The sequence below is a fragment of the Chryseobacterium hilariae genome, from assembly GCF_051400735.1.
Taxonomy (GTDB): Bacteria; Bacteroidota; Bacteroidia; order Flavobacteriales; family Weeksellaceae; genus Chryseobacterium.
Genome location: NZ_JBLFFJ010000001.1, coordinates 57,672 through 114,913, shown reverse-complemented (window position 1 = coordinate 114,913; position 57,242 = coordinate 57,672). Strand labels below are relative to the sequence as shown.

The window sequence follows — 57,242 nt, the reverse complement described above, 5'->3', positions numbered from 1 at the left end:
GCCCAATCTTTCCAACATTGCCTGTTTATCGGCTTCATTAAGGGAAATGTGACGGCTCACAAACTGTTCTGTATTCATTTTTATTTATTAGATTTTGTTCGTAAAAAAGATTCGTAAAATTACATTTTTTTAAGCGATTGTACAAGAGTTCAAAATTGCTGAAAGGATTTGAGAAACTCCTGCTTGTTTTAAATTTATTCAGTCTAAATTTTAAACTTTCTGTTTAGAATCTGCATCATTTTAAGGAATATTTTCACAATAAAGCCTGCATTTTCAAATTAAATAAGGGGTTGAATTCGCTTTAAACACACTGATATTCAGATGTCATAACATTTATAAAATTTTATTAATTATATTTATTCTAAATTAATATATTTGCAGTATGAATATGATTATCCCATTTAAAGTACCGCCTTTATCGCCAGTATACTCATTCAATAATGAAGACATGTTCTGTGAAAAGAAATCATGTTGTAAGAAATTCAAAAAGGGGAAAAGATGTAAAAAGTGCCCGGGAAGGAAAAAGATGGCTTAAACTAGCCAAAATTTCTGAACAGGAAATATATTGCCGCCGCCAAAATAAGAATTCCCCAGATCAGCATCATGATCTTTGGCTGGCCTGTTCTGTTGATTGGTGTTCTTGGCTGAGGTTTAAACATTTCTTCAACGCTGTTTTTAAACTGAACAGCATCATTTTCAAAGACTTCAGTAATCGTAATTCCCTGTACCGCAGTTTTGTGAAGCAAAGAATTTGTCGCATGAAGCAAAAGCTGAAATTTCCCGTCTTTAAATTCTGTGATCTTAAAAACCCGTTCTCCAAAAGGTTTTTCCAGGCCGAAAGGCAGTATTTTTACCACATCGGCATTATTCGTCTGCCAGTTAATAATAATCTCCTCCCCTTTTTTTGCATGAATTTTATTGGACGTAAAAGTTTTGATAGAAGGCGGAGTATTGTATCTGAAACTCTTCTGATGGCTCTCTAAATTCTGATCATAGGTCCGTCTCTTTCCTGAATCACTCAATATTTCATACGCTTCCTGAATTTCACGGAAACGACCGGCAAAGAAATCGTCGTTATCGTTCTTATCCGGATGGTATTTTAAAGATAATTTTCTATAAGCCTTTTTGATGTCTTCTTCTGAAGCATCCGGAGAAATCCCGAGAAAATAGTAGTAGTCTTTCATTGAGCTATACAAAAATAGGAATTTATTTTTTTTCGGGTTTATTCTTTAAAGGAATGTTTTAATAAAACACAAAGGCGCAAAGTTTTTTATAAGCTTTATGCAAGATTTTATTCAACAGTCTAGGTGGCTGAGGCTCTCGAAGCCATCTGGGAGATTGCTTCGCTTCGCTCGCAATGACACTGGACTGTACATAAAAATTCCGGCGCGGGAAGCAGAGCTTCCCGCGCCGGAATTAACAATTTCAATTTAGTTCTGTACTGCTTAAGCTTCTGCAGTATTGTCCTTATGTCCTGTTCTGCAGCATTTTGAAGCGAATTCTTTTTTGAATTTTCCCTTCAGTTCCTGATACTGCTCTTCGTTCATTTCTCTGATCTTATCAGCCAGGCCGAAAGGTGATTTTTCTTTGATTCCGTATTCGCTGAAAATACCTTTTATAAATCTTTTTCTTTGTATTGCTTTTTTGGCAACTAATGCCACCCCAACAACAGCTAATGCTCCCAGAGCTCCTTTTAATGCTGAATTTTTCATTTTTTCAAAATTTTAAATTTTACTACTTTTTGTTTTTTATAGAGACGGATGAATTTCAATTTTACTTTACTACTTCTTAAATTTTAAATTATCCGTTATTTCTGTTGAAGAATCCTCCTGAACATCTGTTTTTCCATACTTCCTTGAACTTTTCCCGTTCTTCAGGAGATAGTCCTGCCATTTTCTCTCTCATTTTTCTTTCTTTAAAGTCTCTCACTCCTTTTCCGAAATGAAACCCTCCGAAAAGGATCTTACTTAAAATCAGGATTCCCATTGCCTGCCAGAATGTAATGGATTTTACACCCAGGATCTCAGGAAGCAGACAGTTCCAAAGCCACATCACAATAAATGTAACGGTAACTAAGATCAATGGCGGACATAAGAGTAAAAAAATCCAGCCTTTTTTGTGTTTATGATTCATAATTTTCTTCTTTACTAACTATTTAAATCTTCGTATAATTTTCTCAGTCTGTTTCTTAAATGCTTCACAGCATAGTTTTTTCTGCTGATAATGGTCTTGATGTTTTCGCCCTGTTCATCAGCGATCTGCTGTAGAGTTTTGTCATTCAGTTCATTTTCAACATAGACTAGTCTTTGTTTCTCTGGAAGTTCGTCCAATGCTTCGAAAAGCTTTTTCCAGATTTCGTCCTGGAACATCTTAACTTCAGGGCCCGCACTCTCGTCCAGCAATAAGATATCTTTGATAGAAAAACTTCCGTCTTCATCTTCATAGACAAAGTCTTCAAGATTTTCGGTTTTCTTTTTGCGGTAGCGGTCTGTAATTTTATTTGCAGTCACTCTATACAGCCAGCCGCCTACATTCACAATCTCGGAAAGATTGGTCAGACTGCTGAACTGAAACCACACTTCCTGCAGAATATCTTCCGCATCTTCTGCGTTTTTCACTTTCGGACGAATATAAGACATCAGTTTTCCTCCGTACTTTGAAACGGTTTGTGAGATGATGCTTGCTTTCTCCTCCTGTGGCATTGTTATTTCTTCGACAACCTCCATATTGCTATGACGATTGATATTTTTGTTTTACTTTAATAAATTTAAAATATTTTTCCGGAAATTCGGATTTTCTTTTGTTAGTCATGGTTTTAATTATTTTTATTCTGTAATCATTGAGTTTAAATAAAACTAATAACACAAATGTTTACACTAACGTCACAAATAATTTCATCGTCTCATTTGTAAAAATCATTAGTACCTATTTGTGTTTAAAATAAAAAAACGGAAAGCATTACACTCTCCGTCTTTATAATTATAAAAATGAAATTTTATTTTTTATTGAAATTTTCCGCAAAGAAGCCCAGCATATATTTATACAGCTCCAGTCTGTTCGGTTCTTTTCCGAATCCGTGCCCTTCATCATATTTTACCAAATAAGGCACTTCGAAGCCTTTTGCACGCATTGCTTTTACAATCTGGTCAGACTCATTGATATTGACTCTTGGGTCATTGGCTCCCTGTACTACAAATAAAGGTTTTTTAATTTTATCAATCTGGAAAACCGGAGAAACTTCTTTGGCAATTTTTGCCTCTTCAGGGTTGTCAAGATCATACCAGATCTGTTTTACCATTTCTTTGTAAGGCTTCCAGTATTCCGGGAAGGAATCGAAGAAGGTAAAAATATTGGATACTCCTACGTAATCCACACCACAGGCATAAAGATCCGGAGTTTTGATTAAGCCCATCAAAGTAGCATAACCGCCATGGCTTCCTCCGTAGATCGCAATCTTGTCTTTATCTACCCAACCCTGCTCTATGGCATACTTTACACCATCTTCCACATCATCCATTGCTTTCCTTCCGATCTGCTTATACCCTGCTTTCTGGAATTCTTTTCCATACCCTCCTGAAATTCTAAAGTTCACCTGAAGGGTTGCATATCCTCTGCTGGCAAAGAGCTGTGTTTCCGGGTTGAAACCCCATTCATCGCGGATTCCCTGCGGACCACCGTGAGGATTTACAATCAAAGGCACTTTTTTACCTTCAAGAGCAGCTTTTGGAAGGGTGATGTATCCCCGGATTGTTAATCCGTCCCTGCTTTTGAATTCGATAGGTCTCATTTCTGCCATATCTTCTTCTTTCAGCTGGGGCATCAGATTGTAAAGAAGATTTATTTTTTTACTTTTTGTATCATATTCGTAATAGGCTCCATAAAATTTGTCGCTTCCCACATACACCAAAAGTTTATCATTATTATCATCGGAAGAAACAATGGAAAACTGTTTGTCTTTAAATTCAGATTTCAGTTTGGCATCTATTTCTTTATAAAACTGGCTTACCGGAACGGTTTCACTTTTGATCCCGTCATAGCTTACGTAATCAAGCTCATAATTCCTGTTTTTACCGGCAACACTGATGGAACTTACGTCGAAGACAGGATTAGAATACACTTCTTTAATTACTGCATTTTTCTTCAGATCATACAGTACAATCCTGGACTTATCACTGTCCAGATTGGTCACAACATAAGCTTCATCCTTATTTTTGGAATTATCATTAAGTCCTATGATGCTGAAAGTGTCTTTCCAGTCTGTGGATTTAAGCAGATTAAATTTTCCTGTCTGCAGGTCCTTATAATAAGTCTTGGTCGTCAGCCCGTTTTCAAGGACAGTGTAGCCTCTGAGATTGCCGTCTTTATCAAAAATATAATCATCAATAGGGCTGTTGACATCTTTATTTTCATAAAGCTGGGTCATTTCTCCTGTGTTGAAATTGATCTTGTAGGGCTCAAAGATCTGCTTGTTGTTTTTATTCATGGTCACCACAACAAATTCCGTATCTTTTATCAGTCTTACGGATCCCAGTGTAATCCCTTCGAAAGGAGTCAGGTCTTTAAGGTTTTTCCCGTCAATATCCGCTGCGTAAAGATGGATATTTTCATTCCCTCCTTTGTCCTGGGTAAAGAAAAGACGTTTCTTATCAAGCCATCCGTAGCTTTTAATAAGATCATCTTTTTCAACAATGGCTTTGGTGATTTTGCCTGTTTTCAATTCTTTTACATAGACATGGTTCTTCTTGTCCTTATCTTTTTCTTTGTAAGAGAGATACTGCCCATCCGGAGATATTTTAAACTGTGAAGCACTGGGTCTTGCAAAGTAATCTTCTACTTTATATTTGAAGTTTCCCTTATCATAAGAAATCAGTTTCTCGAGATTTGCTTTAGTGGATGGAAGCGTAGGATCGCCCGGCAGTTTTGCCGTTGAGGTCTGTGCATTAATCATAATTGCTGACAGTACGACTTGGGCCGCACCAAAAATTTTAGTATTAATATTCATAATTCATATTTTGGATGGTTAAATTGTCTAGCCAGATCTTAAATTAATAAAATCTTATATATAATATGACAGTATTACCAGCAAAATGTTACATTCATTACGAAATTTTATGAAAAAAAATAACTTTAAAGTCTATTTCTAATTTAAGTAAATTCCGAAATACCAGGTCCACACAATCAGGATAAGCTGCATGGGAATCCTTTCTTTATAAAGATATTTCATGCCTGGTCCGGTATAATCTGCTTTGAAAATATTGATATTTTTCCTGGAAGAATTGATGTTGGCGATAAAAACCAAAACATAAAAAATAATCAACAGTATGGCTGTTATTTCTCTTATTGAAGGAATCATCAGACCAATTCCCGCAGCAATTTCAAGCACACCTGTAAAATACACCCAGAACATTTTACCGGGAACAAAATCAGGGATCATCATGGCCATTCCTTTCTGGAATTTAAAATGGGAAAATCCTGTGAAAATAATGAATACAGCCATTCCCAGATTTCCTGAAAATAAAAAATCCGGCTTTCCCTGAAATATATAAGTTCCTACCAAAGCAAGAATAAATGTTGCGAAAAGGATGGTTAATAATTTCATGTTTTATTTGTATTTACTATTGTAGAAAGATAGTGTAATTTGTACAAATAACCCTTACAGGTTTAGAAACTGTAAGGGTCTTGTTTTTTTTTAAAGAAATTTAATTTGTTACGCTTTTTCAGCTAGATTTTTGACCACTTCCAGCCCTTGTTTAAATCCTTTATCCATGTGATCTTCCCATTCTTTGTCGACCTGTACTTCAACATGAAGTTTTGTTTTCCCTTCAAGATCAATAAGGATATATTTTTCAAAACACCCGCTCCATTCCATTATTTCTTTGCTTTGAGTATCTTCATTTCCTTCTTTATCTACCATTCCCAGATGCTTAAAAATAATCTGGTTAGGTTCATCCAGGCTATCAATGGTTGATACCATTCCTTCACCTTCTGCATTCACGAAGTAGGTTTTTCCGCCCACTTTCCAGTCGGATTTCATTTTGGAACCGGAACCGAAAAATTGGGTCCATTCGGTATAGGAATCGGAATTCCAAAGAACATCCCAAACTTTCTGTAATGGTGCATTGATTATAATTTCGTAAGATAAGGTTTCCATATTTTTATATTTTGTGGTTAGTTTTTTACAATTGATTTTCTGAAAGATTTTTCACAATTCCCAAAGCGTTTGGAAATTTTTCTTCAAAAAAATCTTTAAATTCTTCAGGGGTCTGAATTTCAATCTTCAGTATCGTTCCTGTCGGCGTTTCTTCTAAAATATAGCCTTCTATGGCTTCTCCCCAATCCTGTTCAGCTTCTACACCGTCATAAATTTCTCCGAGATGCAGAAACTTCATTTCTTTATTGGGTATATTTTTTTCAACCCGGCTGTACATGCCGTTATTATTGGGGTCAAAAAACTTTATAATACTTCCTTCTTCAAATGTTCCCATATAAAAAGAACCTTCTGTAAATGCTGTTGTCCACTGTCTGTACGTCATATCGCTCCAGAGAACATCCCAAACTTTTTCAGGGGGTGCATCAATTTTAATCTCAAAAAATAATTTCTGCATTGTTTTTTTATTAGAAGTTAGATGTTTAGAAGTTAGAAGTTAGTTTTTAAACATTAGATTTTAGATCATAGATGTCGCATTTTTCTAACTTCTAACTTCTAAACATCTAACTTCTAATTTCTTGTTTCTATTTCGATCAGCCTCCTACAAAATCTCCTCCATTGATATGGATCACTTCTCCTGTAATATAATCTGCATCTCTGGAAGCAAGGAAAACATAAGCCGGAGCAACTTCTGATGGCTGGCCTGCCCGTTTCAGCGGAGTATCTTTTCCAAATGTTGAAAGATCGTCAAAGGCTTCTTTTACAAGTGGCGTCCATATGGGCCCGGGAGCAATTCCGTTGACTAAAATTTTCTTTTCTGCAAGATTGGTTGATAAGGAACGGATAAAGGATAAAATAGCTCCTTTTGTAGCCGCATAATCAATCAGATGATCGCTTCCTCTATATGCTGTGACGGATGTTGTGCAGATAATCCGGCCTCCTTCGCCAATCAAAGGTAAAAAATCTCTTGTAAAAGAAATCATGGAGATAATATTGGTATTAAAAGTTTCCTGAATCTGCTCGTCAGAGATTTTTTCAAGACTGCTTTTTGAGGTATGAATTCCTGCATTATTAACCAGGATATCCAGTTTGTCCCATGTCTTTTTTATCTTTTCCGCACATTTTGTTCTGAAAGCTTTTTTTGTGAGATCTCCTTTGATGAGAATACATTGCTGCCCTTCTTTTTCAACAAGCTTTTTTGTTTCTTTAGCATCGTCATCGCTTTCTTTATAAATAATTGCAACGTCTGCACCTTCTCTGGCAAAATGAACGGCTACAGCTTGTCCTATTCCACTGTCCCCGCCTGAAATGACGGCTTTTTTTCCTTGGAGTTTCCGACTTCCCTGGTAATCATTCCGGATAATCTCCGGAAAGAGTCCTTCTTTGGGAACTTTTGATTTAGATTGTGATCTGTTCTGTGTTTTCATAAGCAAATCTTTTATAAGTCACATCAAACAGCAAGCCGAAAACTGAAATTCTAAAGGGTAAAATAAGCAAGTTTGTCGTTTCTCTTACGAATTATAAGCCTCCTCAAGTTCTTTTATAACGATCTTCTGCATTTTCATCATTGCCTGTACTACTTTTTGTGATTTTGACTGATCTGGATCGTTCATCAGTTGAATAAGCCTTTTCGGAACAATCTGCCAGCTGAGTCCGTACCTGTCTTTCAGCCATCCACACATGCTTTCTCTTCCTCCATCCGAAATAAGGGTATTCCAAAGATGATCGGTCTGTTCCTGATCATCCGTCATAATCACAATAGAAATTCCTTCATTAAAATCAAACTGATGATCATAAGAATTATCCATGCAGAAGAAGCTGTAGCCATTAATGGTAAAATGGGCATGTTGTACATTTTCTGCCGGTTCGGATATAGGATGTCCTTCTCCTCCATCACCATATTTCAGGATATTTCCAATGTTTGAATTGGGGAATGTTTTGGTGTAAAACTCCATTGCCTCCTTTGCTTTTCCGTTATTTTGATGGATAAACATCAGCGTAGGAATTATTTTCTGATCTTCCGGCTTATCTCCTAAAAACAGCTGCCAGGTAACGCCGTATTTGTCCTGCACCCAGCCGTATTTCTGGCTCCAGGAATAGGAATCCAGGGCCATGAGAGCAATTCCTCCTTCCATAAGTTTGTCCCAATACTTCTGTACTTCATCTTCCGTTCTACAGATGACCATGAAAGAAACCGAAGGATTTTTTTTGAAATGAGGCCCGCCGTTCAGCAGCATCAATTTCTGCCCGAAAAGATCAATATTCATGACTACGGGAGTATCTGCGGTGATTTTTCCGTCAAAGACGTCACAATAAAACTCTGCAGCCTCTTTTGATTCTTCATCAAACCAGAGACATGGAAAAATATCGTTATTCATAATATTAAATTTAGGGGTGAAAAAAATAGTTTTTATTAACCATCGCTGACAAAAAATATCATGCAATGATTAAAATATCCGGTATTCTATAATAATTAGTTTTTGAAAGAAACCTGATGTTCTTCCATATGATTTTTCAGTCTTTCAATAGCATTTCTTCCGAAACCATGAAGGTTCATGATTTCTTCTTCTGAATAGTCCGAAAGTTTTTCAAGAGAATCAATTTTTTCTCTTTCTAAAGCCCTTCTTGCCGGTACTGCAATAATGCCAGACAGGAAATTATTATTTCTAACAATATGATTAACAGCACAAATGGAACCTAAACATTTTGCCATTATGACCAGATTTATCATGACTGAAATTGAGTGTTTTTAGTGATTTTCTACATACTTGTGAAAATTATTGAGAATAGCATACCAGCCATCCCGCTGCATTTCTACAGAATTTTGTTTTTCAGGATCAAAAATTTCGGTAACTTTTGTAGTGTTTTCGTCTATCTTATCAAAAATGACCTCCACTTTCCGGCCGTCTTCCAGATGGTATTTAATAGTGGAATTCGTAACCACTTCATCATAAATTCCTTCAAACTCAAAACCAAAGCTTTTGTCTTTTGCTTCCATTCTGGTTTTAAATTTTCCTCCCACCCTTAAATCATTTTCGGAGCTTGGACACTGCCAGGATTCATCAGCAAAATTCCATTTCGTGATATGTTTGGGGTCGTTAAAATAATTCCAGACTTTTTCTACCGGAGCTAAAATGGTGATATCTATCTTAATTGGATCCATCGTTTTATTTTTAATATTTAAGTAAAAAGGCAGTCCGGGTGAACTGCCCTCAATAAATTTAGTTAAATATAAGATTATTTTGCAGATTCTTCATTATAGTTCACCATCCAATGAACTCCATATTTATCCTGAAAACTTCCGAAATAGTCTCCCCAAAACTGGTCTTCAATTGGCATTTCTATATTTCCACCTTCAGAAAGACCTTTGAAGAGCCTGTCCGCTTCCTCTTTGGATTCAGGGAAAATGGATACGTAATTATTATTTCCTATGTTAAGGCTCTGCCCGAAGCTTGGAACAATATCCGAAGCCATAAGAAGGTCGTCTCCGATTGGCAAAGCAATATGCATCACTCTGTTTTTCTCTTCGTCTGATAAGTTTTCGGTTCCCGGGGCATTCCCCATTTTGAAAACCTCTCCACGGAATTCTCCCCCGAAAACAGATTTGTAAAAGTTGAAAGCTTCTTCTGCTTTCCCGTCAAAATTTAAGTACGGATTTAATTTAGCCATGATTTCTGATTTTTAAATGTTATTGTTAATTAAGTTTAAATTTAAGTTTTAAGTTAAACCATTAAGTTTGATTAAGCTTTTAAGAATATTAAGAACTATCATCATAAAGCCTTAATGATTTAAAAATTTTGTCACCTCACTTACTGTAAAGTTTATGAGGTCGGAATCTGTGTTTCCTTCGAAGTCTGCCATCATATAGGAGCCGTGGCCTGCCGGAAGAATCATCAGTTGGGATTCGGGGACCAGGCGCCACATTTCCACTACATGTTCAGGTTTCATGACATCTTTGTCTCCGCTTATGAATAAGGCAGGAGCTTTTATAGATGTCAAAATCTTCTCATCCCAGTCTTCAAAAGTCTGCATCCTTTTACTGTCTTTCTCAAACAGGTTTTCAAGTTTTGAAAAATCAGGATTCAGGTTAAGGAAATTAATCTTAAGAGGTTCCGGCATAGATTCCAGAGTGGCTTCTGCCATGCTTTCGAAAAAACCCTCCATCATTCCGCTTCTTTTATAAAATGCGGATGCAATGATAATCTTTTCGGTTATTTCAGGATAAAGATGCGCAATCTGCATCACCGTGTTTCCACCGTTGCTGAATCCCCAAAATGAAGCTTTTTCAATCTGAAGTTCCTTTAAAAGAGCTGCTACATCATGGGCATCCTGTTCAAAGGTTTCGGGAATATCGCGATGTTCGGTCATTCCGTGGTTCTGCAAATCAATGCCTATGAGCTGAAACCGGTTTTCAAGCCTGGAAATTATTTCTTTAAAATCAAACAGGATGGAAGATCCTCCGCCATGGATCATTACCAAAGGTTTTCCGGAACCGTAGATTTCGTAGTACATGCGGATTCCGTTAACATGTTTATAGCCTTTCTCTTTAGGTTCCATTAATTAATACTTTAGATTTTCATCAACATCATATTTCATTCCGGGATAATCCAGAATTCGTCTCATAAGACCTATCTGTCCACATAAGTAGTCTTCACGGCCAATACACATTCCTATGAAATTGAGTTTGGTTTCACGGACAAAAGGAATATTCATCCCGATCTCAAAGATTTCATCAAGCTCTTCATCCGTAACTTCCCAAAGCTTCTGGTATACTTTTGGTGAAATCTCATGGAAATTTTTCTCCAACTCATCCAAGCTCGGATAACTGAAATTTTCATCCAGCGCCTTTCCCTGAAAGAAAAGATCACTGTGGGGATCTTCATCCCTGAGTCCTAAAACCGAGCCCAAGGCATAGCGCATATTGACAAAGTTCCCTGCCATCCAGACAATATGGTTGGTTTTTCCATCAATTCTTTTCAAAGCATCTTCTTCCGAAATACCGTCCAAAACATTGAGAAAGTTTTGAGAATGCATTCTGTAAGCGGGAACAATGAGCTCCATTTTTTTTGATTTTGGTGTGTCCATTATTTAAATTTTTAGTGATTGGGTGTGTATTTATAGAAAACGTGAAGTTCTTCTACGTTTTTTGAACCAGGCTATTTTATAGCACCAGGCTTTCCTAAGATTCTTCTGAGATAGCCCAGCTGCCCGCTATGATATATTTCGTGAAGACAAAAGATGGCAACGTCATTAATTGCTTCAGGCTTAAACTTCTCAATACTGATGAGCTTTGCTTCGAGTTTGTCCTGGGACTTTTGCAGGTAAGACTTTAATTCTTCAAAATCTATCAGCTCATCTATTCTTTCCAGGGGAATTTCTCCTCTGTTGTAGCAGGAAAATTTTTCGCCGTCCCAGACAGATTCTTCTCCAAGGGTATTCAGAAATGCATTTCTTATGTAAATTAAATGCCCCAGAATCCAGTTCATGCAATTGGCTTCACCATTTGGGAAGATCATAGATTCTTCATGGATAATGCCTTCGGTATTCATTGAAATAACTTTATAATTGCTGAATACCTGAACTTTCACTATTTCAATATCGTTTGATTTTGTTTCCATGGCGGTAAGGTTTTATTGTGTTCCATAAATTACACAGACAGGTTCTGAACTTTATTCACCAGGCATCTGCGAAACATCGGCAAACGTAATATTCCAGCCATGTCCGTTTAAGTCCCAGAAAGAGTTCTGATACATCCATCCGTAATCCTGGGGTTCTTCGTGCTGTGAAGCTCCATTTTCCAATGCTGTATTCACTACCTGATCAACTTCTTCACGGCTGTTTAGAGCAATAGCAACAAGGACCTGTGTTGTATCTCCTTTCGGAACAGGTCTTTCGGAAAAAGTCTGGAAGTATTCTTCTGTCAGGAACATGACGTAAATATTGTCTTCCTTCATCACCACGCAGACTGCTTTGTCATCTGAAAATTGCTCATTAATCGCAAATCCGAGCCTGGTCCAGAATTCTTTTGTTTTCTGTATATCTTTTACGGGAAGATTGACATAAATTTGATTGGCTTTCATAATTGTAATTTTTTTGTGTTAATCTTTTAACCAAAATTACCAAGCCTTGATGAAAATCAACTTGCCATAAGGCAAGATTTAATTTTTCTTCGAATGGGATACAATTTCTTTACGGATACGGCTTAAAGAAGTGTCTGTTACGCCCAGATAGGATGCAATTTGTTTGAGAGGAGCGAACTGTACCACCTGAGGTTTCTGTTCCAAAAGATTAAGATAGCGCCTGGTAGCGGAAAGGGTAAACATTTCTACAGAGCGCTGTTTATAGACAAAAAGTTCTTTTGACATCCATGCTCTTCCCCATTCTCTGAGATTGGGTATTTTATGGAAAAGCTCCTGGAATGTCTCATAATCAAATTTCCAGCATTCACAATCTGTGATGCAGATGATATTTTCCTGGGTTGGAATTCTCTGAAAAATCGATAATACCTCAATAATGATCTCGTTATCGGCAAAAAAATGGGTCGTTACCTCATTTCCGCTGAAGTCATTCACGTATGAACGGGCAAGGCCTTTTTCCAGGATATAATATTCATTGGCCGTCTTTCCTTCTTCCAGAATAACGTCTCCTTTCTGGAATGAAATTTTTTCGTGGGCCTGAAATATTTCGTCGAGCTCTTCCTGAAGAAAAAATGGGAAATCGTAACAGATTTCTAAGGCTTTGCTGGTCATTGAGTTGGTGTTTTTTAAAGCTTTAAAAATATAATTTTTAATTGAATCAAAGATAGAAAAAACTAAACAAATTGATAAAACACCTTTAAAAACAGCCTTCAACTACATTATTAATAAATATTTTCACTTTTTACAGATAATTAAACATTTACATTTTATCATCCAAGAATTTGTAAATTTTAAAATAGAGAAAGCTGGATCGGTTTCGGATTTTTAGGTGGCTGTGCGTCCCCGAATACCGTTTTCCCTCCAAAGCGCCATGAATTCTGTCTTTCTTCCTCTATCACCTGCTGGATGTCAAAATCGGGAATAAAATCTTTTTCAGTGGCAGCTACAATCTGATGCAGTTTATTTAAGGTATTCAGCTTATCGGAGTTTCCAAGTTTTGATTTTTCAATTCCTTTTCTGAGAATACTGATGCTTTCATCATAAGTTTTAGTAGGAACCGGGAATGGATGGCCGTCTTTTCCGCCATGAGCAAAGGAAAACCTTGCCGGATCTGCAAATCTTGAAGGTGCACCGTGAATAACTTCACTGACTAATGCTAAGGACTGCATGGTTCTGGGTCCTACTCCCTCCAGCATTAAAAGGTCTTCAAAATTCTGAGGCTGCTGCTCACGGGTTACATACAAAAGAGCTCCGAGACGTTTTAAATCAACATCTGAAGCCTGCACATCATGATGAGCCGGAAGTATTAATCTCGAAAAATCTTTCATTACATCAATAGAATCGGTATGGGAAATGTCCAGAATTCCCTGTCTGTTTTCTGAGGCATGAGCATCCGTAAGATTGAGGATTCTTCCTCTTGAAATACCATTGATTCCGGTGTGAGGCTCTTCTATAAATGATTTGATATTCCCTGAATGCCAGTGATACCTTCTTGCAGTACCGTCGGTTTCATGCATTCCCTGCTGCACTACACTCCAGCTGCCATTATCTGCCAAGATGAAGTTATGCAGATAGAGCTGATAACCATCGTGAATGGCAGTATTATCCACTTTTGCGGAAAGTTTGCTGGCTCTTACAAGTTCATGACCGTTCAGTCCTGTTTTATCAGCAATCTGAAGGAGTTCTGAAGGAGTTTCTCTTGAAAATTTGCCTTTTCCGCCACAGATATACAGTCCCAATGATTTTGAATTGGGGTTTATGGACCGTTTCAAAGCGCCCATTACGGAAGTTGTGATTCCTGAGGAATGCCAGTCCATACCCATTACAGCTCCAAAACTCTGGAACCAGAACGGATCTGCAAGCCTCCGAAGAACCTCATCTTTTCCGTAATCCATTAAGATCACTTCAATCATGGAAAGCCCAAGCACAGACATACGTTCATACAGCCACGGCGGTACTTTTCCGTAGTGTAAAGGCAAATCTGCTGTTCCTGAACGTTTCATTGTATTTTAAAATGTAAAGATAGCTATTGTACGGTTTATTTTTGATGATTTGAATCACCAGATCTGAGATAATAGATTCGGACTAGAGTCTTTTTATTGTTGTTTTCATAATAAAGTTCTATAGTGAAAATGATAATTTCTGCTGACAAACAAGCTATTGATGTGATAGTATATTGATTAAATTTCCAAACGGGTCTTTTACAAAAAATCTTCGTACTCCCCAATCTTCATCGGTGATCCCGTAAGTGATTTCGAAACCGGCCTGCTGCATTTTTCCGTAGAGTTCATCCACAAGATCAACTTCTATTGAAAGCAGAGGAACTTCTGTATCATTTCCGCCCTGAGCGGCAAAACTTACCTGAACCTGCGCTTCTTCATGGTTTCCAAAAGTTTTAATCCAGCCATGGTCCATCAGGATTTCAAGACCCAGAATATCTTTATAAAAACGATCTGCTTCAGTTAAATGACCTGTTTTTATATTGGCTACAATTCTCTTTACCATTTTATGCAAATTAAGAGTTTACAATATAGATTACTGTTAGTAATAAGTGATGGTTCTTACAATTTTCTGTACAATCTCTTTATCATCCGGAGTTTCTGAGTCATAAAACTCTTCAGATAAGATACGCTCTACCCAATTACCTTTTTTGTCATATTTATATGTAAATTTAAAATATCTCGGGGCTTCATTCTCTTCGGCAGTAATGATATAGTCCTGCAGGTCACCATACTTATTATAATAATATTTAATATATTTATTTTCAGCAATAAGCTTATTGGTCCCGGGATCTACATTTGATGAATAAGACAGATAGTCAATACTTATGTCCTCGATAGATGAAGATGTTAAAAGGATTACAGGTTCTTTCTCATATACTATATTTTCTATTTTACTATCACGGGGCTGCTGATAAGCTTTTATAGATTTACTTACAAGCTTCACCAAAAAGGGTTCTCCTTCTTTATTGAAATTTAAATCAATCTGGTCTATATATCCCTTATAATAATATTTACTTGTATTTCCTGAAGTATCATAGTTGAAAATTTCCCATTGGGTCGTTTTAACTTTACCAATCAGATCATAATTTTCATATTTCTTGTTTTGAAATTTTTTGGGTGTACTGGTTTCTGAACGGAATTCTGTCTTCTTTTTCTCCTGCCCGCTGCAGGCAATAAAGAAAAGTAAAAGCAGAACCGTTGAAAAGCGTAAGCAGTAAACTCTTCTGTTAAATTTAATTATTTTCATGGTATTAATTTTTTAATGCGGTAATAAGATAACTCGAAGCTCAATTATTCAACCATGGGTTAGAGTTGTTGTAACTCGTTTATATATTCTCCAGAGTCAAAAAAAGCCTTGTGAACGGGTTTTCCACAAGGCTTTATACATCTTATTGTTATATTACTTCAATGCATCAATTGCTGCGCTGTAATTAGGCTCGGTCGTAATTTCCGGAACCTGCTCTGTATAGACTACCTTGTTGTTTTCGTCTGTAACAATTACGGCACGGCTCAGCAGCCCTTTCATAGGTGAATCTGTAATCGTTACTTCATAATCATCTCCAAAGCTGCTTCTGAAATCTGAAAGTGTTTCTACATTGTTTAAGCCTTCAGCTGCACAGAATCTTCCCAATGCAAATGGAAGGTCTTTAGAAACATTGATCACTACCGTATTATCAAGTTTTGAGGCTTCTTCATTGAATTTTCTTGCAGAAGCGGCACAAATCCCTGTATCAATACTCGGGAAGATATTAAATACTTTCTTTTTCCCATCAAAATCTGAAAGAAGCTTTATGTGCAGAGTAGAATCTACCAACGCAAAATCTCTTACGGTTGTTCCTATTGACGGAAGGGTTCCTATTGTATTTACTTTGTTTCCTTTAAGGGTAATCGTTGACATAATTTTATTTTTTAGTTTTTCAAATTTACTTAAAATAGAAAGTCTTCTGAGACAAATAAAGGTTAAATAATTCTTAAAGTGAAAATAAGCATCCCAGACATAGAAGCATTATTTAAGCTCACGTTCCGGCAACTATGAAGCTGGTTGGGAACACTATTACATTTTTATTCTCCGTTTAAAGGTAGTATTTCGGTTGCAAAGTAAAATTAGAGATAAACAATTATTTAAAAAGAGATGCTGGCTTCTTTTTTTACAAAATACCATTATAAAACAATCATATTTAGTAAATTTGTGACTCTTAAAAAATCAAATAATAAATACACAGTATAATGTCAGACAAATCAAAAATCTATTACACCCTTACGGATGAGGCTCCAATGTTGGCAACACACTCGTTTTTACCCATTGTAAAAGCTTTTACAAAATCAGCAAACATTGAAATTGCAGTTCCGGATATTTCTTTATCTGGAAGAATTTTGGCTAACTTCCCTGAGTTTTTGAAAGATGACCAGAAAATCGGTGATGCATTGGCTGAATTGGGTCAATTGGCGACTCAGCCGGATGCAAACATTATCAAACTACCCAATATTTCAGCTTCAGCTCCTCAATTAGACGAAGCTATTGCTGAATTACAGTCTAAAGGTTTCGCAGTTCCAAATTATCCTGCAGAGCCTAAGAATGATGAAGAAAAAGCAATCAAAGCTAAATATGCCAAAGTTTTAGGGAGTGCCGTAAACCCAGTATTAAGAGAAGGAAATTCTGACAGACGTGCTCCAAAAGCTGTTAAAAACTATGCAAAAGCCAACCCTCACAGAATGGGTGACTGGGCTTCTGACAGCAAAACAGACGTTGCTCACATGGAAGGAGGAGATTTCTACGGAACCGAAACTTCAACCACTGTAGAAAACGCTACAAAATTCAAAATTACATTCAAAGGTAATGACGGAGCTGAAACTTTACTAAAAGATTTCGCAGGTCTTCAGGCCGGAGAAGTAATCGATTCTTCTGTAATGAATTTAAACGCATTAAAAGCATTTGTTCAGCAGGCTATTGATGAGGCTAAAAGCAGAAACGTACTTCTTTCTGCCCACCTGAAGGCTACGATGATGAAAATCTCTGATCCTATTATTTTCGGAGCCATCGTAGAGACTTATTTCAAAGATGTTTTCACTAAATATGCTGAGGCATTCAAATCTTTAGATGTTAATCCAAATAACGGTCTTGCCGATCTTTTTGAAAAAATCAAAGGAAATGCTCAGGAAGCAGAGATCAAAGCTGACATTGAAGCGGCTTTAGCGAACGGACCAAGAGTTGCTATGGTAAATTCCGATAAAGGTATTACCAACTTCCATGTTCCTTCTGACATCATTGTTGACGCATCTATGGCTGCACTGGTAAGAGGAGGCGGTAAAATGTGGAACAAGGATGGGAACGAAGAAGATACGGTATGTATTATTCCGGACCGTTCTTATGCAGGTTTCTATCAGTCTGTTATTGATGATATGAAAGCTCACGGAAAACTGGATCCTACAACTATGGGATCTGTTCCGAACGTAGGCTTAATGGCTCAAAAAGCTGAAGAATATGGTTCTCACGACAAAACTTTCCAGGCAACAGCGGACGGAACTATTGAAGTTCAGGATGAAGCAGGAAATATTCTTCTTTCTCAAAAAGTAGAAAAAGGAGATATCTTCAGAATGTGCCAGACTAAGGATGCACCAATCCAGGACTGGGTAAAACTGGCAGTAAACAGATCTAGACTTTCTGATACACCGGCTATTTTTTGGTTAGATAAAGGAAGAGCACATGACAGAGAGATCATCAAAAAAGTAGAAAAATACCTTAAGGATCACGATACGGCAGGTCTTGACATCAGAATTCTTGATGTAAAAGATGCAATGACTGAAACGTTGAAAAGAGCAAGAGAAGGAAAAGACACCATCTCTGTTTCAGGAAACGTATTGAGAGATTATTTAACTGACCTTTTCCCTATCCTTGAACTGGGTACTTCTGCCAAAATGCTTTCTATCGTTCCATTGATGAACGGTGGAGGTTTATTCGAAACAGGAGCCGGAGGTTCTGCTCCAAAACACATTGAACAGTTCTTGGAAGAAGGTTACCTAAGATGGGATTCTCTGGGCGAATTCTTAGCGCTTCAGGCTTCTTTAGAGCATTTGGCTCAGACACAGGGAAATACCAAATCCCAGGTTCTGGCTGATGCATTGGATGAAGCTAACGCTAAATTCTTAGCTACTGATAAATCTCCTGCAAGAAAAGTAGGTCAGATTGATAACAGAGGTTCTCACTTCTATTTAGCCATGTATTGGGCAGAAGCTTTAGCTAACCAGACTGCAGACGCTGAATTGGCAGCTCATTTTGCTCCGGTTGCAGCAGCATTGCAGGAAAGCGAAGCCGTTATCAATGAAGAATTGATAAGTGCTCAGGGTAAACCTCAGAATATTGACGGCTACTACAAAACAGATACCTATAAAACGTATGCAGCCATGAGACCAAGCACTGTTTTAAACGAAATTATTGACGGAATTTAATTTCTGACTAATATATAAATGAAAGCTCCTTTTTTAAGGGGCTTTTTTTGGAATTGATTTTAAATCCAGAGGCAGTTTAAATGGATAAACGTTCAGATTCTTTTTTTGTATATTTCCTGCATTGAAAATAATTCTATAAATCATCAATATGAAAATCATTAGTTATATTTTAATCATATTATCCTTCAGCAGCGGCTGTTCTGCCCAGCATTACAAACTGATTGAAGCTGTTCATACAACAAACCACGGAGGAGTAAAAGGTTCTAGATCGGAAAACTTCAATATCAGAGTAAAGGATATTTCAAAAATAGAACCCCAATATCTATTGGTGGGAAATGTAAAAATACCTTTAAAAAAAGAAAACAAGGACGGAATATTACACCTGCAGGGAATCTACTTTCCCGAATCCCCGGATCAAATGACCATAGATGAGAATCGCACAATAAACAAGCCAGAACAGGATCAAGTATTTGATCTTAACAGGGTGTATCTGGTATCTGAAGATAAAAAAAACAAAAAGCAGGTCAAACAGAAAATAAATTTTATTCACAAAAACAACGAAAATAATAACAGAATACCAACAGATAGAGAAAATGATCCACAATAAATTTAATTTCATTAAAATAAATATTTTTTTTGACAATAAAAAAATCCTATTTTTATAGAGTTTTAAAAAAAACAAAATATGAAGTTAAAATCAATTTTCGGAGTGGGCCTTACTGTGGCTTCACTTTATCTGAATGCACAGCAAGTGCAGAAAAACACAGCAGATAATACCTCAAAGGTTAATAAAAAGTATCTGAAACACATTCAGGATATCACAAATTCGTATCAAAAAAGGGTTCAGGACGCCAGGGATCATAAGCAAAAACCACCTGATGAATATTATTTACAGGATTTCATTGCTACCATGGATCCTGAAACCGGAACTGTACACAATAAAAATTATGTGGATCTTGAGCAAAAGGTGGCAAGCGGCAAATTTCAGCCTGAAAAGAACTTAAAACTATTCAACGGTGCTGCTGAAGGACAGGCCAGTAAAAACATTAGCAATCTATGGATAGAAAGAGGCCCTTATGAAACAGGAGGAAGAGTAAGAGGCATCATGTTTGACCCTAATGACCCTACAGGCAAAAAGGTTTGGGCAGGCGGTGTCTCGGGTGGATTATGGTTTAATAATGATATCTCCAACCCCAATTCTGAATGGACACTGGTAGATGCATTCTGGTCCAATACCACTGTATCATGCATTACTTCAGATCCAAATAACCCTCAAATTTTTTACGTAGGGACCGGAGAAGTAGAAACCGGCGATTTCAGCGGTTTAGGAATCTGGAAAACAACTAACGGTGGCGCTACATGGCAGCAGGTATTTAATCTCGAAAACGGATATGCCTCCAATGGAGTGAAGAAAGGAATGTACAACATACCTTCTATTAAAGTGGTAAATAATAACGGAGTCTCTGAGGTATATGCAGGAGTTGCAGGAACTTATTTTGGTGATGCGCTAACTTTTGCCGGATTAAATGAAGCCGGATTATATAAATCTACTGACGGAACAAACTTCACTCTATTAAACAGTCTGCTCACTACCGCTACCAGAGGATATGATATTCAGGATATAGAAGTTGGTACAGATAACTCTATATGGGTAGCCACAAGACGGAGCGTTTTCAGCGGTTCTACCTCTGGCGGAAAGATTTTTAAATCTACAGATCACGGTACTACATTTACCAATGTGTACGATTTAGGAAACAATAACGCAAGGGTAATGGTAGAAGTTTCCAGCACCAATCCTTTAAAGGCTTATGCATTAATGCAGGGAGCAACAACTGCAGAGCCGGTCAGAATTGCGAAAACAACAGACGGGGGTACCACATGGATTTCTACGAATGTCGCGGGATCAGGGATCACCCTACCCAACCCTATCGATACAGGTCAGCCCGACAATGATTTTACAAGAGGCCAGGCATTTTATGATTTAGTTATTGAAACCGATCCTGCCAATGATGATCATGTTTACGTAGGAGGAATAGATTCTTATAAAAGTACAGATGGCGGTGCGACATGGGCCCAGTATACCAAATGGTCCAATAATAATGCACTTAATACTGCTAATATTTCCATGGTACATGCAGACCAGCATGCATTGGTTTTCAACCCTAAGAATCCCAGCCAGTTTGTAATGGGCAATGACGGAGGTATTTTCTTTGCCTCAAATAAAGATAATCTTGCCAGTACAACAGCCGTAGGAATGAGAAATAAACGGTTTAATGTTACTCAATTCTATCATGGCACCTTAAACCCTTCTGCGACATCTGTAACTGAAGATATGATCCTGGGTGCTCAGGATAATGGCACAAAAAGGCTTTCAGGAGCTGTTTTAGCCAATAATTTCTATAATACTTCAGAAGTATATGGCGGTGACGGGGCTTATACAGCGTTTGATGATCAGAATAAATACCTTATTGCATCTTATGTAAACAATTACCATTTTATTTTTAATGCACAGGGAGGATATTATCTTCTGGCTGCAGCTCAAAGAGATGCCGGGCAATTTATAAACCCTCTGGCAGTGGATAGAAATCTGGACATTGCCTATACTAATGCCAATGGAACAAACTCAACTTCTATTACATTAAATAGAGTAAGCGGTCTGGCAAGTGTACCATTAAGTCTGGTAAGAACGCAGCTGACTATTGCCACTGTAGCAACAGGTGAATTTGTTACTGATATTTTTGTTTCACCATATACTACTGCAAGCTCTACTCTATTCATTGGTTTATCCTCAGGAAAATTGTATAAAGTTACCAATGCTAATGCTACACACAGTACTTCAACCATCAATTATAATTTCGGAGGATATATTTCTGATATCAAACTGGGATCTTCTGAAAATGAGATCATGGTCACGGTTTCCAATTTTAACAAAACAAGTGTATTTTACACTACAGACGGAGGAACAACATGGGTCTCCAAAGAAGGAAATCTTCCTGATATTCCTGTAAAAGCTATTTTTATGAACCCTCAGGACAATAATGAGGTTATTCTGGGAACTTATTACGGAGTATGGGGAACTTCTAATTTTCAAGCTGCTTCACCTACATGGGCTCTGTATTCTGACGGCTTAGGTAAGTTTAAAGTTAATCATTTTGATTACCGCCCATCTGATAAGACCATTTTAGCAGTAACTTACGGAAGAGGGGCTTTCACTACCAAGGTTAATAACGTATCTTTATCTACAAGCAACGCCCAGTATAATCTTCTGAAAAACCAGGTATATCCTAATCCCACCAGAGGTCCTCTTCATGTAAAGCTTGAAAACGGAAAAGCTGCGGATATAGAAATTTATGATGTTTCCGGCAAACTTGTCCTGACAAAAAACAATGTAAAGTCTGATGAAGAATTTAATATTGAAAACCTGGGAAAAGGTGATTATGTATTAAAGGTTCTCCAAAATGGAACTATGGTTCACACTTCCGTGATCATAAGAAAATAAGAAATAAAATTTTAAAATAAAAACAGCAAGGTAAGGCAGTCTTATCTTGTTGTTTTTTAATATTTATAATTGATGAAAAAAAGTTACATATTCGCGCTGTCATTAGGGATGATTGGATTTGTACATGCGCAGGAAAGTGAAAAAAATATTGATGAAATAGAAATCCATGCAAGAACAAAAGTTATAAAAGAACGTGAAGAGTTTAAAAAACATGCACAATCTACAGAAATCATTTCCGAATATGAAATCAACCGGAATAATCCTGCATTTATAGAACAGAGCCTCAATACCATGGCAGGAGTCCAGGTGGAAAAAAGAACACAGCTGGGCGGCCAGAGAATTATACTGAGAGGCTACGGAAACGATCAGAAATTCAACAACTGGGGCATCAAGATGTACCTGAACAATATTCCTCTTACCGGAGCAGATGGAGTTACCATTTTGGATGATATCAATTTCGGTCTGATCAATCATATAGACGTGATAAAAGGCCCTGCTGCAACATTGTACGGCGGCGGTTCCGGTGGTGCTGTAAGGCTCTATATAAAACCGGAAAACCAAAAAGGAACTTCTGTTTCCGAGCAATTCAATACCGGATCTTTTGGTCTTTTTCAGAGCTCTACTTCAGCTTCCAGCGTTGGAGAAAATCATTCTGTAACGGCTAATTTTACCCATATCGGGAGCGATGGGTACCGTCCTCATGGAAAAAGCATTAAGAATTTCTATAATATTAACGGTGAATTTAAACTGAATCCAAAGCAAACCATCACCTTATTAGCTTCTCATGGGAATTCTCTGGAACAGGTATCAGGACAGATCTCCTATGATGACTACTACAACGGCATTGATAATGGAAATTTAGCCTACATCAGAAGAGGAGCCAAAACTAAATTTGTTACTTCCAGAGCAGGAGTCGGACATATCTGGAAGATCAGCAAAAACTTCAGCAACAATACTACTCTATTCTATACCGGCACTACGGGTGACAGGATTGCGGCTGGAGCTTATGAAACTTCTTCTGCATCCAATTACGGTCTCAGGTCAGTATTTGTATTCAACAAAGACTGGGACCATTTCAAGAGCCAGACAGAATTCGGAATTGAAATCCAGCAGTCTAATTCTACTATTTCCAATTACCGTTTCAAAAGTGTAAAAATTACGGATCCTCCCATATTAAGACCTTTATATGAAGGTTCCTATTTTAAATACACCAATGACCAGTTCAATTATTTTGCTGTGGAAAAAATCACTTATAAACCTTGGAATTTAATGTTCCTGGCAGGAATCAGCATCAATCAAATCAGCTACAACAGAAAAGATTTGTTTGCCCTTCCCGGCCTGTTCTTAATAAACGGCACTGATCTTTACAATAAGGATCTGTCTTTTGATAAAAAATTTAAAGCGGTGGCCACCCCTCATTTTGCCCTGCAAAAAACATGGAAAAATCAGATCTTCAACCTCAGCTACAGCGAAGGCTATAATGCACCGACTTCCGCAACATCCTTTACACCCATTCTTAATACAACCAATGATAACCTTATTGCAGAAAAGGCAAAAATGTGGGATTTCAGCATTCAGGGACTGATTGGAAATACTTCTATAGATTATCAGTTCTCATTATTCAATATTCACATTAAAGATAAACTGACCCAATTGAGAGATAGACTGGACAATGCAGAAAAAACACCTTACTCTTACTGGGCCAACACAGGAGATCAGAAAAATAAAGGCTTGGAAATGAGTCTAGGATACTCTTATAAGCCCCAAAATTCTTTTATTAATAAAATCCAGCCTTTTGTAAGCTATACATACAGTGACTTTAAGTATTCCAAGTTCAGTACCTATCTAAAAGAATCTGACCGCGCAGCAGGTGTTTATTCTTATGACAACAACAGCGTGGCCGGAGTACCCAAAACGAAATTTACCTTAGGATTCGACCTTGATACTAAAATTGGTTTATACTGGCAGAATACATACAATTTTATGGGAAGTGTGTACACTGATTTTGAAAACACAAACAAAGTGAAAAGCTTCGGATTGCTCAACTCTAAAATTGGCTACAAGCATAGTTTCCATAAATTTGATGTAGATGTATTTGTGATAGGAAATAATTTAACCAGCCAGATCAATTATACTTTTCTATTTTACGGAAACAGTATAAATGATACAGATATGGACAACCAATATAACAACTCCGATGTTTATACAGATGTTAATCCAGGACCCAGCAAAGCTTATTTCTTTACAGGATTTAATGTGAAGTATAATTTTTAAAACTATCGCAATAATAAATCCCCTCACTTACAGACTGCCCCAAAAAGTTAGGCACTTTTTAGGGGCAGTCTTTATTTAAACACTTTTCAATACAAATAGCATGAATTGCTTAAGATTGAATATCAATTTTTAAATTTTATCTTCCACAATCACCCTCCTGTGCTCTCTTCCCCAATTGATCATTTCTGTAATGATTTTTCCAAATGTTCTGCAGTATTCTGTAGGTTCATATTCTATTAAAACCGGAGTATCGGGGTAAACATTTCGTTTGACTAATTTATTCAGCTCCATATCTTTTAACTCTTTTGAAAGCATTCTTGTCGTGATCCCGGGGATGCTTCTTTCAATTTCACGGAAACGTTTGTGGCCGGTACAGATGGCATTAATTACAGGAATTCTCCATTTCCCTCCAATAAAATAGAGGGTATCCTGCAGGGCTCTTAGTTCTTCGGTCTGGTCTCTTTCCATAGCTGCAAATTTACTTGATATAATTAATGATATTGATATACTCTGTGATACTGATTACAAAAGTATATCAAATTCAAATAACTTTGTCAAAAATTTTAGAAATGAATACATTTAATAACAAACTAGCCATTGTAACCGGAGGAAACAGTGGAATTGGCTATGCAACTGCAAAGGAATAATAGCAGAAGGGGCAACAGTGATTATTACCGGAAGAAGAAAAGAGGCTGTTGAAAAAGAGGCTGAAGAATTGGGAGCCATCCCGTTTGTAGCAGATCAGGGAAAATTAGAAGATATTGAATCTTTAAAATCAAAAGTCGAAAGTCAGTTTGAAAAAATTGACATCTTGTTTATTAATGCAGGAATCACAGGAACATTAGGCTCAATTGAAAATATGGGCTCAGAGAATTTCGATCAGGTAATGGACATCAATTTTCGGGGAGCCTATTTCACATTAAGCAAATTTATTCCTTTATTAAATACCGGTGCTTCGGTTGTTTTTTTATCATCGAATGTTGCATCCACTTACAAACCCAACAGTTCGGTTTACCAGGCCAGTAAAGCAGCTTTAAATTCAATTGCAAAAACGGCTGCTGCAGAACTAGCACCAAGAAAGATCCGTGTTAATATGGTAAGTCCGGGACCTACAAAAACAAAAATCATGACGAAGGCAGGTCTGGATAAAAAGACATTGGAAGGGCTTGATGAATGGCTGATTGATCAAATTCCTTTGAAAAAGATGGGAACTGCAGAAGATGTTGCAAAAGCTGTATTGTATTTATCAGACAATAATCTGGCAAGCTTTATAACAGGTACGGAAATTATCATTGACGGAGGAATGGTGTTGTAGTTGAAAGTAAGGAGCTGGGAGTTAGTATCAGAACATCATAAACTTTCAGCTTCCATCATCCAACTTTCTTTTCACCCTTCAAAATTCCATTTTCACCTTTTGATTTGTCTGGTTCGCCCAACTTTATATTTCAAACCCTTTATTAAGCCTATACTTTTGAGCCATAAAAATAAATCATTATGGACCCGGTAAAGAAAAAAAAGAACGTTAAACCCATTGCCATCATATTTCTGGCAGTTTTAGGGATCTTTGTAGGATTGCAGTTTTTCAACCAGCCTTTGAAAGGACAGCCAGTCTCTAAAAAAATTGAGGCGCCGCGCGAAGTTCTTGCTATTTTGGAAAACTCTTGTTTTAATTGTCATTCCAATCAGCAGAATTTAAGCTGGTACGACAAAATTGCTCCGATTTCATGGGCGGTGAACAAGGATGTGACAAGAGCTAAGGAAGTTTTAAACTTTTCGGAATGGAACTATTCTGCAGGGGAACATCAGGGAAAGATGTATGCCATTTTGAACATGATGCAAAGCGGTAAAATGCCCCTACACGAGTATACACTCCTCCATCCATCAGCCAAAATAACAAAAGAAGATATTGAAACGGTAAGGAAATACACCCTTTCATTATCCAAACTGCCTCCTGTAAAAAAAGAAAAAAATCTTCATCAAAATATTCAAACTAAACACAACGCTGACCCGGCAAAATTTCCGGTTTCCCTTAATGGAATTCGATATACAGACGAGTTTAAAAACTGGAAAGTGATCAGCATGAGTACACTTTTTGACAAATCCATTCGGGTTATTTACGGGAATGATATTGCAGTAAAAGCGATTGAAACAGACAATTTTCATCCGTGGCCGGATGGAAGCATTGTTGTAAAGTCAGTTTGGAAACAGGAAAATTTTGCAGACGGAGAAGTGAGAGCCGGAGAGTTTATCAACGCTCAGTTTATGGTCAAAGATTCTAAAAAATATACAGATACAGAAGGTTGGGGATTTGCCAAATTTTCAGGAAACGATCTTCATCCCACAGGAAAAACAGCCTCTTTCGCGAAAGAATCCTGTATTGCCTGTCACCGTCAGTTAGGTGAAAAAACAGGCTATTTATTTGATGTCCCAATGAAAGTCAATACAGAAAGATTAATTAAAAACCTTGAGAAATAATGAAAAAAATACTATTTATAATCCTGTCAGTCTGCGCCTTATTCACTGCCTGCAAAATTGATGAACCGGATAAAGATCTAAAACGTATTGTTTTCGATCCGGGAAATTTAAGATTTATTTCCACATCACTCAATACAAAAAAGGAAACTTCATCTGCTTTATATGGAAACCGGGAAGCCTTAACCTCTCTGTCAGGTGAAAATAATCAACTTCAGAATGGCACTGTGATAAAATTAGTGACGTGGAAATACCATGATAATCCACAATATATAGGAGGAACCATTACAGGTGAACTATTAAGTATAGAAACCATTCAGACTGATAACAAAGGAAACGTTTCCTATCAGATAAAAAACGCTTCAGAAGATCAAAACACTAGCATCAATAAAAATAAAGAAGAAAGAATACAGTATATCATGAGCCATAAACCTGTAAAAAGACCTTAAAAAACACTCAGAAGCTGATTTTCAGTTTCTGAGTATTTTATTAATGATCAATTTTGATAACACAGAACCAATAGTCAATTTGCAGGAAAAAAATTCACAAACGAAGCAAATTCACAAATGACAATTCACCTTTTCACTATTCATCACCGATACCATTCTTTTTACAAATAAAAAAAGCTAATTTCACTTCTCAAAACCACTGTTCCCATGCAACAGCAAAAAATAAAAATTTCACAGGCCGTTATCTGGAGAAGCTCCCTTTTTCTGGGCATTTTATCTTCTGTACCCCAACTGGCCTCCCATGAATTCAACTGGAAAGAAGCTACCATGAATTCAGCAATAACAGCTGCCTTTTCCGTGATCATGTGGTATCTCAACATTTATTTGCTTAACCGCAGTGCAGGAAAGCGGAAACAGGATATCTCATATTCAAGATTATTAACTGCTCTGGCATTCGGAATGGTGATTATGTTCGGGCTAGCCTGGATCCAGCAGCTCATTTTATCTCACATCAATTTCGGTCCGGTTATGCTGATGGTGGAAGTCAGAGGAATCCTGATCAACCTCGTTTGTTATATGTTCCTGACATTACTTCAGAACAATTATGCAGGACAGCAGGTGCAATTGGAGCTTGAAAAGGTAAAAAGCGATAATCTGGGGGCCCAATATGAATTACTAAAACAACAGGTGAATCCTCATTTTCTTTTCAACAGTCTGAATACTTTAAAATCGATGGCGGAAACCAATGATTCTGAAACAGTTGATTTCATTATCAAACTTTCTGACTTTTACAGATTTACACTTGAAAGCAGAAAACTAGATCTCATTTCAGTTCGGGAAGAAATGAAAATCATCGATGCTTATCTTTTTCTTCAAAAAGCCCGTTTCGGCGAAGGAATTACATTTACCAACGAACTCAAAAGTGAAGACCTTAAAACACTTATTCCACCTTTTACCATTCAGCTTCTGGTAGAAAACTGCATCAAGCACAATATTGTATCCCGCAGCAAGCCCCTGCATATCAGAATCTACAGTTCTGAAGACAGGATCATAATTGAAAACCCTGTCCAGCGAAAAATTGCAACGGAAGAATCCCTTGGCGTAGGCCTTGACAATATTAAAATGCGGTTCAGGCATCTGTTAGAACAGGAAATAGAAATTCATTCAGACGAAAAAATTTTTCAAATAAAACTACCCTTGATCCATGAATATCATCATCATTGAAGACGAATTCAGAGCAGCAAAGTCTCTTCAAAACCTTATTTTAGATTTAAGACCCGAGTCCAAAATCGCGGGTGTCTATGACAGTATCGAAACCAGTGTTGAAGCTTTATCAAAAGAAATAATGCCGGATCTTATTTTTATGGATATCCAGCTCTCGGACGGGCTTTCGTTTGAGATTTTCAAAGCAGTAGATATCACTTGTCCTATCATTTTCTGTACAGCCTTTGATCAGTATATGCTGGATGCATTCAAAAGCAAGGGAGTGGATTATGTCCTGAAGCCTTTTTCCCGGGACGATATTTCCGAAGCACTGAAAAAAGTAGATGAACTAAGGAAATTTTTCCGTAAAAATGAGCTTCCTGATATCGAATCTCTTTTGCAGAAGATCAGCCAGCCTGCCGGAAAAACCAGCTTTTTAGTCTTTAAAAATCAGAAATACACGACGATTCCTACAGAAAGCATTGCTTATTTTTATATCCACAATGAAATCACTCATCTGGTTACTTTTGATAAGGAACAATTCCAGCTTTCACAGCCACTTGGGCAGGTTGCCGAGCAGGTTTCCGGGAAACAGTTTTTCAGAATCAACAGGCAGTATTTAGTGAATTTTAAGGCTGTCAAGGAGATGGAGCATTATTTCCAGCGTAAAATTCTGGTTAAGCTGGTCATTGAAACTCCTGAAAAACTTTTGATCAACAAAGAGAAAACACATAGTTTCTTCACCTGGCTGGAAGACCGTTAATATCTTAAATTTTTACCCTTTATATTTTCCGGATTCACCGTTCAATTTGTCCGGCTGACCCTTTTTTATATTCTTTTGCGCTTACGAGGTTCCTACTTTTGAATCAAAATTAAAGACATGATTCTAAAAAATCTAACCATCGTAAGTGCCTTCACGGCTTTTATGTTCGCTGCATCTGCATTTATGCAGAAAGATAAGATAAACACAAGAAACACTGCTGTTTCCCCTGACAATGGTTTTGCTGTTCTGGAACTGTTCACTTCAGAAGGTTGCTCAAGCTGTCCTCCTGCGGATGAACTAATGGGACAGATCGAAAAAGAATACAAAGGCCAACCTGTTTACATCCTCTCCTACCATGTAGATTACTGGAACCGGCTCGGGTGGAAAGACAGATTCAGCAGTGCTGAAAACTCCCGGCGACAGCAGATGTACAGCCGTCTGCTCAGATCACAAACCTATACTCCACAATTGGTGATCAATGGGAAAACAGAATTGGTAGGTTCTGACAGAAATGCCATAGAAAATGCAGTTCAGAACAGCATTCTCGATGCTAAAAACGTATCACTAGTCCTTTCTGCTGCTGTTTCACAAAAAACAATCACCATCAGTTATAAAACGGCTGAAACTGATCCTCAAAATCAGCTGTTTATCAACTTAGTGGAAAAGAAATCATCTACTCAGGTGGCAGGAGGTGAAAATGAGGGTCACCATTTGCAGCACTGGCAGATTGTGCATAAGCAGAAACAGATCTCACTGAAAGATCATCCGGAAGGAACTGAGGTATTTAAACTGCCGGATAATTTCACTCTGGACAATTGGGAAATTATCGGGTTTATTCAGAATTCAAAGACAGGTAATATTTCCGGGGCCTCTAAAGCTGTCATTCAATAACATTTAGTGGAATAGCATATAGCTTATAAAAAATTCAACAAAACTTTAAATAATAAAAACAATGAAAACAAAAACAACAAAAATCATCTATTGGTCAGGCATTATTTTTATGTCATTATGGTTCGGAGCAAGCGGCTTCTTTGAACTTACTAAAAATCCAGTGGTATGGGACATTACCCAACAGCTTGGTTATCCTTCCCATTTTATTTACATTTTAGGTGTTTTTAAATTATCCGGAATTCTGGTACTCCTTCTTCCCAACCGTTTATTAAGATTAAAAGAATGGGTATTTGCAGGAATGTTTTTTGACATCATTTTCGCCTTTTTTTCAAAAATTGCAGTATTAGGTTTCGCTGCAACCTTAGATGCTGTCATTGCCTTTACAGTGCTTTCTTTGACCTATATAATGTTCAGAAAACTATATTCCCCTGAGCTGATATGGGAAGAAGCATAACAGCTGGACCTTTTAATACAACAAATCCTCTCATTGCTGAGAGGATTTATTATTGAAACTATGTTGTAGAAAATTTAAGTAAGTTTTGTCATTCCTATTAATTCATAAAACTCTCCGGAATCCATTCATAAGCGGCATCTCTCTTCTTTGTAAAGCCAAGGCCCGGCCATGGAAGATGATAGGCAAAAGCCTTCGTTTTGGTTTCTGCCAGCTGCTTAAGTAATTTCTTCCGGGATTCTGCAGCGATATCCAGGTCTGTATCCCCTGAAAATCCCCATTCCGGATGTGGAAAGAGAATAACATCAGAATGGATCAGATCTGCAATATACATGAGCTTCTCGCTTCCCGAAGAAATAGTAATGATTGTAAGGCCCGGAGTATGTCCCGGAGCCAGCTGAAAGCTGAAATGATCAAACAGGGGTTTCTTGAAATCATAAAACTTCAGCTTCAGGCGGATCGTTTTCAGAATATTCTGAATAGGCGGAATGATTTGGTTAAGGAATTCCGGCTCATTCTTCAGAAAACTGTTTTTAAAATCTTTTATCGAAGCCTGCAGCCAAAAGTCGTGCTCAACCTTTGAAATATAAACATCGGCATTAGGAAAAACAAGATTGTTTTGCTTGTCCACTACTCCACCAATATGATCCGGGTGAGCATGAGAAATAAAAATATCCGTGACATCTTTTGGAGAGAATCCTGCTTTCTGCAGACTTTTCAGAATAAATCCTGTTCTTTCATCTGCAAAGATTCCCATTCCTGCATCCAGTAAAACAAGCCTGTTTTTGGTCTTAACAAGCATAAGATTCATTGCCATATCAACATAATCGTCCGGACGAAAGTTGTCTCTGAGAAGCTTTTTTAATTGAGTGATGTCCGCTCTCGGAGCAAATGTATCAATGCTTTTCTCGTGAATATATCCATCCGTAAGAATAAACAGCTCTAATTCACCAAGCTTGATCTTTTTAAACGTTGAAAGATCTTCTCCGGAACGTGATGAAGGCATTCTGGCACTGCCAAAAACATCAGAAAACGGAATAAAGCTGACTGCTCCAGCCATGAGTCCGTTTTTTAAAAGTTCTCTTCTGTTCATAATCAATGTGTTTTAAGTTTCCGGGTTCCTAATATAATGTTCAGGAACCCGGAAGTATGGTGGGTTTAGTTGTTGACTAATTTCATAGAACCCTCCGTATATCTTTCTCCCACGTTGGGATATTTTTTCAGAAGTGCGTCAATTGCTTCCATATCAGATGATGACAGATCAATGTTTACGGCTTCAATATTCTCTTCAAGGTATTTTATTCGTTTCGTTCCCGGAATCGGAATAATATCTTCTCCCTGGTTCAATACCCAGGCTAAGGCTAACTGAGTTCCTTTTACGCCTTTAGACTGTGCAAACTCATTGATTTCCCTTGCCAGGTTTTTGTTGTTTTCCAGATATTCTGCCTGATAACGCGGTAATGTTTTTCTAAAATCCTCGTCACCGAAATTCTGCACTTCATTGATATTGGCAAAAAGCCCTCTTGCCAGCGGAGAATAAGGTACCAGAGTAATCCCAAGCTCTCTGATGGTTGGAAGTATTTCTTGTTCAACATCTTTGGTTAAGATAGAATATTCCGACTGCAATGCCGTTATAGGATGAATTTTGTTAGCTTTCCGGATAGACTCAGCGGAAGCTTCTGATAATCCAAGGTATTTTACTTTCCCCTCTTTTACCAGTTCTGCCATTGCACCTACGGTTTCTTCTACCGGAATATTCGGGTCTACTCTGTGAGCATAATAAAGGTCAATCGTATCGATTTTAAGCCTCTGAAGACTCAAATCTACAGCCTGTCTGATCCACTCCGGTGAACCGTCAAAATAAGTTCCGGGAGCTCCGCTGTGGCTCGGCTTTCCATCTTTAAACCTGAATCCGAACTTGGTGGCAATAAAAATCTTATCCCTGTTCGGAACCAGAACTGTTGAGATGAGCTTTTCATTTTCTCCTGCAGCATACATATCTGCGGTATCCCAGAAGTTTACTCCTAAGTCCAATGCTCTATGCAAAGTATTGATGCTTTCCTGTTCATCGGCCGGACCGTATGCAAAGCTCATCCCCATACATCCTAAACCTATTGCAGATAACTGCTCTCCTGTGTTTCCTAATTGTCTGAATTTCATAATTGCTGTGATTTTTAATTGATAGAACAAAATTAGAACAAGAATGGAATGGATGGAATATAGAATTCAAACTAAGAATTATAAAATTCAAACAATCTCTGTTCTGACTGCATTGGGAGCTACTCCAGTCTGCTTTTTAAAGAAATTGGTAAAATAAGCAGGCTCTTCAAACCCTAATCCATAGGCAATCTCGGAAATATTCCAGTCTGTATGCTTCAGCAAAGCATTGGCTTCCTGAACGACTCTCAAAGCAATCTGCTGGCTTGTCGTTTTTCCGGTCATCTCTTTTACGGCACGGTTTAAAGAATTCACGTGGATAGAAAGACTCTGTGCATAATCATTAGGTGTTTTTAATTTCAGGCATGCTTCAGGGCTGTCGATTGGGAACTGTCTTTCCAGAAGTTCCATAAACAATGATGCCACTCTCTGAGAAGCATTCTGATAAGGCTCAAAGCTTTCTGCAGGCTGCATTTTCATTGTTTCATGAATCAGAAGATGAAGGCATGCCCGAAGCATATCATATTTGTGCATGTATTCCGTTTCGATCTCGGCCATCATCTTGGTAAAGAGGTCCGAGATCGTTTTTTGCTGTTCTTCATCCACAAAGAAAACAGGAGTTCCGCCAATTTTAAAAAGCTGTGAATCCAGAAGGTTCCCAAAACGTATCCCATTCTGCAGGAACTGGTCTGTAAAAAGGCAGAACCAGCCTTTCTGATCTTCATCATCTGTTTCCCAAGAGTAAGGAACCACAGGATTGGAAAATAACAGTGCAGGACGGTCTACATCAATCCATTTATCTGCATAGTGAAGTTTTCCTTTCCCAATAATAAGTGAAATTTTATAGTAGTCTCTTCTGCTGTAAGGTGATATCAGTGCACAGCTTTCACGTGAAAAAACATTGAAGTGTCCCACTACGGGAGTTGCGAAAGCATCCGGTCTTTCCATAGAGGCATTCCGCAGATAAAATCCGTTTATTGTTTCTTTAGATTCCATATAGCTAAGTTATAAAATTCAAACAAATAAAAATAATCTGATTATTGATAAAATAGAAATGGCCGGCAAATGCCGGCCATTTAAAATTGAATATATAGTTGATATTTGAGACTTAGTGATGTCCCTTTTTGTGTTCTTTTTTATATTCCTTTCTATACTCTTTGTATTGTTTGGACTTGTATTTCTTGTAATTATTTTTGTTACGGTTATAAACTGCTACAGGGTTCTGACCTTTATAGTATTTAGTTTTAAACTTAGTATACTTTTCACGTCCAAGTATTCTTTCTATTTCATAATACCTGTCTTCTCTCCATCGGTCCGGATTGCCTACGTATACCCTGTTCCAGGAGTCATAATCACGATATCTGTCGTTCAGGGCATTCAGCTGGTTGGTCTGTACTGCAGAAAGCACAAGGTCTGTAGCTACTCTTTGCCAGTTGATGTCTGTTATACTTCTTCTGTAATCGTTATAATAATCTGATTGTGCATACGTGAGGCCAAATGTGCCTGCAAGCATTAATGTAATTAATATTTTTTTCATCTTAATTTGTTTTTAAGTTAAACTGTTTTACCATAGCCAATTTAAGTGCCAAAGTTTACTATAATTCTTTAGAAACTTGTTAAATAAAACATAACACATTGATAATCTGAATAAAAAAAATCATATTGATTAATCTTTTTATAAAAAATATTTAATAATGAATCATTAATTATCTTATATAAATAATGCAATTTAAATCTACATCACAGCCATCTTCTGCATTTAAACTTCAAAACACCTTAAAATTCGTTAAGTTTCCGCAAAACTCATGTTCGTATTATTTTAATTTGTAATTTTAAGAATGAGAAGTATAAATCCGAAAGGATTTTGGATGTCGCCGGATTATTAAATGCTTTATGAACTGAGTGAAGCAAGTCATTAATTTAACTCACTAAATCTTAATATTATGGAAAATATAAAATTTGAGATATCACCATACCAGGATGAACTGCAGCTGTTAATTGACGGAGAAAAAGCAGGATATATGTCTATAAAAATTGATGGCAGGCTGCTGATTGTTTATTACACGAAAATTACAGAGGAACGTGAAGGCCACGGATACGCTAAAATGCTTCTTGACGAATTGGTCCGTTATTCCGAAGAAAAAGATCTTCTGGTAGATCCCGAATGTGACTTTGTGCGCCAGCAATTTGAAAACCACCCTTCAAGATATAAGGATATCTGGCACGCGTGAATCATTCTTTCCACCATTCTCCAAACTGATGCTCAGAACGGTTCATATCCACTACTTCTCCAATCATCGGGGTAAGTATGTTGAGCTTTTTTTCTCTACCCAAAGCGGTTACTTTCTGAAGTGGCTCGTCCCAGGGATGAAGAGCCAGCGCGAATTTTGAAGAGTGAACGGGAATGATATGCTCAGCTTTAAGATCAATAGCTGCCTGAATCACATCCTCCGGTAATGCATGGATATACCTCCAAGCTTCGTCATACTGCCCATTTTCAAGAACAGCATAATCAAAAGGCCCAAACTGTTCACCAATTGTTTTAAAATGGGAATCATAACCGCTGTCACCACCCAGGAATATCTTTTTTGTGGGAGTCTCCAAAACATAGGAAGTCCACAGCGTATTATTCTGTTTTATTTTTCTTCCCGAAAAATGCCTTGCCGGTGTAAAGGTGATTTTCAGGTTCTTTTTTAAAAGAACTTCTTTTCCCCATTCTTCTTCAATCAGGTTGTCTTCATGATAGCCCCATCTTTCCAGATGCGCTCCCACTCCTAAAGGGATAATAGCCATTTCTGTACGGTCTCTGATTGTATTCACTGTTGAATAATCCAGGTGGTCAAAATGGTCGTGCGTAATAACCAGATAATCCAGATTGGGAATATCTTCCGGTTTAAATATATCTGAGCCCTTAAAAGCTTTATTGAAATATTTAAACGGAGACCCATACAGGCTCAGGACAGGATCTACGAGAAAAGAAACGCCATCCGTCTGCAGGTAATAGGATGAATGCCCCAACCAGACAAAAACATCCTGATCTTTCGGGATGCTTTTTAAATCCGTATGGATGGCCGGAATATCTTTCAAAGGTTTCAGCAATGGGTGCTTTTTACCTAAAATAAAATCGTAAGTGACCTTTATTGTACTGTAACCTTCTGCAATAGCCGGGGTATGGCTGATATTCTGGAATCTCCTGTTTTTATAAAGTTTAGACTTCTTTATACGTTCCAGCCTTCTGCCTTTGGGTTCTCTTCCGAAGGCAGGCAGATTCATCACCATAAGGTAAGCTGTCACCAAAAGACTAACCAGTAAAATTAAATATATCATCTCTTCATTAAATTGGTGGCAAAGGTATTGAACTTTTAGTTTGACGGGAAAAACTCAGCTTTTTTTAACTTAATTTATAAGGCTTTCTGAATAATTTATTATTTATTTAAATCAGAATAATTTTAAACTTTTTAACTTAGCTGATTGAAAAAAAAGTCAAATAACGTTGAAAAATTATTCGATAATACTGCTGGCAGCAGCACTCTCTTCATGCGCATCTATCAAAAGACATAATGAACAGAGAGCAGCATGCATAGGCCCTGAAGAGCTTAAGGAGGACATAGATTATGCCTACTTAAAGCTTCAAAAGATGCACCCCCAGCTTTATTGGTACATTTCCAAAAAGGATCTTGATCGTAAATTTGACAGTCTTAAACAAACGATCAACCAGCCTTTAACTCCGCTTCAGTTTTATTTTAAACTGCAACCCGTTATCGCGGATATTCGTGAGGGACATTTGTCACTGAAAATTCCTATAAAGAAATTCACAAAAAAGGAAATTAAAACTCTTGAAAACAAGAAAGGCATGTTCAGCCGTTTTGAATATTACCTGCAAGATGATCGTTTGTTTATTATTGAAAATAAAGATTCGATAGAAAATATAAAACCGGGAACTGAAATACTGGCTATCAATAACGTTCCTGTATCTGAATATATAAAGAAATACCGTCAACTGGTCAGCAGCGACGGTTACAATACTACTTTTCAGTCTTATTTTTTAAAAGATGTTTTCTTTAATTTTTATACTGCAGAAAACGGATTTACGAATACTGCATGTTTAGAAACGCTGTACAACGGCATAAAACATACCTATACCCTGCACCGGGAATCGAAGTCTAAAAATGACCTGGAAAAAGATAAAGAGCAGGAAAAACGGACTCCGGAAAAGAAAATGAATGATTATGTAGCCTTCACCAATTCTTATAACCGGAATTTTAAATTCCTGGATAAAGACAGCATAACAGCTTATATAAAGATAAAGAGTTTTTCCAGTGATTATTCGGAAAAGTTTTACAGGGAAACCTTTTCAAAAATTAAAAAAGCAGGATCTAAATATTTAATCATAGATGTCCGCAATAATTATGGTGGATCCCTGCATGAGATTAACAACCTGTACTCCTACCTGGCGCCGGAGCCTTATGTCCTGATAAAGCCTTCACAGCTTGCCTCAAGGCTCACTCCTTTAAGGACCAACTATTTCAGGAAAAGTACTCCTTTCCAATATGCTTTTAAGAGCCTCGCCTATCCCACTTATGTCTTTGCACAGACCTTCAGCACCTATAAAAAGGATGGAAAGGTATATTACAAAATGAAAGCAGCAAAACCTACAAAACCTAATAAAAATGCTTTTCAGGGAAAAGTGTTTGTCCTGATCAATGGCGGAAGTTTTTCTGCGTCCTCAATCATTACGGCAAAACTGAAATATGATAAACGGGCGATCCTGGTTGGCGAGGAAACCGGAGGCGCCAATGATGGCACTGTAGCAGGATTTTATTCTTATCAGAAACTTCCGCATTCGAAAATCAACCTTCCTATCGGGCTGCTGCTGGTACAGCCCAACATTGATTTTCTGAATACGAAAAGAGGAGTTTCTCCCGATGTTACTATCACTGAAAGCATGCAGGATATCATCAATAAAAAAGACCCTCAGCTGGACTGGGTGAGAAATAAGATTGCAGAAGAAAGAGAAAGTAAATAATTTTATAGGGTTTCGGCGGGCTTTCAGCCCGCCGAAACTGTTTTCATTTTTTTAATAAAAAAACCCAACAGAAATCTTTCTGTCGGGTCTCATTGTGTGTTTTTTTAAGCTCTACTCCAACATCTGTTATAAAAACAGAGTCTTTGTACGAAATAATTTAATTAATAAACTCTTCTTAAAGTGTTTATTTAATAAATGAACAGTTAGTTTAAATTTGAGCAATCACTAAAGTTCAAATGCATTACTAATGTTTCAAATTCTATTAGTTAGTAGAAAAAAATTAAAAATGTTACACTTAAAGGTGAGATATAAATTTCTTTCTTTTTCCATATCATTCGTAAATGCCTTACTAATGCCGTGTTTAAGAAGATTATTCTTATCAAAAATTTTTATTATTTCTATAAAAAAATCCTGACAATCATTTTTTGTCAGGATTTAATTTGTATTCTTATGATAAAGGGATTTTAATTCAGACTGTTCAAAGCCTTTTGAAGAGATTGAATATCAATAAAATCAAGCTTCACTCCAATAATGATGAAAAGCAGAAGAATCAGCGTCAAAAATCCAATGATAAAAATATATACGGAGACAAACCATATAACGGTATTCAGAATATTTCCACTAAGTCCGAATTTCTTCATGAAAAACCTCTGTGAACGTTCAAACCATGAATTTTGCCTCATTTTTTTGGATTCTACTTCCAGCCCGTTCAGCTCATCCACAAGGCGTACAACATCTTCAATATACCTGCCATACATATAATAAATCCAATATTTTATAATGAACCACACAAGCATCAGCGTAATCAGGAAACTGACCCCGAAAATGGCAAGATTGTACTTTACTTCAAAATGAAAGCTGATCTTGATAAGAGATAGTAAAAAAGCAAGCGGAATGTAGGAAATATAATAGGAAATATAAATTTCTTTCGATATCAGAAGCTGTGTCTTAAGGTTGAACAGGTCGTAGTTTGTATTAATACCGCTTTTACGGAGTATTTTATAAAGCTTGAGAAAACGGGAATAAAAATAAATAATAAAAGCAAGCGTCAAGACGACGACAAAAGCCGATATAATAACGATATTCGTATCACCGGAAGCAAATGGAAACCCTATCAGAAGCATGGGCAGAGTGATAACCATTAACCAGAATTCTGTTTCCATATTGATCCTCAGCATCTGCATCGGCGAATGAATTTCACGCTGCTTTTCCAGAGAGATTTCGGGCAGATCCTGCCTGGTGTCTTTATTCCAAAGTTCTTTAAAATTGTTTAACTCCATCTGTTTCTGTTTTTAAATCTGGTCTTTTTTTTGCTTTTCGATGATCTCCTTCAATTTTGTTTTAGCTCTGTTCAGCTTTACGCGGGCATTCACTTCAGTTATTCCTAACTGCCGGGCGATTTCTTTACCCGGAAAGTCCTCCAAAAAGAAAAAAATAAGCGCTTTGTCTATAGGGCTGAGCTGGTGGATAGCTTCATACATTAACTTCATATTTCTATCATCTGCATCGTTATAAGATTCTTGCGGAACAACAAGATTCTCCACTCTCTGATTTTGTATAAAACTACGTTTTTTTTCACTACGCAGAAATACGATCGCTGTATTTAGTGCAGTTCTGTAGAGCCATGTTGAGAAGTCACTTCTCCTTTGGAAATCACCATATGATTTCCAGGCCTGATAAATGATCTCCTGGTAAAGATCACTCTGATCATCCTGATCGTCCATATACATTTTAGAGATCTTGAAAATAACACCTTTATGTTTCTCAATTTTCTCCAAAAATTCTTTTTCCATTAAAGACATTATTGAAACTCTATTCTAAAACAAGCATTTTCATTAAAACGCTTATTTTTTAACATAAAACTAAAAACTCCACGTATCAAAGTACAAAATCCTCAAAAAATAAAGAAATTTATTGAGGATTATTATTTTATGTTAAATAGGATCAAAAAACGGTCTAAAAAATATAGTCAGTACTTAAAAAATTCGAGTCATGTTCTCTTACAATTGTGTTTAATAATTTTTTGTTGGAATCGGTTAGCTTTGCGGCTACCAGAGACCTGATTGAAAATGAGCGAAGGGCATCAAAAACAGAAAGCGTTCCCTCTGCGCTGTCTTTTCTTCCTGTGAACGGGAAAACATCGGGACCACGCTGTGCCTGGCAATTGATGTTGACACGGCTTACCAGATTCACAAAAGGATCAATTAATCTGGAAACTTCCTGCGGGTCTTCACTGAAAATGCTCACCTGCATCCCATGGGAGGCATTCACCTGATAATCTATGGGCTCTTCAATATCTTCAAACGGGACTACCGGGATTACCGGCCCGAACTGCTCTTCATGATACAGTTTCATATCACTGTTCACCGGATAAACCACTGCAGGAAAGACAAAAGACTCTTCGGTAAAACCACCGTTTTCATTTAAAACTTTCGCACCTTTTGCCAATGCATCTTCTATACATTCTTTAAGGTAAGGTGGTTTATTCACTTCCGGAAGCGGAGTCACTTTTACATCTTTTTCCCAGGGAAGGCCAGATTTCAGGGCAGAAACAGCAGCACTTAATTTTTGGGTAAACTCTTCAGCTATTTCTTTTTGAACAAATATAAGCTTCAGTGCCGTGCACCGTTGTCCATTGAACGACAGTGCTCCCAGGATACATTCACTTACTGCGACATTCAGATCGGCATTTTTAGTAACAATAGCTGCATTTTTAGCATCAAGGCTGAGAATGGCGCGGAGGCGATTTACTTTAGGGTGCAGCTTCTTTAGTCCGTTAGCTACTTTGCTGGATCCGATAAAGGCCAGAACATTTACTTTTCCGCTTTCCATGATCGGGGTAATGATCTCTGAACCTTTTCCGTAAAGTGTATTGACTGTTCCTTTCGGGAAGGCTTCCTTAAATGCATTTAATAAAGGATAATGAGCTAAGACACCATGTTTAGGAAGCTTAAAAAGAATAGTATTTCCCATGATTAAAGCCGGAATCAGCGTAGTGAAAATCTCATTTAAAGGATAATTGAAAGGTCCCATGCTTAAAACCACTCCCAGTGGAGCTCTTCTTATCTGTGCTATAGTTCCTTCCGCCTCCTGGAAACGGGAAGATTCTCTATCCAGATCTTTCAGCGCATCAATGGTTTGGTTAATATAATCTACCGTACGGTCAAATTCTTTGGTTGAATCGGCTAAGGTTTTCCCGATCTCCCACATGAGTAATTTAATCACCAGATCCCGCTGTTCGATCATCAGGTAAACAAATTTCTGCATACATTTAATTCTTCCTTCAACGGACATATTCGGCCATTCTCCCAGACCATTATCGTAGGCTTTAACGGACGCTTCAAGAACATCCATCGCCTCTTTCGGCCCAATATTAGGAATACTCCCCAGAAGTTTTCTCTCGAGTCCATTTACCGTAGGAATACAGACTGGCGAATAGATATTCTGAACTTCACCCTTCCACTCTACCAGTTCTCCGTTCAGAAGGTAAACCTTCTGGTGGATCTCGGGAACTTTATATTCTTCGGGAATTTCATTTTCACTTTTAAAAATATCCTGTAATGACAGTTTGTTTACTGAATCCATAAATTTAATTTTTGATAATTTGAATGTAAAAATTGCCTTTTACAGAATAAAGGTAGAGGTTACAGTTGGTAAAAAAAATAGCCGGCTGATAGATTTGCTCTATTTGACGGGTATTTGAATTAAAATTAATGAACGAGTACTAAAAAAAGAATAATTTTGCTTAAAAATAAAATTCATGGTATCAAGATTAATTTTCAGCGCATTATTCCTTTTCTCAGTATTCAGTTTCGCCCAGAATACTGTTCTGATGGGAGGAAAGCCTGTGCACACGTACTCCAAATTACCTGCAGTGAATAAAGCTGCACCCAAGTTTACGCTTACAGATGTGACGATGAAAGATCAGACTCTGGATTCGTATAAAGGAAAATATGTTATTCTTAATATTTTTCCAAGTGTAGATACAGGGGTTTGCTCGGCTTCTGTACATCATTTCAATGAAGATGCAGGGAATATTCCAAATACAGTGGTCCTTTGTATTTCCAAAGATCTTCCTTTTGCCCAGAAAAGATTCTGCGGTGCGGAAGGGATCAAGAATGTGGTAATGCTTTCGGATTTCCGTTCAGATTTCGGGAAGATGTATGGAGTGGAGATCACAGATTCTGTGATGAAAGGTCTTTTAAGCAGAGCTGTTGTGGTTATTGATCCTTCGGGAAAAATTATTTATGAAGAGCAGGTTGCTGATATTTCACAGGAGCCGAATTATGAAGCAGCGATTGCAGCTGTGAAAAAATAAAACTTTTTAATTCATAAAACCAGCTCCGGCAATCTTCGATTGCCGGAGCTATTATTTATCACTCACCTTGTAAGAATTTTCTGGAAATATTTTAAAAATGAATACTTCTCAATTTTTACCTTCAATAATAATGACTCCATTTTCGCCTTCTTTTCCATAAAGCTTTACAGCACTTTCTCCTGAAAGAATATTAACCCTTTTAATTTTATCTGGGTTTAGCTTCTGCATTTCAGCCTGAGTAATCCTCTTTTTATTAAACAGGATAATGGGCTTTGCTGCCGGTTTTGAAAGCGGTGCTCCCAACCGGATGGTTTTATTCCTGTATATGGAATCATTGGCCTGCTGATTTATATTAAGCCCTCTCAGCTTATCAACGCTTTTCATGTTTTCATTTTTAACCTCTTGGGCATTTGCTGTTGCCAAAATTCCACTGACGCCCAATAGGCCCAATGCAATTTTACCGGCAATTGAAAAACTCAGGTTTCGCTCCAGCTGATCATCTCTGAATCTTCCACAAATATTGTCACCAGAAGTAAGGCCGCCAATAAGCTCTTCATCTGAGGAATTGGTAAAATCGTGTACAGTCTTGGAACAAACGGAGCAAAATCTTTCTTTTTTGTCAGGAGTCATAGTGTCCCAGTTTTCGTGACATGGTTGGGGTATGGTAATTTTCATAGGGATCTTTTATAGTAAAGATGCTTTGTTTTGGAAAAAGGTTGGAAGCTTTTTAATTAAAATCTCTTTTTTATATTTGATAGCTGAACTTTAGGGTAAAAATACATCTGCTTAATTAACACCAATGATAATGACAACAAAATTTGAAGATATTGATTTGAAAATTGAGAAACTGGTTTTTCTTCTCAACGCAGAAGAAGGTAATCCGGGTATATACGAACTAACATGGGAATTGGGTCATTTCGATCTGCCTATTGAAGACAAATATAAAATTGCACGGATTATTTTAACCGAAATTTTACAAGAAGATCTCGTAATTCTAGAAAAATATAAAGATTTAACATTGAATGAGAAAATTGAAATAATCAACAAGAAAGAGATAGATAAACTCCTCAATAATCCTTTTTATTGGTATCCCTGCAATGAAATACTATCAATAAGTTTAACGGATAAAGGCATCGAATATTTAGATATAGAAATGCCAAAATATATGGACAGAATTAGTGAGCGACTTGATAATAAATAGAATTTCACGCTGGCTGGATGCACGAGATTCTAATCTATTATTTTTAACGCAAAGGATTCATCTTTAGCCTTTATATTCAAGAGTGCAAAGGGATCAATCCTCTGGGTTGATCTGCTAAGCGTTCGTTTATCTTACAGCTCCATAAGTGGCGAAGCCGCCATTCTTTGCTTTCCTTAGAATCATAAGATGCCATTGTAAAAACTTTGCGTTTAAAAAAACACCATCTTATTCCCCATCCTATCCTGAAATAAAAAACAGAATTATCCAAGGCTAATAAAAAGCCCAACCTACAACCTCGAAATAAATCTCCGGAACTGTACGGAAATCCCCCGCAACTTGCAGGAGACTTCCGGAGATCTCCGGAAGTGGCAAACAATATGGTTTGTAACCACCGGAGAAGTCGGGAGGTTTGTTTTGATAGTGTTTTAGAGGTGCGGAGGTGTTGGTGAGGTTGTAAGTTTATAATTGTGGAAAAACATAGTTCCCGCTAAGTTCATTTTTTTATATTTGGGAATTATAATTAATACTTCACACTAATAAGAATTTAGCAAATATTTATGAATAGATATAATCCAACTGAAAGATTAGGAGTTAATGAAACTGAAAAAATTGTAATTCAAAATCTTGGATGGATATTTCGTGAACAACCAATTGTTGATGTAGGATTAGATGCTATAATTGAAGAAGTGGAAAATGGTGAACCAACAGGAAGATTTATAGCTCTTCAAATTAAAAGTGGTTCAGGAAATTTCTATAAAACTCAAAAAGGATTATCTCATTATGTAACTAATATACATTATAATTATTGGTTAAATCTGAATATACCAATTATTCTTATAGCGTATATTCCAGAAGAGGGAAAAACATATTGGCAAGAAATAACAGAGACTAATTTAAGAAAGAATAAAAAAAGTTGGAAGATTGAAATTCCTTTTAGTCAAGAGTTCAACGAAAAATCAGAAAAGAGACTTGCCAAAATTGTATCCGAAAAAAATGATAAAAGATTTGATATATATCGCGGTAGAGTAGATTCTAATGAAATCACAGACATAATCGAAGATTTAAAATCACTAGGTAATGCAGTAGATTGCCTAAACAATATTACAGCAATAATTGAAAAGCAAACTGACGAAACAATCAATATGGGTGGTAAATTAAAGGAGCTCAGTCAAAAAAATCTACCTAATGTTATAACTGAAGTTTCAATTTTATACAAAGGAATATCAAGAACAATGAATATAACTACAAAAAGAATAGAAACTGAAGTTGAATTATTTTCACAATTATATTCAGTAGGAATTAATTCTTTTGAAAAATTTTTAATTACTCAATATATTTCTATTTCAAAAATCGAAGAATCTATTGGTGATAATATGGCACAAATGCCTAACAAAATTTATTCCTTATTATCAGAATATCTAGATTTGAAGAAAACTCTCAAAGATAATATTAGGCAAATCCCAAACCAGATTGAATCTGCATTGTCGGAATACGTAAACTTGAAAGAAACTCTCAAAAATACACCTACATATAATTTCTCATTTTTTAAGGAAGCAAAAAATCAACATATTGAAGTGTTAAACTTTTTGATAAATGAATTTGAAGATGCCAAAGAATTGACAAAAAAAATCTTAGAAAAATTATGAACAGAAAAAACTGCTTCACAGCAGGTTTTTCTAAAAGGTTTTTAAAACAAAATCTCATCTACAAAATACTAATCTCCATCACCTCCAATATAATTAAACTCTTGTGTCGAATAATGTAGGAAAAACAATATCAGTAAATCATCCACAGAATCATCAGCCTGACTATGAAAAAGATTGTTCTTTTCTTTCTTAATTTCTATTAGTAGCTCTCCTTTTTCAAATAACTGGTTGGTTTTATCCAATTTGAAATGATAAATTCTAACATCTCCGGATTTGATAATTCTCTCCTTTTGCAATAAATAACACCTTTAGAATTGTAAAGTTCAGCATCGTTCTTTAGAAATCCGACGTTCTTTATATCATAACTTCTGGAATTCAAAATAATATAATATCCCGAAGAAAAAAACTTATTCGTCTCTACAATTCTTCCAATCTCTTTTTGGTCTTCTGATGCTAAAACAAACTGCTTTTTACTAGTTAAAGCTTTATATTTTTTCAAATATTTCAAGGTTTAAATTTTGGTAAAAATAAAAAGAACTTTACTATACAAATACGGCAAAGTTCTTTTTTATGATATAAATTTTTTGTTTAAATTAAAACAAACTCTCATCCACAAAATTTGGAAGCGTTACTTTCAGATTGGGTTCTGCTTCCATGGCTCTTTTAATAGCGAAAACAGCGCCTTCATTTCTGGCCCAGCTTCTTCTGGAGATTCCGTTGTTCACGTCCCAGAAGAGCATAGATTTCAGTCTTCTGTCGGCTTCTGCACTTCCGTCCAGCAGCATCCCGAAACCACCGTTAATCACTTCGCCCCAGCCTACTCCGCCGCCATTATGAATAGACACCCAAGTCGCGCCACGGAAACTGTCGCCAATCACGTTGTGGATGGCCATATCTGCGGTAAACCTTGAACCGTCATAAATATTGGAAGTCTCCCTGTAAGGTGAATCCGTACCGGAAACATCATGGTGATCCCTTCCCAGAACTACAGGCCCGATCTCTCCGTTCTTAATAGCATTGTTGAAGGCTTCGGCGATCTTCATCCTTCCTTCTGCATCTGCATACAGGATTCTCGCCTGTGAACCTACTACCAGCTTATTTTCCTGAGCGCCTTTTATCCACTGGATATTGTCTTTCATCTGCTGCTGGATTTCTTCAGGAGAGTTTTTTACCATTTCCTCCAAAACAGCACATGCAATATCATCTGTTTTCTGCAGATCTTCCGGTTTTCCGCTGGTACATACCCAACGGAACGGCCCGAAACCGTAATCGAAACACATAGGTCCCATGATATCCTGAACGTAGCTCGGATATTTGAACTCTCTTCCCAGGCTAGGATTTTCTGCCATTACATCAGCTCCTGCTCTTGAAGCTTCCAGCAAAAAGGCATTTCCATAATCAAAGAAATACGTTCCTTTCTGAGTATGCTTATTGATAGCTGTGGCATGTCTTCTTAAAGTCTCCTGAACTTTTTCTTTAAACAGTTCAGGTTCTTCAGCCATCATCCTGTTTGATTCCTCGAAACTCTGTCCAGCCGGATAATATCCGCCTGCCCAAGGATTATGAAGCGATGTCTGGTCTGATCCTATGTCGATTTTCAAATTTTTCTCATCAAATTTCTCCCAAACCTCAACAATGTTTCCAAGGTAGGCCAGGGAAACTGTTTCTTTATTTTCCTGAGCTTTCTGTACCCTTTCTACCAAAGCATCAAGATTTTCATGGATTTCGTTTACCCATTTCTGATCGTGGCGGATTCTGGTGATTTTCGGATTCACTTCGGCGCATACTGTGATACAACCGGCAATATTTCCTGCCTTAGGCTGTGCTCCACTCATTCCTCCCAATCCTGAGGTTACAAAAAGTCCTCCTTTCGGTTCTTTTTTTATCTTTCTGAAGGCATTCAGAACGGTGATGGTTGTTCCGTGAACAATTCCCTGCGGACCAATATACATATAGCTTCCTGCCGTCATCTGCCCGTACTGCGTAACACCCAGAGCATTGAATTTCTCCCAGTCATCCGGCTTGGAATAGTTTGGGATCATCATTCCGTTGGTTACTACCACTCTCGGTGCATCTTTATGTGACGGGAAAAGTCCCATCGGATGTCCTGAATACATCGTCAGAGTCTGCTCATCTGTCATTTCAGACAGATATTTCATCGTTAAAAGATACTGTGCCCAGTTGGAAAATACAGCTCCATTCCCTCCGTAAGTAATCAGCTCATGAGGATGCTGCGCTACGGCATAATCAAGGTTATTCTGGATCATCAGCATAATGGCTTTTGCCTGCTCAGATTTTCCGGGATATTCTTCAATTGCTCTCGCCTTCATTTCATAATCCGGACGAAAACGGTACATATAAATTCTGCCATATTTTTCCAGTTCTTCTTTAAATTCAGGCAGCAGTTCTGCATGAAACTTAGGCTCGAAATAACGCAGTGCATTTTTCAGAGCAAGCTTTTTCTCTTCTTCCCCTAAAATCTCTTTACGCTTCGGTGCATGATTGATATTGGTCTCGTATGGTTTAGGCTGTGGCAGCTGATCAGGAATCCCCTGTTGTATCTGTTCTTGAAATGTCATATTGCTATTTAAAGTTCAATGTTTAGAATCAATGTTTGAAGTTTTAAAGATATTCAAATTAGAAAATATAGGCAAATAAAAGGCGAAAAGGACGAAATGATAAAATGGCTAATAAGGCAAAATGCTTACAGATGATTTGTAAGACATAAAATATAAGCTGCGACCTTTGTTTATAATTTGGAGAAAGGTTTTCCCTCCAAAGGGAAGGGAAAATATCCCAGGGAAAACTAGTGGTTTCCAAAAATAACAAAACCTCACTGATTTCAGTAAGGTTAGTCTATTGTACAGGAGCAGAAATTAAGTTAAAACATCATCATTCTCTTCCTCATGATCATCTGCGTTATCACTTCGGCTCCAATAATTATTTTCTTCGTCTTCAGATCCTATCTCTTCCATATCGTCATCGTCTTCTGTTCCGGGGATATCGAGACCTTTGTCTATTTTATCATCATCCTCTTCATTCAGGATGGGATTTCCATCGCCGTCGAGCGGGATATGCGGTTCCTGATTAAATATATCTTCATTCGGATTGTAATCCATTTCCTCTAACTTCCTGTTCTGTTCATTGGTATTGTTCTCTGGTATCATAATATTTTGTATTTAGGATTTATGTATACAAATCAAAAATAAGTCCAAGCTGTCAGGAATTCTTAGAATATACTTCAGGATTGGCACAATAAGGAATTTTTTCACCCTTGGAAAAAGCAAGAATATTTTCAGCGGCCATCTTTGCCATTCCGGTTCTTGCTTCTATGGTTGCTGAACCTATATGCGGCAGTACACAGACATTGGAAAGTTCCAAAAGCGGACTTTCCTTGGGCATGGGTTCAGGATTGGTCACATCCAGACCTGCTCCCCAGATTTGTTTTGAAATCAATGCTTCATACAGATCTTTTTCGTTTTGGAAACCACCTCTGGCCGTATTAATGAAAATGGCATTCTCCTTCATTTTTTCGAAAACAGGCCTGTTAAAGAGATCCTTCTGCTCAGGGGTAAAATTGGCGTGGACACTCAGTACATCCGACTGTTCAAGAAGTTCTCCGAAAGAAACATAGGTTGCGTTCAATTCTTTGTCTGCTTCTTCATTTCGGTGACGGTTATGATAGATGATGTTCATATCGAAAGCCTTTTGGGACTTTTTAGCCATTTCAAACCCGATTCTTCCCAATCCTAACACTCCCAGTGTTTTCCCATACAATTCCTGGCCAAGAGCATGCAATGGATCAAAATCTCCCCAGTTGCCGTCTTTCACTTTCTGAAAATTATAGCTTGCCCGTCTTGCCACAGACTGCATCAGCAGAAAAGCTATATCAGATGTGGCTTTACTGAGGACATCCGGCGTATTTCCTACAGGAATATTCCTGCGGCTGGCTTCTTTAATATCCACATGGTCAAAACCTACAGAATATAAAGCAATCGTTTTTATGTTGGGACATTGATCAAAAAAATCTTTGTCGTATTTAAATTCTGCTCCTATGCTTAAAATGGCATCGTTATTCTGACAATAGATCAGCCATTCTTCGTGTGACAGATTCTCATGTTCGGGAATAAAAACTTCCAGTCCGGCTTCTTTCAGCATATTGAGTCCAGCTTCCGGAATTCTTTTGTTGACAAATACTTTCATTACTTATTTTGTATTTATTGTGCTTTAGAATTTTCAAATAAAAAACCTCACTCCTGTTAAAAAGTGAGGTTCTTTAACTTTAATATTAAAAATTATTGGTCTTCATCTGATTGGTCCTGGTTTTTGTCCCAGGCTTGAGAAGCCATTTCCTGAATTTCTTCCCAAACATCCTTTGCCGATTTTTGTGCATGAGCCATAAATCCCTGCTTGGTTGCTTCCTGATTCTTAGTTTTCATATCATTCATATAATCCTTTACCTGCTGGGTATAGCTTTCTGCATGATATCCGGGATTATTATGCAGGTTTTTCTGAATATTACTGAAATCGTGTGAGGATTTAAATCTATTCGTATCCATAATAATAAAATTTAAGTGATTAGGTTTTAGATTGAATCCAATTACTGTTCCGAACCGGTCTTAAAGTTTATTAAAAAATCGGAGATTTTTTTATAACCACAAAAGGCACAAAAACTTTTTTGAACACTTAAGCCATCTTTTAAGTTAAATACTTTGCGCATATGAAGCACACTTAAATTTTATGAAAATCTTTGATTTTCTCTTGATGTGGTTTTACTATTTCAGGATGATAAAACTTTTAAAACTAAAGTGCTCTAAAGTGTTTAATTGAATTAAAAGCTTTTATGCCTTTCGTGGTATAAAAATCCTGTTAATGATTCGTATCTCCCAGCATCGGAACAAATTTATAAGCCCCGAATTCTTCTTTTTCGAATTGTGTAGGTGCTGTTTTTGTAAATCTGTATAGGATCTGTTCATCTGTAGGCCCCAACGGAATAACCATTTTCCCACCTACATTCAACTGTTTTAATAATTCTGTGGGTAAAACCGAAGCTCCACAAGTCACTATAATCTTATCAAAAGGAGCAAAAGTAGGAAGCCCGGCAAAGCCATCCCCAAAACTCTGAAATTTTGGATTCAGATGGAGCTCACGGAATTTTTTCTTTGAGAAATCAAAAAGATCTTTCTGCCTTTCCACCGTATAGACCAAAGCTTTCATAGCGATCAGAACAGCCGTCTGATATCCGCATCCTGTCCCGATTTCCAGAACTTTTTCGCCTGGTTTTACCTGCAACAGCTCGGATTGTTCCGCTACCGTTGAAGGATGGGAAATGGTTTGGTGTGATAAGATCGGAAAAGCCCGGTCTTCGTAGGCAAAATCTTCAAAAATACTTTCGATAAAAAGATGTCTCGGAACGTCACTCATTGCCGAAAGTACATTTTCATCCGAGATCCCGATCTTATGTCTTAAATATTCGACCAGAATCTTTCTTTTTCCTTTATGTACAAACGAATCATGCATCATTAGTAAGATAATAGTTATTAGGTTACGGGTAGTAGTTCCTGCAAAAGTAAAAAAACTATCCATACATATCAACCTAAAAGCAACAGGGTATTTCTTAATACCTAAAATTCTTATCTTTACAAAAATTAAAAAAATCTATGTTAAAAGCAGGTTTGGTAGGTGCCGGACATCTGGGAAAGATCCATTTACGACTTCTTAACCAGTCAGATAAGTACGAGCTGGTAGGTTTCCACGATAAAGATACTGAAAACGGAAAAAAAATAGAAGCTGAATTCGGGTATAAATATTTTGAAAATTTTGATGAACTCCTCGAACAGATCGATATGCTGGATATTGTGACTCCCACAGTCTATCATTATGATTATGCCTTAAAAGCAATTGAAAAAGGACTTCATTTTTTCATTGAAAAACCGGTAACCCAAACACTTGAGCAAGCGGAAGAAATCCTTCATAAGTGCCAGGAAAATGGCATTAAGGCGCAGGTTGGACATGTTGAAAGATATAACCCTGCTTTCATTGCCACCAAAGAATACATTAAAAATCCAATGTTTATTGAGATCCACAGGCTGGCGGAATTCAATCCCAGAGGGACGGATGTTTCTGTAGTACTGGATCTTATGATTCATGATCTGGATATTTTGCTGAGCATGGCTAAATCTAAGGTTAAAAATATTCATGCGAGCGGTGTATGTGTGGTAAGTAAAACTCCGGATATCGCGAATGCCAGAATAGAATTTGAAAACGGCTGCGTAGCCAACCTTACAACTTCCAGAATCTCTATGAAAGCAATGAGAAAAAGCCGTTTCTTCCAGAAAGACGCATATATTTCTGTAGACTTCCTGGAGAAGAAAGCAGAGGTGATCCGAATGAAAGATGCTCCTGAAAACCCAACTCCTTTTGATATGATCATTGAAAATGCTGATGGAGAAAAGAACCAGATTTTGTTTGAATATCCTAATATTGAACCTAATAACGCCATCCTTGATGAATTAAATTCTTTTGCGGATGCCATCACTGACGGCAAAAATGTGGAAGTATCCCTGGAAGACGGAACGGAAGCTTTAAAAGTTGCTTTGGAAATTGTAAAATTAATAAGTTAAAAATAAACACACACATTATGATGAAATTAGCAAATTTATTTTAGTATCCTTTCTCATTCTAATTATAAGTTGTAGAAATGACAATTCAGATATTACATTTAATGATTCACAGATAGAGCCTGTACTACGTCTAAAAAAAATTAGTTCTTCAGTAAAAGGTTATAGTGTTGGATCAACTGGTGAAATAAAGTATGACAGCAATGACAAAATCATTCAAATGGTAAGCAGTTCAATGAAAACTGATATAATCTATGATTCACAAAATAGAATTGTGCAGATTAATAGCTACTATATAGACAATCCCTCATTTTTTATAAGTTCAAAGAAATATGAATACATTGCTGACAAAATTATAGTTTCTAATTTATATTCTGGCATCTATACAGAAGTAATGACTTTATTTATTAATAATTTAGGACTCCCTGTTAAGTGTAATCATAATATTGGCAATAATATCATAGAATCATACTTTGAGTATGATAACAACATGAATTTGATTCATCATTATTACAATAATGGTTATCAAAATAATTATTATTCATATGATAACAAAAAAAATCCTTATTATTTATTTCCATTGGTTTTAAATATTTATTTGAACGAATTCAATCTAATCGGCAAGAACAATGTCAATTCTATTAAATACTTTGACCATACTGTAAATCAATTTAAAATTATTAATAATCTTCTAGAATATAACTCAAATGATTATTTAACACGCTTTGAGAATTATCAGTCAATAATACAATTTTATTATTAGTACAGAATGTAATAATTAATAAAGGCAATAAACAATGTAGAAGTTTTCTTTAGAAAGCGAAAAAAATATGAAAACGCCTTAAAAAATTATGAGCTGATCAATTAAAATCTAATTACAAAAATAATTTATTACCTCTTTGAATGATTTTTTCAAAGAGGTATTTTATTCTTTATTCAAAATTTAAATATTTTTAAATATATTTGTGATTACTTTAAAAGTAACGAATTCTAAAAAACAACCCCTAATATTTTTAAAATCAAAACTATGAAAAGAGCCTTCCTATTATCTGCTTTTTTATTGTCTCAATTTGGGACATCTCAGTTTTTAAAAACAAATGGTCAGAAAATCGTAAATGATAAAGGAGAAAATATTCAACTGCGGGGCCTTGGCCTTGGTGGCTGGATGCTTCAGGAAGGATATATGCTGAAAACAGCTGATTTTGCAGGGCCTCAGCATAAGATTAAAGAGAAGATTACTGAATTAATTGGTGAAGACGGAATGAAGGATTTCTATAAAGCTTACCTTAAAAACGGTATTACCAGACAGGATATCGATTTTCTTGCTCAAGCGGGATTCAATTCTGTAAGGCTTCCGATGCATTATGATCTATACACTCTTCCCATTGAAAAAGAGCCGGTAAAGGGACAGAATACATGGCTGGAAGAAGGTTTTAAAATGACAGATGACCTTTTAAAATGGTGTGCTGCCAATAAAATATATCTGATCCTTGATCTTCATGCTGCACCGGGCGGACAGGGAAATGACGTTAATATTTCAGATAACGATAAAACAAAACCATCTCTCTGGGAAAGCATCGAAAACCAGGAGAAAACGATTGCTTTATGGAAAAAGCTAGCTAAACGGTATAAGGATGAGCCGTGGATTGGTGGTTATGACCTGATCAATGAACCGAATATTAATTTCACCGGGAAGAATCCTAACGGTACCGATGAAATGTCGAACGCTCCGCTCTGGAAACTGCAGAAGGACATCACGGCTGCTATCCGGGAAACGGATAAAAAGCATATTATATTTCTTGAAGGAAATGGGTGGGGAAATAACTACAACGGCCTGATTCCGATCTGGGACAGCAATATGGTATTCAGCTTTCATAAATACTGGAATTATAACAATGATGAAACCATCCAATCAATTCTTGATCTCAGAAAGAAACATAATATTCCTATCTGGCTTGGGGAAACCGGAGAAAATTCTAATGTATGGTTTACAGAGCTGATCCAGCTTCTGGACAAACACAACATCGGATATGCATTCTGGCCAATGAAAAAGATTGATAATATTGCAGGAATCACCAATGTCAAAATCACTCCTGAATATGAAAAACTCCTGAATTACTGGAAAAATGGTGGCGAAAAACCTTCTAAAGACTATGCAACAAAAGCATTGATGCAGATTGCAGAGAATTACAAATTCAGTAATGTAGAGATTAAGAAGGATGTTATTGATGCCATGTTCAGACAAGTTAACGATGGTTCTGCAAAACCGTTTAAAAACCATCAGGCTCCGGGAAGAATATTTGCTTCGGATTATGATTTGGGAAGAATGAGTTCGGCTTACCTGGACAAAGATTTTATCAACCTTTGGGTAAGTGATCCGAAGAAAAGATCTGAATGGAATTCAGGCCAGCAGATGAGAAATGACGGTGTGGATATTTACCAGTGCCATGACAGCGTTACTAATAATTATCATGTAGGAAAAACGGAGGCGGGAGAATGGCTTCAGTATACCATTGATGCAAAATCTGAAAAAAACTATTCATTCAGCATCAGGTATTCAGGTAAGAATGATTCCGGTATCAGACTGGAAGACTCTTCAGGGAAACTGCTGGCCAAGGTTTCACTGCCTTCCACCGGAGATGGTGAAAACTGGAAAACAGTTTCGGTTAAAAACGTCTCTTTGAAGAAAGGAACAAATAAAATCAGGCTTCATTTTGAAAGCAGTGGTTCCAACCTGAATTATTTTGAAATACAGTGATAATTATCTTAAATTGCAAATCCCTTTTAGTATCTGAAAGGGATTTTCTTTTAATCATTGTATTATGAAAAAAATAGGACTTTTCTTTCTTCTGATATCGTCACTGGCAGTAGCTCAAAAATCTATTTTGGAGCAAAAAATAAACTCAATCACTCATGGAAAAAAAGCAACGGTTGGAGTTTCTGTGCTGGGTTTTGAAAATAATTTTAAATACAGTAAAAACGGAGATAAGCCACTTCCGACTTTAAGTGTTTTTAAGTTTCATATTGCCTGTGCGGTTTTAGACCTTGTAGATAAAGGAAAGCTGTCTTTAGACCAGAAAATATTCATCAGTAAATCTGATCTGATAGAAAAAACATGGTCTCCGTTCCGGGAAAAACATCCCGACGGAAATATTGAAGTTTCCTTACATGAAGTAATCGATTATACCGTTGCATTAAGTGATAATAACCTTTGTGATGTCCTGTTAAAACTCATTGGTGGAACAAAAACGGTTCAAGAGTTTATGGACTCCAAAGGAGTAAAAGGTTTCCAGATTAAATACAATGAAAATGAAATGCATAAAAACGATTGGAAAGCGCTCTATGAGAATTACAGTACTCCCAATTCTGCAGTACAAGTCCTGAAAAAGTTCTATGATGGGAAATTACTTTCTAAAAAGTCTACAGATTATCTGATGCAAATCATGATCGGCACGAAAACCGGCACCAATAAAATTGTTGAACAGCTTCCTAAAAACACTTCTGTAGCTCATAAAACCGGTGCTTCCGGGAAAAATAATGAAGGGCTCACCATTGCAGAAAACGACATAGGAATTATCACGCTTCCGAACGGAAAGCATTACGCAATTGCCATATTTGTAAGCAATTCCATGGAAACGGATGCCGTGAACTGCAGATTGGTTTCTGATATTTCGAAGGCGGTCTGGGATGATTTTAATAAGTAAAATATTAAGCTTATTTTTAAAGCTGAAAAACCAGTGAAATTTTTGTTCTCTAAACCTGAAAAACTATGAATATGAAAAAAATAATATTAACAACGTTCCTTTTCTGTTCTGCATTCTTTTTTTCGCAAAAGAGCATGAACTATGTACGCATCAGCTATGGAAGTATCTGCTGTGGAACGCCATCCACAAAACCAGTGATGGATTATCTGAAAAAGTTTGAGAAAAGCAATAAACTGAGAGCTTTTGAAATCTTAGAACATGGCGGACTGGGAAGAGAGGGTGAATTTACTTTATACATCGGAATAGACAAACTGGGCAAAAAACAGAAAACTGCTTTCAGAAAAGGCCTTCAATCTGTTATTGCCTTACAAAACAAAACCAGAAAACAGAACAGTGACGGTACAGTGGATTTCGATCCGGCAGTAACTGTTTATAAATCTGATTTAACAGATATTAAAAATTTAACTATCTATAAAAAATAAAAGAAAAAAATGATCAAAAACATTGTAGTTATTGGAGCTGGAACCATGGGAAATGGGATTGCGCATACTTTTGCACAAAGCGGATTCAAAGTAAATCTGGTAGATGTATCGCAGGATGCTCTGGACAGAGGACTGAAAACAATTACAACTAACCTTGACAGAATAATCGCAAAGGGAAACCTTACAGAAGAGCAGAAAGCTGAAACCTTAGGAAACATCAGCACTTTTACTGAACTTAAAGAAGCGGCAGGCAGCGCAGATCTTATCGTAGAGGCAGCCACTGAAAACCAGGATCTGAAACTGAAGATCTTCGGACAGATGGATGAGTTTGCACCTGCGAACTGTATCCTGGCTACCAATACTTCTTCTATTTCTATTACAAAAATCGCTGCGGCAACCAAAAGAGCTGATAAAGTGATCGGAATGCATTTTATGAATCCGGTTCCTATCATGAAGCTGGTAGAGATCATTAAAGGATATTCTACTTCCAAGGAAACTTTTGATGCTATTTATGAAATGAGCAAAACATTGGGTAAAGTTCCTGTGGAAGTGAATGACTATCCAGGTTTCGTAGCCAACAGAATTCTGATGCCAATGATCAATGAATCTATTGAAACGCTTTACAACGGTGTAGCTGGTGTGGAAGAAATAGATACGGTAATGAAGCTTGGAATGGCACATCCGATGGGGCCTCTTCAACTGGCAGATTTTATCGGTCTTGATATCTGTCTTGCTATTCTTAATGTAATGTACGACGGTTTCAAAAATCCTAAATATGCTCCGAACCCGCTTCTTGTGAACATGGTAATGGCCGGAAAACTGGGTGTAAAATCAGGAGAAGGTTTCTATGATTATTCGGAAAGCAAAAAAGCTGAAAAAGTTTCAAAAATGTTTTTGAAATAACTGAATGAAATTAAAGGAGAGAAATATCCAAATAGCAATGGTCATCATCACTGTAATGATGACCATTCTTCGTTTTATATTAAATGAAAAAGGACGAGTAAATCCCGATTCTATCCGCTTCATGAGATTTGCGCATGTTCTTCCGACTATTGACAATACTACAACTCCGGTAGGTTATCCTGCTGGTATCAGGTTGTTTACATTTCTTGGTTTTGATGAGTTCTGGGGAAGCAAAGCTCTTGGAATTGCTGCTTATCTTTTTATTATTTATTTCTGCTGGAAAAAAAAGTTCTATAAACGTGAAGCTATTGCAGTATGCGGATTGTTCAGCTTTGTTTCACTGTTTGCTTATACGATGAGCGAGGCTCTTATTATTCCTTTTGTATTTTTATTTTTATATACTGCCTCGCAGATCATTACAGGAAAACTTGAAAAAGGAAAAGCTGTTT

General features: G+C 37.0%; 61 protein-coding genes (2 of these 61 cut by a window edge). 22 read left to right on the top strand and 39 right to left on the bottom strand.

Going from position 1 to position 57,242, the window contains the following annotated elements; translation table 11 throughout:
• The 23 genes from gcvP to tpx (ACMGDK_RS00455) form a co-directional block, all read right to left on the bottom strand.
• On the bottom strand, positions 1-78 hold the 5' portion of the coding sequence (gene gcvP, locus ACMGDK_RS00565) for an aminomethyl-transferring glycine dehydrogenase (protein WP_436806127.1). 2,781 nt of this gene lie to the left of the window's left edge; the window shows 78 of its 2,859 coding nt (coding positions 1-78); the start codon lies at positions 76-78; the stop codon falls past the left edge of the window.
• 458 nt (positions 79-536) lie between these two features.
• On the bottom strand, positions 537-1,184 hold the full coding sequence (locus ACMGDK_RS00560) for a J domain-containing protein (protein WP_436806126.1): 648 nt from the start codon (positions 1,182-1,184) through the stop codon (positions 537-539).
• A 261-nt stretch (positions 1,185-1,445) separates the two neighbouring features.
• Entirely contained in the window at positions 1,446-1,712 is a 267-nt protein-coding gene (locus ACMGDK_RS00555; RefSeq protein WP_436806125.1) for a hypothetical protein, read from the bottom strand.
• Between the two features lie 88 nt (positions 1,713-1,800).
• Positions 1,801-2,133 carry a hypothetical protein gene (locus ACMGDK_RS00550; RefSeq protein ID WP_436806124.1) on the bottom strand — a complete coding sequence of 111 codons (333 nt, stop codon included), beginning with the start codon at positions 2,131-2,133 and terminating at the stop codon, positions 1,801-1,803.
• A 14-nt stretch (positions 2,134-2,147) separates the two neighbouring features.
• Complete coding sequence (locus ACMGDK_RS00545; RefSeq protein ID WP_436806123.1) at positions 2,148-2,726, bottom strand: RNA polymerase sigma factor; 579 nt, start codon at positions 2,724-2,726, stop codon at positions 2,148-2,150.
• Between the two features lie 269 nt (positions 2,727-2,995).
• Entirely contained in the window at positions 2,996-5,002 is a 2,007-nt protein-coding gene (locus tag ACMGDK_RS00540; RefSeq protein ID WP_436806122.1) for a S9 family peptidase, read from the bottom strand.
• Between the two features lie 138 nt (positions 5,003-5,140).
• A complete protein-coding gene (locus tag ACMGDK_RS00535; protein WP_436806121.1) occupies positions 5,141-5,599 on the bottom strand; it encodes a DoxX family protein in 459 nt (152 codons plus the stop codon).
• Between the two features lie 108 nt (positions 5,600-5,707).
• Positions 5,708-6,151 carry an SRPBCC family protein gene (locus ACMGDK_RS00530; RefSeq protein WP_436806120.1) on the bottom strand — a complete coding sequence of 148 codons (444 nt, stop codon included), beginning with the start codon at positions 6,149-6,151 and terminating at the stop codon, positions 5,708-5,710.
• Between the two features lie 25 nt (positions 6,152-6,176).
• Positions 6,177-6,605, bottom strand: a complete 429-nt coding sequence (locus tag ACMGDK_RS00525; protein WP_436806119.1) for an SRPBCC domain-containing protein — start codon at positions 6,603-6,605, stop codon at positions 6,177-6,179.
• A 136-nt stretch (positions 6,606-6,741) separates the two neighbouring features.
• Positions 6,742-7,575, bottom strand: a complete 834-nt coding sequence (locus tag ACMGDK_RS00520) for an SDR family oxidoreductase (RefSeq protein WP_436806118.1) — start codon at positions 7,573-7,575, stop codon at positions 6,742-6,744.
• A gap of 84 nt (positions 7,576-7,659) precedes the next feature.
• Positions 7,660-8,526, bottom strand: coding sequence for a VOC family protein (locus tag ACMGDK_RS00515; RefSeq protein WP_436806117.1), 867 nt, complete (start codon positions 8,524-8,526; stop codon positions 7,660-7,662).
• 95 nt (positions 8,527-8,621) lie between these two features.
• Entirely contained in the window at positions 8,622-8,861 is a 240-nt protein-coding gene (locus ACMGDK_RS00510) for a helix-hairpin-helix domain-containing protein (RefSeq protein WP_436806116.1), read from the bottom strand.
• Positions 8,862-8,897: 36 nt separating this feature from the next.
• On the bottom strand, positions 8,898-9,311 hold the full coding sequence (locus ACMGDK_RS00505; protein WP_436806115.1) for an SRPBCC family protein: 414 nt from the start codon (positions 9,309-9,311) through the stop codon (positions 8,898-8,900).
• A 74-nt stretch (positions 9,312-9,385) separates the two neighbouring features.
• Positions 9,386-9,817 carry a VOC family protein gene (locus ACMGDK_RS00500; RefSeq protein ID WP_436806114.1) on the bottom strand — a complete coding sequence of 144 codons (432 nt, stop codon included), beginning with the start codon at positions 9,815-9,817 and terminating at the stop codon, positions 9,386-9,388.
• Between the two features lie 111 nt (positions 9,818-9,928).
• Positions 9,929-10,705 carry an alpha/beta fold hydrolase gene (locus ACMGDK_RS00495; protein ID WP_436806113.1) on the bottom strand — a complete coding sequence of 259 codons (777 nt, stop codon included), beginning with the start codon at positions 10,703-10,705 and terminating at the stop codon, positions 9,929-9,931.
• A 3-nt stretch (positions 10,706-10,708) separates the two neighbouring features.
• Complete coding sequence (locus tag ACMGDK_RS00490) at positions 10,709-11,233, bottom strand: DinB family protein (RefSeq protein WP_436806112.1); 525 nt, start codon at positions 11,231-11,233, stop codon at positions 10,709-10,711.
• A gap of 71 nt (positions 11,234-11,304) precedes the next feature.
• Positions 11,305-11,766 carry a DinB family protein gene (locus tag ACMGDK_RS00485; protein ID WP_436806111.1) on the bottom strand — a complete coding sequence of 154 codons (462 nt, stop codon included), beginning with the start codon at positions 11,764-11,766 and terminating at the stop codon, positions 11,305-11,307.
• A 51-nt stretch (positions 11,767-11,817) separates the two neighbouring features.
• Positions 11,818-12,228, bottom strand: coding sequence for a VOC family protein (locus tag ACMGDK_RS00480; RefSeq protein WP_436806110.1), 411 nt, complete (start codon positions 12,226-12,228; stop codon positions 11,818-11,820).
• 78 nt (positions 12,229-12,306) lie between these two features.
• Positions 12,307-12,897, bottom strand: a complete 591-nt coding sequence (locus ACMGDK_RS00475) for a Crp/Fnr family transcriptional regulator (protein ID WP_436806109.1) — start codon at positions 12,895-12,897, stop codon at positions 12,307-12,309.
• A 179-nt stretch (positions 12,898-13,076) separates the two neighbouring features.
• A complete protein-coding gene (locus ACMGDK_RS00470) occupies positions 13,077-14,288 on the bottom strand; it encodes a DUF763 domain-containing protein (protein ID WP_436806108.1) in 1,212 nt (403 codons plus the stop codon).
• 154 nt (positions 14,289-14,442) lie between these two features.
• Positions 14,443-14,790 carry a VOC family protein gene (locus tag ACMGDK_RS00465; RefSeq protein ID WP_436806107.1) on the bottom strand — a complete coding sequence of 116 codons (348 nt, stop codon included), beginning with the start codon at positions 14,788-14,790 and terminating at the stop codon, positions 14,443-14,445.
• Between the two features lie 36 nt (positions 14,791-14,826).
• Complete coding sequence (locus tag ACMGDK_RS00460; RefSeq protein ID WP_436806106.1) at positions 14,827-15,534, bottom strand: hypothetical protein; 708 nt, start codon at positions 15,532-15,534, stop codon at positions 14,827-14,829.
• A gap of 153 nt (positions 15,535-15,687) precedes the next feature.
• A complete protein-coding gene (gene tpx / locus ACMGDK_RS00455; RefSeq protein WP_436806105.1) occupies positions 15,688-16,185 on the bottom strand; it encodes a thiol peroxidase in 498 nt (165 codons plus the stop codon).
• Between the two features lie 329 nt (positions 16,186-16,514).
• Here tpx (ACMGDK_RS00455) and ACMGDK_RS00450 point away from each other — a divergent pair, with 329 nt between their 5' ends.
• From ACMGDK_RS00450 to ACMGDK_RS00435, 4 genes are all read left to right on the top strand, one after another.
• Positions 16,515-18,734, top strand: coding sequence for an NADP-dependent isocitrate dehydrogenase (locus ACMGDK_RS00450; protein WP_436806104.1), 2,220 nt, complete (start codon positions 16,515-16,517; stop codon positions 18,732-18,734).
• Positions 18,735-18,882: 148 nt separating this feature from the next.
• A complete protein-coding gene (locus ACMGDK_RS00445) occupies positions 18,883-19,341 on the top strand; it encodes a hypothetical protein (RefSeq protein ID WP_436806103.1) in 459 nt (152 codons plus the stop codon).
• 78 nt (positions 19,342-19,419) lie between these two features.
• On the top strand, positions 19,420-22,233 hold the full coding sequence (locus ACMGDK_RS00440; protein ID WP_436806102.1) for a T9SS type A sorting domain-containing protein: 2,814 nt from the start codon (positions 19,420-19,422) through the stop codon (positions 22,231-22,233).
• Positions 22,234-22,305: 72 nt separating this feature from the next.
• Positions 22,306-24,507, top strand: a complete 2,202-nt coding sequence (locus ACMGDK_RS00435) for a TonB-dependent receptor (protein ID WP_436806101.1) — start codon at positions 22,306-22,308, stop codon at positions 24,505-24,507.
• A 129-nt stretch (positions 24,508-24,636) separates the two neighbouring features.
• Here ACMGDK_RS00435 and ACMGDK_RS00430 read toward each other — a convergent pair whose 3' ends face one another.
• Positions 24,637-24,975 carry a winged helix-turn-helix transcriptional regulator gene (locus ACMGDK_RS00430; protein ID WP_436806100.1) on the bottom strand — a complete coding sequence of 113 codons (339 nt, stop codon included), beginning with the start codon at positions 24,973-24,975 and terminating at the stop codon, positions 24,637-24,639.
• Positions 24,976-25,171: 196 nt separating this feature from the next.
• Between ACMGDK_RS00430 and ACMGDK_RS00425 the strand changes: the two genes are divergently transcribed.
• The 7 genes from ACMGDK_RS00425 (at position 25,172) to ACMGDK_RS00395 (ending at position 30,739) form a co-directional block, all read left to right on the top strand.
• The gene (locus ACMGDK_RS00425; protein WP_436806099.1) at positions 25,172-25,822 is read left to right on the top strand and encodes an SDR family oxidoreductase; all 651 of its coding nucleotides are present in this window, start codon (positions 25,172-25,174) and stop codon (positions 25,820-25,822) included.
• 179 nt (positions 25,823-26,001) lie between these two features.
• Positions 26,002-26,982 (top strand): heme-binding domain-containing protein, encoded by a 981-nt coding sequence (locus tag ACMGDK_RS00420; protein WP_436806098.1) that lies wholly within the window; start codon positions 26,002-26,004, stop codon positions 26,980-26,982.
• Positions 26,982-27,428, top strand: coding sequence for a hypothetical protein (locus tag ACMGDK_RS00415; protein ID WP_436806097.1), 447 nt, complete (start codon positions 26,982-26,984; stop codon positions 27,426-27,428). Before ACMGDK_RS00420 ends, ACMGDK_RS00415 begins: the two co-directional genes overlap by 1 nt.
• 207 nt (positions 27,429-27,635) lie before the next feature.
• The gene (locus ACMGDK_RS00410) at positions 27,636-28,652 is read left to right on the top strand and encodes a sensor histidine kinase (RefSeq protein WP_436806096.1); all 1,017 of its coding nucleotides are present in this window, start codon (positions 27,636-27,638) and stop codon (positions 28,650-28,652) included.
• Entirely contained in the window at positions 28,633-29,394 is a 762-nt protein-coding gene (locus ACMGDK_RS00405) for a LytR/AlgR family response regulator transcription factor (protein WP_436806095.1), read from the top strand. Before ACMGDK_RS00410 ends, ACMGDK_RS00405 begins: the two co-directional genes overlap by 20 nt.
• Before the next feature lie 117 nt (positions 29,395-29,511).
• The gene (locus tag ACMGDK_RS00400) at positions 29,512-30,285 is read left to right on the top strand and encodes a DUF1223 domain-containing protein (RefSeq protein WP_436806094.1); all 774 of its coding nucleotides are present in this window, start codon (positions 29,512-29,514) and stop codon (positions 30,283-30,285) included.
• Positions 30,286-30,346: 61 nt separating this feature from the next.
• A complete protein-coding gene (locus ACMGDK_RS00395; protein ID WP_436806093.1) occupies positions 30,347-30,739 on the top strand; it encodes a DoxX family protein in 393 nt (130 codons plus the stop codon).
• Positions 30,740-30,836: 97 nt separating this feature from the next.
• Here the strand turns inward: ACMGDK_RS00395 and ACMGDK_RS00390 are convergent, their stop codons facing one another.
• From ACMGDK_RS00390 to ACMGDK_RS00375, 4 genes are all read right to left on the bottom strand, one after another.
• A complete protein-coding gene (locus ACMGDK_RS00390; protein ID WP_436806092.1) occupies positions 30,837-31,829 on the bottom strand; it encodes an MBL fold metallo-hydrolase in 993 nt (330 codons plus the stop codon).
• 65 nt (positions 31,830-31,894) lie between these two features.
• On the bottom strand, positions 31,895-32,896 hold the full coding sequence (locus ACMGDK_RS00385) for an aldo/keto reductase (RefSeq protein WP_436806091.1): 1,002 nt from the start codon (positions 32,894-32,896) through the stop codon (positions 31,895-31,897).
• 87 nt (positions 32,897-32,983) lie between these two features.
• Positions 32,984-33,889 (bottom strand): helix-turn-helix domain-containing protein, encoded by a 906-nt coding sequence (locus ACMGDK_RS00380; protein WP_436806090.1) that lies wholly within the window; start codon positions 33,887-33,889, stop codon positions 32,984-32,986.
• A 112-nt stretch (positions 33,890-34,001) separates the two neighbouring features.
• A complete protein-coding gene (locus ACMGDK_RS00375; protein ID WP_436806089.1) occupies positions 34,002-34,430 on the bottom strand; it encodes a hypothetical protein in 429 nt (142 codons plus the stop codon).
• A gap of 406 nt (positions 34,431-34,836) precedes the next feature.
• Between ACMGDK_RS00375 and ACMGDK_RS00370 the strand changes: the two genes are divergently transcribed.
• Positions 34,837-35,124 (top strand): GNAT family N-acetyltransferase, encoded by a 288-nt coding sequence (locus ACMGDK_RS00370; RefSeq protein ID WP_436806088.1) that lies wholly within the window; start codon positions 34,837-34,839, stop codon positions 35,122-35,124.
• Position 35,125: 1 nt separating this feature from the next.
• Here the strand turns inward: ACMGDK_RS00370 and ACMGDK_RS00365 are convergent, their stop codons facing one another.
• Positions 35,126-36,220: an MBL fold metallo-hydrolase gene (locus tag ACMGDK_RS00365; RefSeq protein ID WP_436806087.1), complete on the bottom strand. Its 1,095-nt coding sequence runs from the start codon at positions 36,218-36,220 to the stop codon at positions 35,126-35,128.
• Positions 36,221-36,386: 166 nt separating this feature from the next.
• Here ACMGDK_RS00365 and ACMGDK_RS00360 point away from each other — a divergent pair, with 166 nt between their 5' ends.
• Positions 36,387-37,919: a S41 family peptidase gene (locus ACMGDK_RS00360; protein ID WP_436806086.1), complete on the top strand. Its 1,533-nt coding sequence runs from the start codon at positions 36,387-36,389 to the stop codon at positions 37,917-37,919.
• A 464-nt stretch (positions 37,920-38,383) separates the two neighbouring features.
• On the opposite strand, the gene ACMGDK_RS00355 is transcribed toward ACMGDK_RS00360, so the two are convergent.
• The 3 genes from ACMGDK_RS00355 to ACMGDK_RS00345 form a co-directional block, all read right to left on the bottom strand.
• Positions 38,384-39,199 carry a hypothetical protein gene (locus ACMGDK_RS00355; protein ID WP_436806085.1) on the bottom strand — a complete coding sequence of 272 codons (816 nt, stop codon included), beginning with the start codon at positions 39,197-39,199 and terminating at the stop codon, positions 38,384-38,386.
• Positions 39,200-39,211: 12 nt separating this feature from the next.
• Positions 39,212-39,721 (bottom strand): RNA polymerase sigma factor, encoded by a 510-nt coding sequence (locus tag ACMGDK_RS00350; RefSeq protein WP_436806084.1) that lies wholly within the window; start codon positions 39,719-39,721, stop codon positions 39,212-39,214.
• 154 nt (positions 39,722-39,875) lie between these two features.
• Entirely contained in the window at positions 39,876-41,504 is a 1,629-nt protein-coding gene (locus tag ACMGDK_RS00345; RefSeq protein WP_436806083.1) for an NADP-dependent glyceraldehyde-3-phosphate dehydrogenase, read from the bottom strand.
• Between the two features lie 175 nt (positions 41,505-41,679).
• Between ACMGDK_RS00345 and tpx (ACMGDK_RS00340) the strand changes: the two genes are divergently transcribed.
• On the top strand, positions 41,680-42,237 hold the full coding sequence (gene tpx, locus ACMGDK_RS00340; RefSeq protein ID WP_436806082.1) for a thiol peroxidase: 558 nt from the start codon (positions 41,680-41,682) through the stop codon (positions 42,235-42,237).
• 108 nt (positions 42,238-42,345) lie between these two features.
• Here tpx (ACMGDK_RS00340) and ACMGDK_RS00335 read toward each other — a convergent pair whose 3' ends face one another.
• A complete protein-coding gene (locus ACMGDK_RS00335; RefSeq protein ID WP_436806081.1) occupies positions 42,346-42,912 on the bottom strand; it encodes a hypothetical protein in 567 nt (188 codons plus the stop codon).
• Positions 42,913-43,042: 130 nt separating this feature from the next.
• Between ACMGDK_RS00335 and ACMGDK_RS00330 the strand changes: the two genes are divergently transcribed.
• Together ACMGDK_RS00330 and ACMGDK_RS00325 are read left to right on the top strand one after the other, a co-directional pair.
• A complete protein-coding gene (locus tag ACMGDK_RS00330; RefSeq protein ID WP_436806080.1) occupies positions 43,043-43,438 on the top strand; it encodes a hypothetical protein in 396 nt (131 codons plus the stop codon).
• 557 nt (positions 43,439-43,995) lie between these two features.
• On the top strand, positions 43,996-45,084 hold the full coding sequence (locus ACMGDK_RS00325; RefSeq protein ID WP_436806079.1) for a DUF4365 domain-containing protein: 1,089 nt from the start codon (positions 43,996-43,998) through the stop codon (positions 45,082-45,084).
• A gap of 199 nt (positions 45,085-45,283) precedes the next feature.
• Here ACMGDK_RS00325 and ACMGDK_RS00320 read toward each other — a convergent pair whose 3' ends face one another.
• The 6 genes from ACMGDK_RS00320 to ACMGDK_RS00295 all read right to left on the bottom strand — a co-directional run bounded on the left by ACMGDK_RS00320 (position 45,284) and on the right by ACMGDK_RS00295 (position 50,604).
• A complete protein-coding gene (locus ACMGDK_RS00320; RefSeq protein WP_436806078.1) occupies positions 45,284-45,592 on the bottom strand; it encodes a hypothetical protein in 309 nt (102 codons plus the stop codon).
• An 85-nt stretch (positions 45,593-45,677) separates the two neighbouring features.
• Complete coding sequence (hutU, locus tag ACMGDK_RS00315; RefSeq protein ID WP_436806077.1) at positions 45,678-47,663, bottom strand: urocanate hydratase; 1,986 nt, start codon at positions 47,661-47,663, stop codon at positions 45,678-45,680.
• Positions 47,664-47,960: 297 nt separating this feature from the next.
• Positions 47,961-48,251: a hypothetical protein gene (locus ACMGDK_RS00310; RefSeq protein ID WP_116010670.1), complete on the bottom strand. Its 291-nt coding sequence runs from the start codon at positions 48,249-48,251 to the stop codon at positions 47,961-47,963.
• Between the two features lie 52 nt (positions 48,252-48,303).
• Positions 48,304-49,287, bottom strand: a complete 984-nt coding sequence (locus ACMGDK_RS00305; RefSeq protein WP_436806076.1) for a 2-hydroxyacid dehydrogenase — start codon at positions 49,285-49,287, stop codon at positions 48,304-48,306.
• Positions 49,288-49,379: 92 nt separating this feature from the next.
• Positions 49,380-49,643: a prevent-host-death protein gene (locus ACMGDK_RS00300; protein WP_436806075.1), complete on the bottom strand. Its 264-nt coding sequence runs from the start codon at positions 49,641-49,643 to the stop codon at positions 49,380-49,382.
• Between the two features lie 310 nt (positions 49,644-49,953).
• Complete coding sequence (locus tag ACMGDK_RS00295) at positions 49,954-50,604, bottom strand: protein-L-isoaspartate(D-aspartate) O-methyltransferase (RefSeq protein ID WP_436807238.1); 651 nt, start codon at positions 50,602-50,604, stop codon at positions 49,954-49,956.
• A gap of 140 nt (positions 50,605-50,744) precedes the next feature.
• Between ACMGDK_RS00295 and ACMGDK_RS00290 the strand changes: the two genes are divergently transcribed.
• The 6 genes from ACMGDK_RS00290 to ACMGDK_RS00265 all read left to right on the top strand — a co-directional run.
• Positions 50,745-51,707, top strand: a complete 963-nt coding sequence (locus ACMGDK_RS00290; RefSeq protein WP_436806074.1) for a Gfo/Idh/MocA family protein — start codon at positions 50,745-50,747, stop codon at positions 51,705-51,707.
• Between the two features lie 1,024 nt (positions 51,708-52,731).
• Complete coding sequence (locus ACMGDK_RS00285) at positions 52,732-54,462, top strand: cellulase family glycosylhydrolase (protein ID WP_436806073.1); 1,731 nt, start codon at positions 52,732-52,734, stop codon at positions 54,460-54,462.
• A gap of 64 nt (positions 54,463-54,526) precedes the next feature.
• Positions 54,527-55,408: a CGA/CIA family class A beta-lactamase gene (gene bla-A, locus ACMGDK_RS00280; RefSeq protein WP_436806072.1), complete on the top strand. Its 882-nt coding sequence runs from the start codon at positions 54,527-54,529 to the stop codon at positions 55,406-55,408.
• Positions 55,409-55,479: 71 nt separating this feature from the next.
• Positions 55,480-55,890: a hypothetical protein gene (locus tag ACMGDK_RS00275; RefSeq protein ID WP_436806071.1), complete on the top strand. Its 411-nt coding sequence runs from the start codon at positions 55,480-55,482 to the stop codon at positions 55,888-55,890.
• A 12-nt stretch (positions 55,891-55,902) separates the two neighbouring features.
• A complete protein-coding gene (locus ACMGDK_RS00270) occupies positions 55,903-56,793 on the top strand; it encodes a 3-hydroxybutyryl-CoA dehydrogenase (RefSeq protein ID WP_174772308.1) in 891 nt (296 codons plus the stop codon).
• A gap of 4 nt (positions 56,794-56,797) precedes the next feature.
• Positions 56,798-57,242 carry the beginning of a hypothetical protein gene (locus ACMGDK_RS00265; RefSeq protein ID WP_436806070.1) on the top strand. 872 nt of this gene lie beyond the right edge of the window, so only the first 445 of its 1,317 coding nucleotides appear in the window; it begins with the start codon at positions 56,798-56,800; the stop codon falls past the right edge of the window.

Excerpts from the sequence above, each read along its gene's own strand:
- ACMGDK_RS00560 (WP_436806126.1), bottom strand. The coding sequence starts at position 1,184 with ATGAAAGACTACTACTATTTTCTCGGGATTTCTCCGGATGCTTCAGAA.
- ACMGDK_RS00555 (WP_436806125.1), bottom strand. The coding sequence starts at position 1,712 with ATGAAAAATTCAGCATTAAAAGGAGCTCTGGGAGCATTAGCTGTTGTT.
- ACMGDK_RS00550 (WP_436806124.1), bottom strand. The coding sequence starts at position 2,133 with ATGAATCATAAACACAAAAAAGGCTGGATTTTTTTACTCTTATGTCCG.
- ACMGDK_RS00545 (WP_436806123.1), bottom strand. The coding sequence starts at position 2,726 with ATGGAGGTTGTCGAAGAAATAACAATGCCACAGGAGGAGAAAGCAAGC.
- ACMGDK_RS00540 (WP_436806122.1), bottom strand. The coding sequence starts at position 5,002 with ATGAATATTAATACTAAAATTTTTGGTGCGGCCCAAGTCGTACTGTCA.
- ACMGDK_RS00535 (WP_436806121.1), bottom strand. The coding sequence starts at position 5,599 with ATGAAATTATTAACCATCCTTTTCGCAACATTTATTCTTGCTTTGGTA.
- ACMGDK_RS00530 (WP_436806120.1), bottom strand. The coding sequence starts at position 6,151 with ATGGAAACCTTATCTTACGAAATTATAATCAATGCACCATTACAGAAA.
- ACMGDK_RS00525 (WP_436806119.1), bottom strand. The coding sequence starts at position 6,605 with ATGCAGAAATTATTTTTTGAGATTAAAATTGATGCACCCCCTGAAAAA.
- ACMGDK_RS00520 (WP_436806118.1), bottom strand. The coding sequence starts at position 7,575 with ATGAAAACACAGAACAGATCACAATCTAAATCAAAAGTTCCCAAAGAA.
- ACMGDK_RS00515 (WP_436806117.1), bottom strand. The coding sequence starts at position 8,526 with ATGAATAACGATATTTTTCCATGTCTCTGGTTTGATGAAGAATCAAAA.
- ACMGDK_RS00510 (WP_436806116.1), bottom strand. The coding sequence starts at position 8,861 with ATGGCAAAATGTTTAGGTTCCATTTGTGCTGTTAATCATATTGTTAGA.
- ACMGDK_RS00505 (WP_436806115.1), bottom strand. The coding sequence starts at position 9,311 with ATGGATCCAATTAAGATAGATATCACCATTTTAGCTCCGGTAGAAAAA.
- ACMGDK_RS00500 (WP_436806114.1), bottom strand. The coding sequence starts at position 9,817 with ATGGCTAAATTAAATCCGTACTTAAATTTTGACGGGAAAGCAGAAGAA.
- ACMGDK_RS00495 (WP_436806113.1), bottom strand. The coding sequence starts at position 10,705 with ATGGAACCTAAAGAGAAAGGCTATAAACATGTTAACGGAATCCGCATG.
- ACMGDK_RS00490 (WP_436806112.1), bottom strand. The coding sequence starts at position 11,233 with ATGGACACACCAAAATCAAAAAAAATGGAGCTCATTGTTCCCGCTTAC.
- ACMGDK_RS00485 (WP_436806111.1), bottom strand. The coding sequence starts at position 11,766 with ATGGAAACAAAATCAAACGATATTGAAATAGTGAAAGTTCAGGTATTC.
- ACMGDK_RS00480 (WP_436806110.1), bottom strand. The coding sequence starts at position 12,228 with ATGAAAGCCAATCAAATTTATGTCAATCTTCCCGTAAAAGATATACAG.
- ACMGDK_RS00475 (WP_436806109.1), bottom strand. The coding sequence starts at position 12,897 with ATGACCAGCAAAGCCTTAGAAATCTGTTACGATTTCCCATTTTTTCTT.
- ACMGDK_RS00470 (WP_436806108.1), bottom strand. The coding sequence starts at position 14,288 with ATGAAACGTTCAGGAACAGCAGATTTGCCTTTACACTACGGAAAAGTA.
- ACMGDK_RS00465 (WP_436806107.1), bottom strand. The coding sequence starts at position 14,790 with ATGGTAAAGAGAATTGTAGCCAATATAAAAACAGGTCATTTAACTGAA.
- ACMGDK_RS00460 (WP_436806106.1), bottom strand. The coding sequence starts at position 15,534 with ATGAAAATAATTAAATTTAACAGAAGAGTTTACTGCTTACGCTTTTCA.
- tpx (WP_436806105.1), bottom strand. The coding sequence starts at position 16,185 with ATGTCAACGATTACCCTTAAAGGAAACAAAGTAAATACAATAGGAACC.
- ACMGDK_RS00450 (WP_436806104.1), top strand. The coding sequence starts at position 16,515 with ATGTCAGACAAATCAAAAATCTATTACACCCTTACGGATGAGGCTCCA.
- ACMGDK_RS00445 (WP_436806103.1), top strand. The coding sequence starts at position 18,883 with ATGAAAATCATTAGTTATATTTTAATCATATTATCCTTCAGCAGCGGC.
- ACMGDK_RS00440 (WP_436806102.1), top strand. The coding sequence starts at position 19,420 with ATGAAGTTAAAATCAATTTTCGGAGTGGGCCTTACTGTGGCTTCACTT.
- ACMGDK_RS00435 (WP_436806101.1), top strand. The coding sequence starts at position 22,306 with ATGAAAAAAAGTTACATATTCGCGCTGTCATTAGGGATGATTGGATTT.
- ACMGDK_RS00430 (WP_436806100.1), bottom strand. The coding sequence starts at position 24,975 with ATGGAAAGAGACCAGACCGAAGAACTAAGAGCCCTGCAGGATACCCTC.
- ACMGDK_RS00420 (WP_436806098.1), top strand. The coding sequence starts at position 26,002 with ATGGACCCGGTAAAGAAAAAAAAGAACGTTAAACCCATTGCCATCATA.
- ACMGDK_RS00415 (WP_436806097.1), top strand. The coding sequence starts at position 26,982 with ATGAAAAAAATACTATTTATAATCCTGTCAGTCTGCGCCTTATTCACT.
- ACMGDK_RS00410 (WP_436806096.1), top strand. The coding sequence starts at position 27,636 with ATGCAACAGCAAAAAATAAAAATTTCACAGGCCGTTATCTGGAGAAGC.
- ACMGDK_RS00405 (WP_436806095.1), top strand. The coding sequence starts at position 28,633 with ATGAATATCATCATCATTGAAGACGAATTCAGAGCAGCAAAGTCTCTT.
- ACMGDK_RS00400 (WP_436806094.1), top strand. The coding sequence starts at position 29,512 with ATGATTCTAAAAAATCTAACCATCGTAAGTGCCTTCACGGCTTTTATG.
- ACMGDK_RS00395 (WP_436806093.1), top strand. The coding sequence starts at position 30,347 with ATGAAAACAAAAACAACAAAAATCATCTATTGGTCAGGCATTATTTTT.
- ACMGDK_RS00390 (WP_436806092.1), bottom strand. The coding sequence starts at position 31,829 with ATGAACAGAAGAGAACTTTTAAAAAACGGACTCATGGCTGGAGCAGTC.
- ACMGDK_RS00385 (WP_436806091.1), bottom strand. The coding sequence starts at position 32,896 with ATGAAATTCAGACAATTAGGAAACACAGGAGAGCAGTTATCTGCAATA.
- ACMGDK_RS00380 (WP_436806090.1), bottom strand. The coding sequence starts at position 33,889 with ATGGAATCTAAAGAAACAATAAACGGATTTTATCTGCGGAATGCCTCT.
- ACMGDK_RS00375 (WP_436806089.1), bottom strand. The coding sequence starts at position 34,430 with ATGAAAAAAATATTAATTACATTAATGCTTGCAGGCACATTTGGCCTC.
- ACMGDK_RS00370 (WP_436806088.1), top strand. The coding sequence starts at position 34,837 with ATGGAAAATATAAAATTTGAGATATCACCATACCAGGATGAACTGCAG.
- ACMGDK_RS00365 (WP_436806087.1), bottom strand. The coding sequence starts at position 36,220 with ATGATATATTTAATTTTACTGGTTAGTCTTTTGGTGACAGCTTACCTT.
- ACMGDK_RS00355 (WP_436806085.1), bottom strand. The coding sequence starts at position 39,199 with ATGGAGTTAAACAATTTTAAAGAACTTTGGAATAAAGACACCAGGCAG.
- ACMGDK_RS00350 (WP_436806084.1), bottom strand. The coding sequence starts at position 39,721 with ATGTCTTTAATGGAAAAAGAATTTTTGGAGAAAATTGAGAAACATAAA.
- ACMGDK_RS00345 (WP_436806083.1), bottom strand. The coding sequence starts at position 41,504 with ATGGATTCAGTAAACAAACTGTCATTACAGGATATTTTTAAAAGTGAA.
- tpx (WP_436806082.1), top strand. The coding sequence starts at position 41,680 with ATGGTATCAAGATTAATTTTCAGCGCATTATTCCTTTTCTCAGTATTC.
- ACMGDK_RS00335 (WP_436806081.1), bottom strand. The coding sequence starts at position 42,912 with ATGAAAATTACCATACCCCAACCATGTCACGAAAACTGGGACACTATG.
- ACMGDK_RS00330 (WP_436806080.1), top strand. The coding sequence starts at position 43,043 with ATGACAACAAAATTTGAAGATATTGATTTGAAAATTGAGAAACTGGTT.
- ACMGDK_RS00325 (WP_436806079.1), top strand. The coding sequence starts at position 43,996 with ATGAATAGATATAATCCAACTGAAAGATTAGGAGTTAATGAAACTGAA.
- hutU (WP_436806077.1), bottom strand. The coding sequence starts at position 47,663 with ATGACATTTCAAGAACAGATACAACAGGGGATTCCTGATCAGCTGCCA.
- ACMGDK_RS00310 (WP_116010670.1), bottom strand. The coding sequence starts at position 48,251 with ATGATACCAGAGAACAATACCAATGAACAGAACAGGAAGTTAGAGGAA.
- ACMGDK_RS00305 (WP_436806076.1), bottom strand. The coding sequence starts at position 49,287 with ATGAAAGTATTTGTCAACAAAAGAATTCCGGAAGCTGGACTCAATATG.
- ACMGDK_RS00300 (WP_436806075.1), bottom strand. The coding sequence starts at position 49,643 with ATGGATACGAATAGATTTAAATCCTCACACGATTTCAGTAATATTCAG.
- ACMGDK_RS00295 (WP_436807238.1), bottom strand. The coding sequence starts at position 50,604 with ATGCATGATTCGTTTGTACATAAAGGAAAAAGAAAGATTCTGGTCGAA.
- ACMGDK_RS00290 (WP_436806074.1), top strand. The coding sequence starts at position 50,745 with ATGTTAAAAGCAGGTTTGGTAGGTGCCGGACATCTGGGAAAGATCCAT.
- ACMGDK_RS00285 (WP_436806073.1), top strand. The coding sequence starts at position 52,732 with ATGAAAAGAGCCTTCCTATTATCTGCTTTTTTATTGTCTCAATTTGGG.
- bla-A (WP_436806072.1), top strand. The coding sequence starts at position 54,527 with ATGAAAAAAATAGGACTTTTCTTTCTTCTGATATCGTCACTGGCAGTA.
- ACMGDK_RS00275 (WP_436806071.1), top strand. The coding sequence starts at position 55,480 with ATGAAAAAAATAATATTAACAACGTTCCTTTTCTGTTCTGCATTCTTT.